The organism is Flavobacterium quisquiliarum, assembly GCF_019308285.1.
GTDB lineage: Bacteria > Bacteroidota > Bacteroidia > Flavobacteriales > Flavobacteriaceae > Flavobacterium > Flavobacterium quisquiliarum.
The window spans coordinates 1-57,671 of sequence record NZ_WWEM01000037.1 but is presented as its reverse complement, the minus strand read 5'-3'; the positions used below and the strand labels follow the sequence as shown (position 1 = coordinate 57,671).

The window sequence follows — 57,671 nt, the reverse complement described above, 5'->3', positions numbered from 1 at the left end:
GTTTTGGAGAAAAAGAAAGTGCTAAGAAAATCATCGAAAGTTTAAAAGAAACATCTTCAAACAACGAAGACTGGGGAATGTACTGGATTGCCAACAAATCAGGATGGTATTGGTATCAGGCTCCAATAGAAACTCAGGCTTTATTGATTGAGGCTTTCGCCGAAATAAATAACGACACCAAATCGGTTGATGCAATGAAAATCTGGTTATTGAAAAACAAACAAACCAAAAACTGGCCCACAACAAAATCTACAACCGAAGCCATTTATGCTTTATTAATGCAAGGTACCGACTGGCTTTCTGTAAAAGACAATACGGTTATCAAATTGGGAGATGAAAAAATCATGACCAAAAAATTAGCCGAAAATGAAAAAGAAGCTGAAACAGGTTACATCAAACTAAACTGGAAAGCCGATGAAATCAAAAAAGAAATGGCTTCCATCAAAATCGAAAACAAATCTAAAGTTCCAGGTTTTGGTGGTGTTTATTGGCAATATTTCGAAGATTTAGACAAAATCAAAAACAATTCGGGTGCTGTTTTGTCTGTTTCGAAAGAATTGTATCTAAAGAAAAGCACTCTAAAAGGAAATCAATTAGAAAAAATCACAACAAAAAATCCATTAAAAATTGGAGATTTGGTTACGGTTAGACTTATCATTACCTCAAGAGAAGATACTGAGTATGTTCATTTAAAAGATATGCGTGCCTCTTGTTTTGAACCTGTCAATGTTCTTTCTGAATACCAATATAAAAATGGATTAGGTTATTACATGAGTACAAAAGATGTGGCCACACATTTGTTCTTTGACCAAATTAAAAAAGGAACTTATGTTTTAGAATATGATATTCGAGTAAATAACAGTGGTGAGTTCTCCAACGGAATTACAACAATCCAAAGCATGTACGCTCCAGAATTTGCAAGCCATACAAAAGGAATTCGAGTGAAAGTTCAATAAAAAAATCCGCCACAAATTCACGAATTTTATTTAATTAATTCGTGAATTCGTGGCGGAAAAAATTGTAGAAATTGAGATTATTTAGCAATCGTCAATTCGTCGATAATGTTTTTCGCTCCTGCGTATTTGTCGATAATCCAAAGTACATAACGAATATCTACGTTGATTGTTCTTTGTAAATTAGAATCAAAAATAACGTCTCCAGCCATAGCTTCGATGTTTCCATCAAAAGCAATACCGATTAATTCTCCTTTTCCGTTAAGAACTGGCGAACCTGAATTTCCTCCAGTAATATCGTTATCAGTTAAGAAGTTTACTGGCATGTAACCTGCTTTATCAGCATATTGTCCGAAATCTTTTTTCTTATTCAATTCTAATAAACGAGCTGGCAAGTCAAATTCTTGATCCCCTGCTTTGTATTTTTTAACCATACTTTCCATTGTAGTATAGTTGTTGATTTTTGCATCATTACGAGGATCAGCAGGTAAAGCACGAACTTTTCCGTAAGTCAATCTCAAAGTAGAGTTTGCATCTGGATATTTAATCGCGTTTAATTTAGATTCTCTTAAACCTTCAACCAATTTACGGAAAGCCGTTGCAAAACCATCATCGGCTTTTGCCTGATCGTCTGATTTAGAACGGTATTTAGTCAATAAATCATTAGAAATGATATACAACGGATCGTGTGTAATTGCTACTGGTTTCGGATCTGCTAAAAATCCTAATATTTTTTCTTTAGATGTAAAGTAGCTTTGTTCTGTTGCTTTTGCTACATCAGCAGTAAAATCGCCGTTGTTAGCTGTTTTCATTTTTGCAATTTCTGGAGCAAGTCCGTATTCGGCAGCTTTAGAAGCATATAAATTCAACTGTGCAGTTAAAATATCTTTTTCTAATGGCGCATAAAATTCTCCATAAACACTTTCAATTAATGCATTGATTTTAGGAAGCATTTCTGCTTTTTTTGCATCATTTTCTTTGTAGTAAGCAATTAATGCATTTCCTAAATTAGCTGGCGCAGTTGCATAAGCAGAAGTACGTAAAAGCTGTGTCAAATAATTATCGTGACGTGCTTTTAAGTTTGTTTCTCTGTAATAATCGTTGATTGTTGGAATTACATTCTCATACTTTTCTTTATTTGCAGGTTTGCTTGCCCACTCATAAAATTTATCTTCTTGTTCTGCTTTAGTATCAACCGTTCCTGCTTTTGTTAAAGCATCGATCATACCTTGACGGTTTTTCCAGTAGTTTGCTGTAGAAGCATATTTAGAAGCGTACTGTAAACGAACAGTTGCGTCTTTATCCATATACTTTTTCATTACATCCATTCCGGTTTTAGCACCTTCAACCCAAGCAGGGTAAGCATATTTAATGTTTTGCTCAATTCCTCCGGCTGGCATCCAACGGTTTGTTCTTCCTGGATAACCTAAGATCATGGCAAAATCATTTTCTTTTACACCTTTAATACTTACTGGTAAATAATGTTTTGGTTTTAAAGGCACATTGTCTTTTGAATAAGCGGCAGGATTTCCGTCTTTATCTGCATACACTCTAAACATAGAGAAATCTCCAGTTTGACGAGGCCATTCCCAGTTGTCTGTATCTCCACCAAATTTACCAACACTTTCTGGTGGTGTTCCCACTAAACGAACGTCTGTGTAATCTTGGTAAACAAAATAGTAATATTCATTTCCTTGAAAGAAAGGACGAACAGAAACCGTATATTTTCCGTTTTCGCTGTTTTCTTTTTCGATCAAATTGATTTCCTGCTGAATCACTTTGTTTCTTTCCGTTTCTGTCATTTGATCGTTTACTTTAGATAAAATTCTTTTAGAAACATCATCCATACGAACGAAGAAACGAACAAACAAAGATTTTGGTTTCATTTCCTGACTACGGTCTTTAGCCCAGAAACCATCTTTTAAATAGTTTCTTTCTGCTGACGAAAGTTCAGCAATGGCACTATATCCGCAGTGGTGATTTGTCAATACCAAACCAGTATTTGAAACGATTTCGGCAGTACATCCACCATTGAATTGTACAATCGCATCTTTCAAACTATGATTGTTGATACTGTAAATTTCTTCGGCTGTCAATTGCAAGCCCATTTTTTCCATATCTCTATGGTTCAATCTTTCGATAAACATCAAAAACCACATTCCTTCATCGGCTCTCATAGGGAAAGTCATAAGGCACATGGTCAAGAATAAAATTACTTTTTTCATGTTATTTTGTTTAAGTGATGCGAATATAGCTCATATTTATAATTATTCCACTCAAAACAAATTCAAAATTGCACATGTTTTCGATTTTTTAGTCTTTTATTAAGAATTTAACATTGTTTTTAAAAAAGAAAGGCGTTCTAAAAATAGAACGCCTTTCTTTTTTAAAAAGTTACTAAGATGCTAAGTTGCTAAGATTCTAAGTTTTTTTCTTTGAACTTAGCAGCTTAGAGACTTAGAACTTTATTCATTAAGCATTTTCCAAAGCCTGTCTTTCAAATCGGTCAAACCTTGCTGTGCAACAGACGAGATAAACATGTATGGAACATCTTTGAAAGTAACGTCTAATTCTGCTTTCAATTCTGCTTTTAATTCATCATCCAGCATATCGCATTTTGAAATTACCAATAGACGTTCTTTGTCTAACATTTCAGGATTATATTTCGTTAATTCATTAACCAAAATATCGTATTCTGCTCTAATGTCAGGCGTATCAACAGGAACTAAAAATAACAATGTCGAATTACGCTCAATATGACGTAAGAAATAATGTCCTAAACCTTTTCCTTCTGCGGCGCCTTCAATAATTCCCGGAATGTCAGCAATTACAAAAGATTGAAAATCTCTGTATGCTACAATTCCTAAATTTGGTTTTAAAGTGGTAAAAGGATAATCAGCAATTTTTGGTTTTGCTGAAGTTAATACAGACAATAAAGTAGATTTTCCTGCATTTGGGAAACCTACTAAACCAACATCGGCTAAAACTTTCAATTCTAAAATCACATCCATTTCCACGCCCAATAAACCTGGCTGTGCGTAACGAGGTGTTTGGTTTGTAGAACTTCTAAAATGCCAGTTTCCTAAACCTCCTTTTCCTCCTCTTGCCAGAATTTGTTTTTCTCCATCTTCTGTAATTTCAAAAAGTGTTTCTCCAGTTTCTTTGTCTTTTACAACAGTTCCTAGTGGCACTTCAATGATTTTATCTTCTCCATCTGCACCAGTACTACGATCGCCTCCACCGTCTCCACCGTGACCCGCTTTAATGTGACGTGCAAACTTTAAGTGAAATAATGTCCAGAGTCCTTTATTTCCAACTAAATACACATGTCCTCCTCGACCACCATCTCCACCGTCTGGTCCACCTTTTTCAATAAATTTCTCTCTATGTAAATGCGTAGATCCTTTCCCTCCTTTTCCGGAAGAAACGTATATCTTAACGTAATCTACAAAATTTCCTTCTGTCATTTTTCTGAATTTCAGATTTTAGATTTCAGATTTTAGATTGCTCTAGCTTCTATTTCTAAATTCTATTTTATTTATTTTTTATTCTTTCAATGCTTTAACCAGCACTTTATCAATCTTAACTCCGTCCATGTCGATTACTTCAAGGACAAATTTTTGCCAGACTAATTTTTCTCCTTCTTTTGGAATATGAGAAAGCTCGGTCATGATCATGCCGCTTACAGTGTTTACTTCGTAATCGTTGGTTAATTCGTCTAACTCAAAATAGGTTAAGAAATCGTGTAACGAATAATGTCCGTCAACCAGCCATGAACCATCTTCTCTTTCTATCAGCTGAAATTCATCTTTATAAAACTCAGAGGCATCACCAACTAAGGCTTCTAGAATATCATTCAAAGTAATCAAACCTTGAAAAACTCCGTATTCATCTGAAACTAAAGCGTAATGAACTCCTGTTTTCTTGAAATTTTCTAACGCTTTGTAAGCCGTAGTCTGCTCCATTAAATAAGGCGCATCAGAAACTATTACCGACAAATCGAAATTATCTTTTTCTATACTGGCGAAGATATTTTTTAGTGTAACCACTCCAACAATATCATCATAATTATCATTATAAACTGGATAAACAGCATGCAGGTCCTGAACTACCAATTCCTTAATCTTGTCTTTATCTGCTTTTAATGGCAACATATCAACAGATTTTCGGTGTGTCATTAACGAACTTACTTTTCTATCTCCGATATGAAAAACGCGCTCCACAATATCTTGTTCAATTTCTTGAACTTCTCCAACCTCTGTCCCTTCTTTGATGATTGCTTTAATTTCTTCTTCGGTCACTTTTCCGTCTGCCGTTGGTTTGATTTGTAAAACATTCAACAAGAAATCTGTTGAAGAAGTTAACAACCAAATAAACGGTGCCGTAATGATTGAAATGACTTTCATTGGCATTGCCACCATTTTAGCAATTGCTTCAGGATAATTTAATCCGATTCGTTTTGGAAGTAATTCTCCTAAAACCAATGAGAAGAAAGTTAAAACTACAACCACAATTCCAACTGCGATTGAATGTGCATAAGGTTTTAAAGCTGCAAAACCTGCCACAAATAATTCAACATCGGCAGTGATTTTATCGCCAGAATAAATACCTGTTAAAATACCTATTAAGGTAATTCCGATTTGTACTGTTGATAAAAATTTGTTTGGCGAATTGGCTAAATCGAGTGCTGTTTTAGCACTTTTATTGCCTTTTTTCGCTGCTGTTTCCAACCTGTTTTTACGGGCTGAAATCAAAGCGATTTCAGACATGGAGAAAACTCCGTTTAGTAGAATTAGAAAAAATATAATTAGTATTTCCAATTGATAGGGGATTCGTTATAAAATGGTCTAGTTAAATGCAATTTGTACTCAATTTATTATAGCCCAGATGGAAGTGAATAGCCAGGAGCTAAAAAAACTAATTTTTCCTGCCAGAAAACAGCGACTGAAAGAAGCTCGTTTTATGGTTTGGAAAAATAGTTTTTTTAGCGAGGACTAGTAACGTACAGCTGGAAAAAGCTTCTACAAATTATCTATAACTGACGTTAAGCGCTCTGTAATATCTTTAATTTCTCCAATACCGTTTACAGCGTGAAATTTATTCTGTGCTTTATAGTAATCGATTAACGGAGCTGTTTTTTCATTGTATTCCTGATATCTCACACGAATTTTTTCTTCGTCCTGGTCATCTGCTCTTCCGCTTGTTTTTCCTCTTTCTAATAGACGGGCTACTAAAATTTCGTCATCAGCTTCTAAAGCGATTGTTGCTGTTACGCTAGAACCAATTGTTGGCAAAAATTTGTCTAAAGCTTCTGCCTGATTGATTGTTCTTGGGTAACCGTCGAACAAAAATCCTGCTGTGTCAGGGTGTTTTTTTACCTCATCAATTAACATTGCAGTTGTTACTTCGCAAGGAACTAATTCTCCATTGTCCATAAAAACTCTTGCTTTTTTTCCTAGTTCAGTATCATTTTTTAAATTGAAACGAAAAATATCTCCTGTTGAAAGGTGTGTTAAATTATATTTTTCTTTTAAAAATTCTGCCTGAGTTCCTTTTCCTGCACCAGGCTTTCCAAATAAAACGATGTTAATCATAATTGAAATGAGTGTTGTTACTTCTGTCTTTCAGAAGTTTTAAAATGAATATATAGTTGTGTTTTGTTATTCTGCTAATTTGTAAACTTCGGTTAAGTTTCTGCCTAATCCATCATAGTCCAAACCATAACCCACAATAAATTTGTTCGGAATTCTAATTCCGATGTAATCTATTTTTATGTCTTTTTTATATGCCTCCGGTTTAAAAAACAAAGTTGCAATTTTAAAATGCTTTACATTTCTTTCTTTAAACAAGTGTTTCAATTCTTCGATTGTATTTCCGGTATCGATAATATCTTCGATGATAATTACGGTTCTTCCAGACAAATCCTGATTGATTCCGATTAATTCTTTAACCGAATTTGTTGTTTCTGTTCCTTCATACGATGCCATTTTGATGAATGAAACCTCGCATGGTTTTTTATATTTTTTTAGAAAATCTGATACGACCATAAAGGCACCATTCAAAACTCCAATAAAAATTGGCGTATCATCTCCAAAATCGTCTTCTACCTGAGCCACTATTTTAGTTAAAGCAAAATCAATTTCTTTAGCCGAAATAAACGGAACAAATTGTTTATCGTGAAGTTGTATCATTATTTTTCTTTTTAAAATAATGGACAAAGATACAGAATTAGAACTTAACAGCTTATATCAAAATGGACTGTATCCGGATTATTTTTTCGGGAATGTTAAATATCAGTTAATATTTACAAACCAGTCTTTTAGGCTATTTTAAATTTCAGTAAATTGTTATGATATAATTATTTAACTCCAAAAAACCAATGAAAAAATCGTTAATCCTGTTTTCAATTCCGTTATTAGCTTTAATGACTTCCTGCAACGGACAAGTAAAAAAAGAAGAAAAAGAAGCACTTGCCAAACAGCCCGGAAATATTGTAAAAACGGCTATCGGAAACATTACACTTCCTCCGCCCTACGCAACCGAATCAAAAACAAAGAACAGTAAAGTTATAGGCTGGCCCGAAGGCAAAACGCCAAAAGCACCGGAAGGTTTTACGGTAACCAAATTTGCTGACGGTTTCGAAAATCCGCGTTGGAGCTATATCGGACCAAACAATGATATTTTTGTTGTGGAGAGTGGAACCAGAACAAGTAAAAACCAAATTATAGTTTTGCGTGACAAGGATAAAGACGGAAAATATGAAACTCGCGAAGTTTTTATTTCTGGTTTAAACAGACCTTTGGGAATGCTCATTCTTAAAGACTTTTTTTACATTGCCAATACTGACGGACTTTACCGTTATCCCTATAAAAATGCACCTTTAAAGTTAGAAACTCAAGGAACTAAAATTGTTGAGCTTCCTGCTGGTGGATACAACAATCATTGGACAAGAAGTTTGCTAGCTAATCCTGAAGGAACAAAAATTTATATAGGTGTTGGTTCCGGAAGTAATGTTGGAGAAAACGGAATGGATAAAGAAATTCGCCGTGCGGCAATTTTAGAAATCAATCCTGACGGAACCGGTGAAAAGATTTATGCAGAAGGTCTTAGAAACCCAATGGGAATGGATTGGAATCCTGCCAACAAAAAAGAACTTTGGACAGCGGTAAATGAAAGAGATGAACTTGGCGATGATTTGGTTCCAGATTATATCACGAGTGTAAAAAGAGGCGGTTTTTATGGATGGCCTTATTCGTATTTTGGAAGTATTCCAGATCCAAGATGGAAAGGGAAAGGCGAAAGAAAAGATTTGATAGAAAGAGCTATTGTTCCCGATGTTCCGGTTGGCGCTCACACTGCTTCTTTGGGATTGGCTTTTTACACTAAAGATGCTTTTCCTGCTAAATATAAAAACGGAGCTTTTGTAGGACAGCATGGTTCTTGGAACCGATCTGTAATTTCAGGTTATAAAGTTTTATTTGTTCCTTTTAAAGATGGAAAACCTTCGGGAAAACCGGAAGATTTTTTAACGGGTTTTATTTCTGACAATGATAAAGCGGAAGTTTACGGGCGTCCGGTTGCGGTTACAGTTATGAATGATGGATCGCTTTTGGTTAATGATGATAGCGGCAATACGATTTGGAAAGTTTCAGCCAAATAAATCGACAAGCTTGGTTTTAACCACAAATTACACAAATTTTCGCAAATTAATTTGTGTGAATTTGTGCAATTTACGGTTTAAAAAATATATCGAATTTTTAATCCAATTGCTTTCGGCACAAACTATAAAGATTTTTAAACACATAGAGACATAGATTTTTGTTTTAAAAAGATGTTACTAAGAAAACTCGTTTTCACACATAGTTTTTCTATGTGGCTTTTGATAAGTGAAACGCCTTTTTTGCCTCAATCAATGACTGTGTTTCTATGTGTTAAAAATAAATCCCAATATTTAATCTGTCAAGATAAAATTCCAAATCCCAAGAATTACTACATAAATATATGTTTTTAAAAAAATACGGTTTCCTAATTATTGTGTTTTCGATTTTACATAATCTAACGGCACAGGAAAAAGGAGTTCAAAACATTGATTCTACCAAAACCCAAAAACTAAACGAAGTTTTAATAAGTCCGCTTCATATTGATCGGGATTTGCAAAATAGTCCGGCTTCGATTGGTGTTTTATCTGAGAAAGAATTACTTCGAAATAATACCACAGACATTAGCAACGTCATCAATACGATTCCGGGTGTTTTTATGCAATCATCGAATATTACCACAACCCGAATTTCGATTCGCGGAATTGGCGCCAGAACGCCATACGGAACCAATAAAATCAGAGCTTTTTATGGAAATATTCCGTTGACATCTGGAAACAGCGAAACCGTAATTGATGATATAGATCTTCAAAACATCAATCAGGTTGAAGTGATTAAAGGTCCGCTTTCAAGTATTTACGGTGCTGGATTGGGCGGAGCGATTTTAATTTCTCCGGAAACATTTAATAAATCCAACTATCAGACTGAAATTAGTTCTGTTTTTGGATCTTTTGGATTATTGAAAAACAGAGTCGGTTTTAATTGGAACGAAAAAAGTGCTTCTTTAAATCTGAGTTATCACAATTTAAAAAGCGATGGCTGGCGCGAAAACAGCGCTTACAATCGGGAAGGAATTACTCTCGGCGGTGAATTGTTCCGAAAGAAAAACAGCAAGTTGACGTACTTTTCCAATTACACTTATTTAAAAGCATACATTCCGAGTTCAATCAACAAAAACACTTTCGAAAATAATCCGCAGGCAGGCGCGCCGACTTGGGTTGCTTCAAAAGGTTTTAAAGAATACAAATCGACTTTGGCAGGATTAGCTTATGATTTTAAATTAAACGATCATCTCCAAAATTCGACTTCCGTTTTTATCAATTATAAAGACAGTAACGAACCGCGTCCTTTTGATATTTTGCGCCAATATACTTTTGCTTCAGGCGCAAGAACGCAGTTTTCGGGAGATTTCAGTATCGGAAAAGTCAAAAATCAATTTATTGCCGGATTAGAATATTTCAGAGATAATTACAGCGGAAATACTTTCCAAAATTTATATCAGCAAAATAACGGAAACGGAAGTTTGCAAGGCAATCAACTTACCGCAACCGATCAAAAAAGAGATTTTTACAATATTTTTTCACAAATCAGAACTTTGCTTTCGGAACGTTTTGAGATTCAGGCGGGTTTAAATTACAACAAAACTAAATTTGAATTGCAGAATGATTTTCCCGCTTCCGCGAATAATCCGAAGGAAAGATATAGTTATGAGGGGATTTTTTCGCCACAGCTTTCTTTTTTATTTAAGCCAAATGAAATCCGAACCTTTTATTTTTCCGCAAGCCGAGGATTTTCTCTTCCCGCAACCGAAGAAACTTTGACATCAACAGGAAACATTAATCAGAACATAAAACCAGAAACCGGTTATAATTTTGAATTGGGCGGAAAACTGCATTTTTTCAATAAAAAACTCTACACCGAAATTGCCATTTACCGAATGGAAATTAAAGATTTATTGGTTGCCAAAAGAATCGGAGACGATCAATACGAAGGCATAAATGCCGGAAAAACTTTTCACGAAGGAATTGAGATTTCCTTAAATCATAATTGGCCGATCAATCGAACGTTTACTTTGAACTCTTATGTTGGGACTTCAATCGGAAATTATGAATTTAAAGAATTTGTCGATAACGGAAATGATTATTCAGGAAACAAATTAACCGGATTTCCTGCCAATACAGCAAGTACTGGTTTTACTTTAAATACATCATCTGGATTTTATTTTACTGCCGATTTTCAGTTTACAGATAAAATCCCAATGAATGATTCTAATGCCGATTATTCCGATTCTTATTCACTTCTGAATTTAAAAACCGGTTACCAATTTGAAATTCTATCTGGTTTAAAAGCTCATTTCGACGCAGGCATAAATAATGTCATGAACGAAAAATACGCTTCCATGATTTTGACCAATGCAACTGCTGTTGGAAATGCACAGCCTCGATTTTATTACCCTGGATTGCCGATAAACTATTACGGAATTATCTCATTAAATTATGTATTTTAGCACAGTATTTAACTCCAAAAAACAATGCTTTCCGAACTGCAGAAGAAACTGGATTATGTCAATGCTTATAGAGAAAATCGTCTCAAAACGGCAAAAGATGTTTTAGAAAACCCTTCACTTTTTAGTGAATTGGTTTCGATTTGCTTTTCGCCCGAAAATAAAAACAATCATAAAGCCTGCTGGATTTTAGAATTTGTTTCGTACGAAGAATTGCATTGGCTTCAACCTCATCTTGACTTTTTCTGTTCGAATCTGAAAGTTTTAAAAGATGAAAGTTCCATGCGTCCGATTGCCAAGGTGGTTCAGCTTTTGGTAAAATCGCATTACAAGAAAAATGAAAACGGAATTCAACTTTCTGAAGAAAATCTACAAGACTGTATCGAAGCCTCTTTCGACTGGCTGATTAACGATACCAAAGTTGCCACAAAAGCTTATTCTATTCGTACTTTATATATTTTAGGAAATTATTACGACTGGATTCATCCCGAACTCAAAGTCATAATTGATAAAGATTTCGGAGACCATTCCTCTGCCTACAAAGCCGTTGCCAAAGAAGTTTTGAAGAAAATAAAATAGCTTTTTTTTGATAGCCACGACTCGAGCGATAGCGACTGGCGAAGCAATTCACGAATTATTTTTTTTCCACAGATTAAAAGGATTAAAATGATTTTTTAATTACTTCAAAAAATAATCTGTGGAAATCTGTGAAATCTATAGCAGGATATTTCAGCCAAAGATTGGATTTCTATTAATTAAAAATTCGTGAATTCGTGGCTATAAAAACTAAATTTTGGCTAAAAAAAGATTAAAAAGTATCTTTGCAAAAACACAACTCAAAATGAATTATTTTTCTTCTGATTTTAAATTAGGAATATTAGGCGGAGGACAATTAGGCAAAATGCTTTTGTTCGATACCCGAAAATTTGATATACAAACTTACGTTCTGGATCCAAGCGATGAAGCACCAAGTAAAATTGCCTGCAATAAATTTTTTCAAGGTGATTTAATGGATTATGAAACGGTTTACAATTTCGGGAAACAAGTCGATGTTCTTACTTTCGAAATCGAATTGGTAAATCTTGAAGCTTTAACGCAATTGGAAAACGAAGGTTTAAAAATATATCCTTCTCCAAAAACCTTAAAAGGAATTCAGAATAAAGGCGTTCAAAAAGAATTTTACGCTAAAAATAATATCCCAACTGCACCTTTCGAAAGATTTGAAAATTTAGAAAGTCTGAAATCTAAAATCAACGATCTAAAATTACCATTTGTGTGGAAATGCACCGAATTTGGTTATGACGGAAATGGTGTAAAAATAGTTCGTCAGGCATCCGATTTAGATACCTTGCCAAATGTAGAATGCATTGCAGAAACTATGGTTCCGTTCAAAAACGAATTAGCGGTAATTGTGGTTAGAAATCCATCAGGCGAAATGAAAACGTATCCAGTTGTAGAAATGGAATTTCACCCAGAAGCAAACCAAGTTGAATATGTAATTTGTCCAGCAAGAATCGATGATAAAGTTGCTGAAAAAGCCAGAGCGATTGCTTTACAAGTTTCAGAGAACTTCAATCACGTTGGACTTTTGGCAGTTGAAATGTTCCAGACTCAGGACGACGAAATTTTGGTTAACGAAGTTGCTCCTCGCCCACACAATTCTGGTCATTATTCTATCGAAGCAAGTTATACTTCACAATTCGAAAATCATTTACGTGCTATTTTAGATCTTCCGTTAGGAAACACAGACAGTAAAGTTGCCGGAATTATGGTAAATTTAGTAGGTGCCGAAGGTCATTCTGGAAATGTAGTGTATGAAAACATCGAAACCATTTTAGGATGGAACGGCGTTACTCCGCATATTTACGGCAAAAAACAAACGCGTCCTTTCAGAAAAATGGGTCACGTGACAATCGTAAATGAAGATATGGCAGAAGCAAGAAGAATTGCGCAGAAAGTGAAAGAAACTATTAAAGTGATTAGTGCTTAATAATGAAATGAAAAAAGCATTAAAAATCTCTGGATTAACAATCTTAATTTATTTCGTAATACAATTAATAACAATACCTATAACTAAACATGGCAGAGGTTTTTCAATAGGTTTTCCATTTCAGGCATATAGAAGAGTTGATGCGGAATGTTACGTTAGCAACTATTTTTATCCAGAATTTTTGATTATAAATTTCATTACAGTTACAATTATTTTACTTGTAGTTTATTTTTTGAGTAACGTAATTAAAAACAGATTAAAAAAATCCTATAAGTAGGTAAATTTAAACTAATGACAGTTTTCAGTCTCAACAAAACTTGAAACTTTAAACCTGAAACAAATACAACAAAAAACATGAGCAAAGTAGCCATTATAATGGGAAGCATCTCAGACATGCCAGTTATGCAAGATGCAATCGACATATTAAAACAATTTAATGTAGAAGTTGAAGTAGATATCGTTTCGGCACACAGAACGCCGGAGAAATTATTCGATTTCAGCAAAAACGCGCACAATCGTGGCATTTCGGTAATTATTGCCGGTGCTGGCGGTGCTGCACATTTACCGGGAATGGTAGCTTCAATGTCTCCCCTTCCAGTAATTGGAGTTCCGGTAAAATCAAGCAATTCAATTGACGGTTGGGATTCTGTATTATCGATTCTGCAAATGCCAGGTGGCGTTCCTGTTGCAACTGTAGCTTTAAACGGAGCAAAAAATGCTGGAATTTTAGCGGCACAAATCATCGGAAGCCACGACAAAAAAGTTTTAGATACTATTATTTCCTATAAAGAAGAATTGAAAGCAGCGGTTAATAAAGCCGCTGAAGGTTTGAAGAAGTAATCCAACAGAGGTATTCAAAGAAGACACAGAGGAACGCAAAATTTTGCGAATCTCTGTGTTTTTTTCTTTGCGAATCTTTGCGGAATCAGCTATTCCAAGAATTAACTAATCCTTATAAAAATTTCTAAAAGAAAAACTTAACTTTGAGAAAAAAGCAAAATGAACATTCAAACTTCTAAAATAGAGCTCGCTAAAATTGTTTTAGACATTGATAATCCTGATTTAATTCAGGAAATAGTCGAGTTCATTCAATCCAAAGAAAACCTTTCAGAAGAACAAAAAAGCAAAATAAATGAGGCTATTTATTCTTTAGATAATAATGAAGGCATTTCGCACGATGTTGTTATGGAAGAAACCAAAAATCGTTATTCAAAATACTTTAAATAATGAATGTAATTTGGGCTCCACAAGCTAAACAAGACTTTTGGAACAATATCGATTATTTGGAAGCTGAATGGTCTGAGAAAGTTGCTCAAAATTTCATTGAAAAAGTAAATACCACAATTGCACTTTTAAAAAATGACAATGTTATATTTCTCAAAACAAATTATAAAAATGTTTACAAAATTGTCATTACAAAACACATTTCACTTTACTACCGTATCGAAAACACTAATTTAGAATTACTTCGTTTTTGGAATACTTTTCAGGATACGAAGAAATTCAAATTATGATTTCCTAATTTTATATTTTTAAATAGCATAAATAATATGAGCATATTAACACAATATTTCAACACCAAACATAACACAGCGCCTTTTTCGCAAATAAAAATCGAAGATTACGTTCCGGCATTTCAGGAAGGAATTGCTTTGGCGAAAGCCGAAATTGATGCGATTGTAAATAATCCAGATGCACCGACTTTTGAAAATACAATCGTCGCAATGGATTATTCGGGCGACATTTTGGATCGCCTTTCGAGTGTTTTCTTTAATTTGAATTCAGCTGAAACGAATGACGAAATGCAGAAAATTGCGCAGGAAGTTTCACCTTGGCTCTCCGAATTTGGAAATGATATTCGTTTGAATGCCGATTTATTTGCACGAGTAAAAGCGGTTTACGATCAAAAAGAGCGTTTGAACCTCAACCCAGAACAAACGACTTTATTGGATAAAAAATACAAAAGCTTTTCTAGAAACGGAGCTAATCTACCAGAAGACAAGAAAAATCAATTAAGAGAAATCGACAAGGAATTATCAAAATTGAGTTTACAGTTTGGCGAAAATGTTTTGGCTGAAACCAACAACTTCGAATTGCATTTAACTGATGAAAAAGATTTAGCTGGTTTACCGGAAGGCACAATCGAAGCGGCAAGATTATTAGCCAAAAATCAAGAAAAAGAAGGCTGGATTTTTACTTTAGATCATCCAAGTTACGTTCCTTTTTTGACTTATGCGGATAATCGTGAATTGCGTAAAAAAATGGCAATTGCTTTTGGTGCGAAAGCGTTTCAGAATAATGAATTTGACAATCAGGAAAATGTTTTGAAAATTGCTAAACTGCGTTTTGAAAGAGCGAATTTATTAGGTTATAAAACGCATGCACATTTTGTTCTCGAAGAAAGAATGGCCGAAAGTCCGGAAAAAGTATTCTCTTTCTTAAATGATTTATTAGCAAAAGCAAAACCAGCGGCGCAAAAAGAGTTCGCTGAATTAACTGCTTTCGCGAAAGAACTAGACGGAATCGAAAAATTAGAAAAATGGGACGGCGCTTATTATTCTGAAAAATTAAAACAACAACTTTTTAATTTAGATGATGAAAAACTGAAACCCTACTTTCAGTTAGAAAAAGTTTTAGATGGCGCTTTTACGGTTGCCAAAAAATTATACGGTTTAACTTTTACGGAAGTTTTTGATATCGATAAATATCACGAAGAAGTTACGACGTATGAAGTAAGAGATGCTGAAAACAATTTGGTTTCGATTTTCTATGCTGATTTTTTCCCAAGAAAAGGAAAAAGAAACGGCGCTTGGATGACTTCATTCAAATCGCAATATGTAAAAGATGGTGTAAACGAAAGACCACATATTTCTAACGTTTGTAATTTTACAAAACCAACAGAAACAAAACCTTCGTTATTGACTTTTAATGAAGTAACAACTTTATTCCATGAATTTGGGCACGGGTTGCACGGAATGCTGGCAAACACAGTTTATCCAAGTTTATCAGGAACTTCTGTTTATTGGGATTTCGTAGAATTGCCAAGTCAGATTATGGAGAATTGGTGTTACGAACCAGAAGCTTTGGCTTTATTTGCGAATCACTACGAAACGGGAGAAATTATTCCGATTGAGTATGTTCAGAAAATTAAGGAAAGTGCAAGTTTTCAGGAAGGTTTGGCGACTTTGCGTCAATTAAGTTTCGGACTTTTAGATATGGCTTGGCACGGACAAGATCCAACAAATATTACCGACTTAAAAGCTTTCGAAACAGAACAATTTGCCAATACGCAATTGTATCCTGACGTAAAAGAAAACGCGATGAGTACAGCATTCTCTCATATATTCCAAGGTGGATATTCTTCTGGATATTACAGCTACAAATGGGCGGAAGTTTTAGATGCTGATGCTTTTGAATATTTCCATGAAAATGGAATCTTTAATGAAGAAATTGCTAAGAAATTTAAAGATAATGTTCTTTCTAAAGGTGGAACTGAACATCCGATGACTTTATACAAACGTTTTAGAGGACAAGAACCTAAACCTGAAGCTTTGTTGAAAAGAGCGGGACTTTTATAATTTTAGATTTCTGATTTTAGATTGTAGATTTTTGATCTCAATCACTAAAAAATTTAGATTAAACCGAAGCAAAAATGCTTCGGTTTTTTATTTGGTTTTACTTTAGCTATCTTCGTATTTTAAATCTTAATCTTACAAATACAAGCCGTGAAAAAATATTTTAAAATAGCACTTTATCTTGCAATTATTGGATTAATTGCAATTGTTTCTGTAAACTACTACGTAAAAAATTCGACTAAGAAATACATTCATTATTCGATTAAAAAGTTTCCTAAAAATGATGTCGGAATTATTTTTGGTGCAGGAATTAACGGAAATCAGCCAAGCAAATATTTAAAAGATCGTTTAGATGCTGGTATTATGCTTTGGAAAGCAAAACGTATCAATAAAATTTTGCTTTCGGGAGATAATGGCCGTGACGAATACGATGAATTAACAGTTATGAAAAACTACTGTTATAATCATGGCGTTGATACAACGAAGATTTTTATTGATTATGCAGGTTTTGACACTTACTCGACAATGTATCGTGCGAAACATATTTTCAAGATTAAAAAAGCGACTTTAATTTCTCAGGAATATCATCTAAATCGCGCTATTTACATCGGACAGCAACTCGGAATTAAATCTGCTGGTTATTCTGCAAATCAAGGAGAATATCTTGGATATAAATATGTGACATTTAGAGAATATGGTTCTATTTTTAAATCTTTTTTTGATGTTTTGAGAAATCGTGAACCTCGTTTTTTAGGAACTACAATAGATATAAATGGAGAATCTAATTATTCTAAAGAAGATAAACGATAAAAAGCAAAACCCTGTAAAAAGAACTTACAGGGTTTAATTTTTTATAATGTTTAGATAAAGAAAGAGTCTTGCCTCTTTACTCATGTTTCTATTAAATCTTTACTCCTTCTCCAAAACTCTCTTAGCCAATTTCCCAACCGTCAGTCCTTGAACAACAATTGAAAATAATACCACAATATAAGTGACTTCCAAAAGCAAGTTTTTATATTCACCTTCAGGCATCGAAAGTACCAAAGCAATAGAAACTCCACCACGAATTCCTCCCCAAACCAGAACCATCAAAGAACCTTTGTTGTAAGCCGATTTGATTCCGAAGAACTTAAAGATATCGAAGAATTTCCACGGTAAAACTATTGAAGTCAATCTTGAAAAAAGCACAATAAAAATAGCTACAAAACCAGTCAATAATTGTTTATTCAAATCTGGAAGTAATAACAGCTCAAAACCAATAAATAAGAATAGAACTGCATTTAAGATTTCGTCGATCAGTTCCCAAAACTTTCCGAGATAATCTTTAGTAACTTCGCTCATCGCAACTTTTTTACCGTAATTTCCAATAATTAATCCCGCCACAACCATCGCGAGCGGACTGGAAACATGTAAACTTTGAGCCACTAAAAATCCTCCCGTTACAATCGAAAGTGTAATTAAAACCGAAACTTTATAATCGTCAATTTTCTTCATGACTTTTGATGCGGTAAATCCAAAAACAGCTCCTAATAGAAGTCCGCCAATTCCTTCTTTTGCAAAAAGCCAGGCGATAGAACCAAAACTTACATCAAATGTCGGATCGGTTGCCATTTTTAGAACAACAGCAAACATTACTACTGCTACTCCATCATTAAACAATGACTCACCCACAATTTTGGTTTCAATTCTTTTTGGAACTTTTGCTTCTTTTAAAACTCCCAAAACAACGATTGGATCAGTTGGAGAAATTAAGGTTCCAAAAACTAAACAAAATATATAAGGTATTTTTATTCCTAAAAGTGGTGCGATATAAAAAAGAAGCATCGAAATTATCAAGGCTGATAAAACAACACTTACCGTCGAATAAATCATAATAGGCACTTTTTGTTCTTTCAGATCAGCCATATTTACGTGCAAAGCTCCAGCAAATAAAAGGAAATTCAACATTGCTCCCATTAGGATTTCGTTGAAATCAAATTGTTTGATTAAATCAAAAAAATGTTTGGTCGTTGCAGGAAAATAGGAATCTCCTAAAAGACGAATTCCCACGGAAACCAACATGGCAATAATCATGATTCCAATGGTTCCCGGAAGTTTTAAAAATCTTAAATTTAAATAGGCGAAGAAAGAAGCCAATACAATTAGTATTGAAAATGTGTAGTATAATTCCATAAAATGTGATTTTTACAAAAATAGCTGTATCATTATTTAATCGAAAATTTGAAGGTTTGAATTAACATAACTTTATAATTTGTTAAATAAGTTTCAATTATTTTTGAAAGTTTAAAAACTTTTACTTACATTTGATCCATGGAATTCAAAGAAGCAAAAAATAAGTTTGTACAAACCTGGGGAGCATTAGGTTCTCAATGGGGAATTAATAAAACAATGGCACAGATCCACGCTTTACTAATGGTCTCGAACGAGCCTGTTTCTATGGAAGACATTATGGAAGAATTACAGATTTCTCGTGGAAATGCCAGTATGAACCTTAGAGGTTTAATGGATTGGGGAATTGTTTACAAAGAATTTAAAGCCGGTGAAAGAAAAGAGTTTTTTACTGCAGAAAAAGATTTAGATGAATTAGCAGTTAAAATTTCCAGAGAAAGAAGCAAAAGAGAAATCAAACCAACACTGAAAATCTTAAAAGAAGTTTCGACTATTGAAGCTAAAGATTCAGCAGAAGAAAAACACTTTGTAGACCAGACTTCCAAATTGTATGATTTTGTTTTAAAAGCGGATAATATGCTTGACAAAATGACTGAATTTAATGATAACTGGCTTGGAAAATTGTTTATAAAAATGATGAAATAAAGCTTCAAACTAAAAAAATTTAAAACAAACTTTCATTTTTTTCTGAAAGTTTAAAAATTTAAAAACAAACTATCATGAACTTCTTAAAAGCAGAATGGAAAAACTTAGCACTTTTCAATTACGAAGTTGATGCTGAAATTTTAGAGAAATATCTTCCGGCAGGAACCGAGATTGATATTTGGAACAACAAATGTTATGTAAGCTTAGTGGGTTTTATGTTTAAAAACACCAAAGTTTTAGGATTAAAAGTTCCGTTTCATGTAGATTTTGAAGAAGTAAATCTGAGATTTTATGTCAAACGTTTTGAAAACGGAGAATGGAAACGCGGAGTTGTTTTTATTAAAGAAATTGTTCCTAAAAAAGCCATCACTTTTATTGCCAATACTTTGTATCAGGAACATTATGAAACTCAGAAAATGAGACATGAAATTATTGAAAACGAAAACACCAATACTTTCATTTATCAATGGAAAAATGATAAAGAATGGAATACAATCGAACTAGAAACTAAAAATATTCCAGAAGAAATTAAAGTTGATTCTGAAGCTGAATTCATCACAGAACATTATTTCGGATACACCAAAATCGATGAAGAAACGACTTTTGAATATGAAGTGACACATCCAAGATGGGAACAATTTGAAGTTTTAAATCATCGAATTGATATTGATTTCAAAAAAAATTACGGACGTGATTTTGGATTTCTTCAAACTCAAAAACCGACTTCAGTTTTCCTGGCTGAAGGATCAAAAATTACGGTTAAGAATAAAAGAAAACTTCAATTAGTTCCTGTCGAAGAAAAATTATACGCATAAAACTTAATTCATCTTTAAAACCAAAAATCATGAAAACGTTAGAAAACCAAACCTTACTTTATGATGAAGATTGTCCGCTTTGCAGTTTGTACACGACTGGATTTGTAAAAAGTGGCATGCTCGATGAAAACGGAAGAAAATCTTATTGCCAATTATCTGAAGAAGAGCAAAGTTTTGTCGATTTAAAACGTGCTCCAAACGAAATTGCTTTGGTTGATAATAAAAGTAAAACTGTTACTTATGGAATTGATAGTTTAATAAAAGTCATTGGTTTTTCTTTTCCTTTAATTGAAAAAATTGCGACTGTAAAACCAATTCATTTTATCCTGAAAAAAATGTACTCTTTCGTTTCTTATAACCGAAAAGTAATTATTCCTGGAAATGTAAAAGTGGAAAACAAATTGCAATGTATTCCAGATTTCAATTATAAATACCGATTTCTGTTTATCGGATTTGCATTAACCGTAACCACTTTTATTCTTTTTGGATATTCTAATTTAATTCCGAATTTGCCGAAAAGTAGTATTACAAGAGAAATCATTTTAGCATTTGGGCAAATTGTTTTTCAAAGTTTATTTCTTTTAAAACTGGACAAACAAACGATTCTGAATTACGCAGGAAATTTAATGACGGTTTCTTTGATGGGGAGTTTAATTTTAAGTCCGATTTTGATTTTAAGCAGATTTGTTCCGCTTCCAGAAATGATTGTTTTAGGTTGGTTTGAAGTAACTGTTTTTATTATGTTTCTGGAACATTTCAGAAGAGTAAAAATTTTGAAACTTCCTTTTTACTTATCTTTCACTTGGATTTTATACAGAATTCTTGCTTTGATTTTAATTCTCAATTAAAAATATCCGCCACGAATTCACGAATTATTGCAAAATGAATCTAAAAAATAATTCGTGAATTCGTGGCTATAAAATTACACCAATGAAGAAACTGGTAATCGCATCTGGAACTGGATTTTTAGGACAAGTTTTAGTAAATCATTTCAAAAATAAATTTGAAGAGATTGTAATTCTGACCCGTGGGAAATCTCAAATAATTGACGGAATAAAATATGTAAACTGGAATGCCAGAACTTTTACCGGCTGGGAAAAAGAATTAGAAAATGCAACCATTTTAATTAATCTTGCAGGAAAATCTGTGGATTGTCGTTATACCAAAAAGAATAAAAAAGAAATTCTTTGGTCAAGAATTGACAGTACAAAAATCCTGAACAAAGCGGTTTTGAATTGCAAAAATCCACCGAAACATTGGCTGAATTCGTCTACAGCAACTATTTATCGTTTTTCTTTAGACAAACAAATGGATGAAGTTGATGGCGAAATAGGAAATGACTTTTCGATAAATGTCGCTTTATCTTGGGAAAAAGCTTTTTTTAAAACCGAAACTCCAAATACTTTAAAAACTGCTTTGCGAACTTCTATTGTTTTAGGAAAAAATGGCGGTGCTTTTATTCCGTTAAAGACTTTGGCTAAAATTGGTTTTGGAGGAAAACAGGGAAAAGGAAATCAGTTTATAAGCTGGATCCATGAAGAAGATTTTGCGAATGCGGTTGATTTTATTATTGATAAAGAAATGACTGGTGTGATCAATATTGTTTCTCCAACTCCAATTCGAAATGCTGATTTTATGGAAAAACTTCGAAATGCTGTTGGTTTTCCTTTTGGAATTCCGTTGAGCAAATTCTTTCTTGAAATTGGATCTTTTATTATTCGAACTGAAACGGAATTGGTTTTAAAAAGTCGAAACGTAGTTCCGAAAAGACTTTTAGAGAATGGGTTTCGATTTAAGTTTGGAGATATTAATGAGGCTTTTGAAAATTTATTGCGATAAAACCACACGCATTTTTGTCATCCCGAACGAATGATCACACTCGTAAATCGACAAAGATTGATGATTTTGATTGTGGAGTTTCTAGTGTGATTTCTCCTTCGTCGAAATGACAAACAACGCACAAAACAAGAAAATCATGACAACCATAAACCTCACAACCAAAATAAGCGCACTAAAACAAATCGTTTTTGATGCCTCGAGAAATATCGACATTCATCAGCAATCTGCAAGTCCAACAAAAGAAAAGGCAATTGCGGGCGTAACCTCTGGTTTAATCAATTTAAGTGAAACAGTAACCTGGCGAGGAAAACATTTCGGATTTTATCTCACTCACAAGAGCCGAATTACAGCAATGAACTTTTACGATTATTTTGTAGATGAAATGGAAAAAGGCAAATTCAAATCCTTTAAACATGAGCATTTTTTTGAAGAAGAAAATGGATTTACGATTATGAAAGATAAACTGCAATATGAAACTCCGTTTGGCATTTTTGGAAAGTTATTTGATGTTTTGTTTTTGAAAAGGCATTTGACGAATTTTCTTTTGGAAAGGAATAAGGTTTTAAAAGAGGTTTCGAAAAACAATAATTGATTGGATTTTATTTCACGCAGATTCTACAGATTTTAGCAGATTTAGCAGATAAAAAAACAAATTCAGTTGCCTCCAGTTTTAACTGGAGGTGAATTAAGGATTAAATATTATTGGCTTTAGCCGAACTTTGTCATTTGGCTAAAGCCCTTATTAAAGACTTCTTTTACCTCCAGCTAAAGCTGGAGGCAATTCAAAATTTAATAATTCATAAAATTTTCTTTTAAAAATGAATTTTCCTCATTTTAGGTTTTGCGTGAGGGATAGGAGCTGGCTACCGAAGTAGCGCGGATAGCCCGACCCCGATTTGATAAGTGGGCGAATAACTGTAAAGCATTTTGCCCACTTATCAAATCGGGGGCACGTCCAGAATATTTTTAAAGAAAAACGATCATCAGCCACCAAAATATTGGTACACTTTCGACCCAAAAAGAAGTGTAATATTTGGAGCGATTTGGATTGGCAAAAAAGATAAATAACATCAGCATGACAACCATGATCAGATTTATAATCGCATCATGATAATTGAATGTTGATATAAAAATTTCTAAAAACCAAAACGGAACTAAAAGCAAAAGTCCTAAAAGTTTGGTTTTCTTCACACCAATTGTCTGCGGAACGGTTTGCAAATGCGGATCATCATTGGCTAAATCGATGATTTCGAAAACTAAAATCAGCACAAAAACTAAAACGAAACGCTGAATGCATTTGATAAAGAAATCTGTCGTAAACGGAATTTCGGCATTTATTAAAGGTAAAACCAAAGTAGCGCCAACCCAGCAAAGTGCCACAATATAGATTTTTACGCCAGCCCAATTTCGGGCATTTCTTCGGTTTGGAAAAAATGGTAAAGTATAAAGTGCCGTAATCAGAAAAATTACGACAGAGACAATTTGGGTAATCCGCTTTAAATGGAAAAAATAATAGCCAACCAAAATTACCGAAATGAAACTCAAAACAGCAATAATTTTTAATTGTGTACCGATTGGATTTTTCTTTACGCGAACCAATGCATCATATTTTACGAAATTATATCCTACAATTGTTCCGAAAAAAACAAATAGTGCCATTGGCTCATCGTACTGAATATGAAATACATGAAACGTTATTCGGACTAAAGCATAACACGATAAAGCCACGTGAATACTGCTGTTTAAATAAAAATTGAATATTTGTTTTAGAAGTTTCATATCCCGAAATCTAATCAATTGGTAACAAATCAACTCTTTAGTTAGAAAATTGACAAAAATTGAAGTTAAAAATACCCATTAAATTATTAATAATACTTAATTTTGCGCCACAAAAAAACAACACATTTACTTTAAAATGTAATAAACCTTGTGTAGCATGAGATTACGTCAAATAAAACACCCGGCAAATTACTTTTGATCTTTAAAAAAATAGACTGCTACAAATGAAAACAGATGCTTTTGCTTTAAGACACATTGGTCCAAGAGAAACAGATCTTCAACACATGTTACAAACCATTGGTGTTGACTCGATTGAACAACTTGTTTATGAAACCCTTCCGGACGATATTCGTTTAAAAGCGCCTTTGAATTTAGATCCTGCAATGACAGAATTCGAATTTGCAAATCATATTCGCGACTTAGGAAAGAAAAACAAAACATTTAAATCATACATTGGTTTGGGTTATCACCCAACTATCGTTCCTGCTACAATTCAAAGAAATATCTTCGAAAATCCAGGATGGTACACAGCTTACACACCTTACCAAGCAGAAATTGCTCAAGGGCGTTTGGAAGCAATTTTAAATTTCCAGACTACTGTTATCGAATTAACAGGAATGGAAATTGCCAATGCCTCTTTACTAGATGAAGGAACTGCTGCTGCAGAAGCTATGGCTTTATTATTTGACGTTCGTACGAGAGATCAAAAGAAAAATAATACACACAAATTCTTCGTTTCTGAAGAAATTTTACCTCAGACTTTATCAGTTTTACAAACACGTTCAACTCCAATTGGAATTGAATTAGTGATTGGAAACCACGAAACATTTGATTTTTCAAATGAATTCTTCGGAGCGATTTTACAATACCCAGGAAAATATGGTCAAGTAAATGATTACAGTACTTTTGTTGCTAAAGCAAAAGAAAACGAAATCAAAGTTGCCTTTGCTGCTGATATTTTATCACTTGCAACTTTAACTTCTCCGGGAGAAATGGGTGCTGCAGTAGTTGTTGGAACAACACAACGTTTTGGTGTACCAATGGGTTACGGTGGTCCTCACGCTGCTTATTTTGCAACTAAAGATGAATACAAACGTTCAATGCCGGGTCGTATCATTGGAGTTTCTGTTGATGCAAACGGAAACCGTGCTTTACGTATGGCTTTAGGAACTCGTGAGCAGCACATTAAACGTGAAAAAGCGACTTCAAATATTTGTACTGCCCAGGTTTTATTGGCAGTTATGGCTGGAATGTACGCCGTTTACCATGGACCAAAAGGATTAAAATACATTGCAAATAAAGTTCACGCCTCTGCAGTTACTACTGCTGAAGCTTTAAATAAATTAGGAGTTTACCAAACCAACACGGCTTACTTTGATACTATTTTAGTAAAAGCTGATGCTCAAAAAGTAAAAGCAGCTGCGGAGAAAAACAAAGTAAACTTCTTCTACCCTGATGCTGATTCGGTTTCTATTTCATTAAACGAAACAACTTCAGTTGCAGACATCAACCAAATCGTTGCGATTTTTGCTGAAGCTTTAGGAAAAGAAACTGTTACGGTTTCTGAATTAACTTCTGCAAGCCAATTACCAGCTTCATTAGAAAGAACATCTTCTTTCTTAACGCATGATGTTTTTAACAATCATCATTCAGAAAGCCAATTGATGCGTTACATCAAAAAATTAGAGCGTAAAGATTTATCATTGAATCACTCGATGATTTCATTAGGTTCTTGTACGATGAAATTAAATGCAGCTTCAGAAATGTTGCCTCTTTCAATGCCAAACTGGAACAGTATTCACCCGTTTGCACCAGTTGACCAAGTTGAAGGTTACCTTACAATGCTTAAAAAATTAGAGCAGCAATTAAATGTAATTACTGGATTTGCTGGAACAACTTTACAGCCAAACTCTGGAGCGCAGGGAGAATATGCAGGTTTAATGGCGATTCGTGCTTACCACATGTCAAGAAACGAAGGTCACCGTAATGTATGTTTAATTCCTTCATCGGCTCACGGAACAAACCCTGCTTCTGCAGCGATGGCTGGAATGAAAATCATTGTTACGAAAACCACTCCAGAAGGAAATATTGACGTAGAAGATTTGAGAGAAAAAGCGATTGAACACAAAGATGATTTATCTTGTTTAATGGTTACTTATCCTTCAACTCACGGAGTTTTCGAATCTTCAATTATCGAAATCACAAAATTAATCCATGATAATGGCGGATTAGTATATATGGACGGTGCAAACATGAATGCACAAGTTGGATTAACAAATCCTGCTACAATTGGCGCTGACGTTTGTCACTTAAACTTACACAAAACATTCGCTATTCCTCACGGTGGTGGTGGACCTGGAGTTGGACCAATCTGTGTGAATGAAAAATTAGTTCCGTTTTTGCCAACAAACCCAATCTTAAAAGTAGGTGGCGAACAAGCTATTACAGCGATTTCATCTGCACCTTACGGATCTGCTTTAGTATGTTTAATTTCTTACGGTTACATCACTATGATGGGTGCTGAAGGATTAAAAAGCGCTACAGAACACGCGATTTTGAATGCTAACTACATGAAAGCACGTTTCGAAGGTCACTACCCAATTCTTTATACTGGAGAATGCGGAAGAGCGGCTCACGAAATGATTTTAGATTGCCGTTCATTCAAAGAAAACGGAATTGAAGTGGGTGATATCGCAAAACGTTTAATGGATTACGGTTTCCACGCTCCTACGGTTTCTTTCCCAGTAGCTGGAACTTTAATGATTGAACCAACAGAATCTGAAGATTTAGCTGAATTAGACCGCTTCTGTGATGCACTTATCTCAATCAGAAAAGAAATCGAAGCTGCAACTGCTGATGATAAAAACAACGTATTGAAAAATGCACCTCATACATTAGCAATGTTAACTTCTGATTCTTGGGATTTCCCTTATTCAAGAGAAACAGCAGCTTACCCATTAGATTACATCGCTGACAATAAATTCTGGCCATCTGTTCGTCGTGTAGATGATGCTTATGGTGACAGAAACTTAGTTTGTAGCTGTGCTCCAATCGAAGCTTACATGGAAAGCTAAAATTTAGTTTTCTTATACATATCCAACCCCGACAGTTTTTAAAAACTGTCGGGGTTATTTTTTGTTTCAAATTTTCTGTAGAAAGTGAAACCTTAAATTTGAAACAATTAAAACAAAAATCATTTGGGCGTGCCCCCGATAAAACAAACGGGCAAAATTACTTTGAGCATATTCGCCCACTTGTTTTTTCGGGGTCGGGCTATCCGGGCTACTTCGGTAGCTTCCTCCTATCCCTCACGCAGTCAGGTTATAAAAGAAAGAATTATCTTTAAAGAAACTTAACTTTTCCACAATGTTTTGTGAAATTATTTTGAAAAATGAAAAATCATAATGAAAAAAAATCACTCCTCAACTTGCCTTCAATCGTTTGAAATCTCGGTAAATCGAAAAAATCATTAAAAAATAAACAATATATCTTTGAAAAAATCGTTTATTCATAATTATATGCATGCATAGTATATTTTATGATAGTTATCATTTTTTTATTTATACTTTAGCATGATATTTATCGGATAATTTAAGGGAAATAATGAAAATAAAAATTATTGGTATTGGGAGCTATATTCCTAATCTAGAAGTAAAAAACACAGATTTTGATAAACATGTTTTTTTAAATGAGGATGGAACTCCTTTTGGTTATCCGAACGAAGTCGTTATTAAAAAGTTTAAAGGCATTACCGGAATCGAGAACCGTCGTTATGCCGAAAAAGATCAAACCGCATCTGATTTAGCCTTTTTTGCTGCACAAAAAGCAATTGCCAATGCAAATATTGATGCCGAAACCTTAGACTATATTATCATCGCCCACAATTTTGGCGATGTCAAAACTGGAACTACTCAATCCGATATTTTACCAAGTTTAGCAACACGTGTTAAAAACAAATTAGGTATTAAAAATCCTAAGTGTGTGGCTTACGATATTATTTTTGGTTGTCCGGGATGGATTGAAGGTGTTTTACAAGCGAATGCTTTCATCAAATCAGGAATGGCAAAAAGAGTAATGGTAATTGGAGCCGAAACTTTATCAAGAGTAGTAGACGATCACGATCGCGATTCAATGATTTATTCTGATGGTGCGGGAGCTTCAATCTTGGAAGCTTCAACTGATGAAGCAGGATTATTAGCTTACGAAAGTGCTACTTTTGCGACTGACGAAGCTGGTTTTCTTTTCTTCGGAAAATCATACAACAAAGATTTAGATCCGGATACGAAATACATTAAAATGTACGGACGTAAAATCTACGAATTCGCTTTAAGCAATGTGCCATGTGCCATGAAAAGCTGTTTGGACAATAGTGGCATTGCAATCGATGAAGTTAAAAAAATCCTTATCCATCAAGCCAACGAAAAAATGGATGAAGCCATTATCGAACGTTTCTACAAATTATACGGACAAACTCCTCCTAAAGACATTATGCCAATGAGCATTCACGATTTAGGAAACAGCAGTGTTGCAACTGTTCCTACTTTGTATGATTTAATTCTGCAAGGAAAAGTGGAAGGCCATGAAATTAACAAAGGCGATGTTCTTATTTTTGCTTCAGTTGGAGCAGGAATGAATATTAATGCTTTTGTTTACCGATATTAAAATTTAAAGACGAGTGAAATAATCTCGCAATCCCGAGAGCCATCGAGAGCGAAATTTTTTAAACCATATAAGTAATATAAGAATATTAAGTTTTCTCTTAATTGAACTTATATTACTTATATGGTTTATTTTTTTATCAAAACTTTGTGAGACATCGCTCCCGATAGCTATCGGGATTGCGAGAAATTCATTTAAAACTTAGCACCGTAACTGAATACTAAAAACTGAACACTGAATACTTTTTTAGTATATTTGCGACCTAATTAACAATTCATGAACGAGAGATTCGTTCGCAATGACTATGTACGAAAAAACGTTTCCGAATAAGAGATTCAGACTTACCCTAGAGTTTTTAAAAAAGCACGTTAGCACTTCTGAAACCATTTTTGATTTTGGTGTTCCAAATCCGTTTTCTAAAATAATGGAAGAAAACGGTTATACTGTAAAAAACACTAAAGGCGAAGATTTAGATAACGATCAGACGGCGCTACAAACAGAAGACTATACTGTTTTTACAGCATTTGAAATTTTCGAACATTTACTAAACCCGTACACGATTTTACAAAACGTAAAATGTGACAAATTGTTAATTTCAATTCCGTTACGTTTATGGTTTTCTCCAGCATACCGTTCTAAAACCGATATGTGGGACAGACATTACCATGAATTTGAAGACTGGCAATTGGACTGGCTTTTAGAAAAAACAGGATGGAAAATAACAGATCGTCTGCAATTTACACATCCCGTAAAAAAGCTTGGAATCAGACCATTGTTAAGATATTTCACTCCAAGATATTATATCGTGGTAGCTGAAAGAGCCTAACGGCAAATTCCAATAAAAAAATCCCAAATTCCAATTTTAGCAATCTTGTTAAGATTGGAATTTGGAATTTTAGAAAATTGGGATTTATTCTTAAGATTTGGAATTTGGAATTTAAAAAATTGGAATTTAATATGAAATATTACATCGTCATTCCTGCACACAACGAAGAAAATTTAATTGGCTTAACCTTACAATCTTTGATTTCGCAAACTGTTTTGCCTTCAAAAGTTGTGGTTGTCAATGATAATTCAACTGACAAAACGGAAGAAGTTGTTTTAGGATTCGCAAAAGAAAATCCATACATCTCTGTCGTAAACAAAACTTCAGATGCGATTCATTTACCAGGAAGCAAAGTGATTCAGGCATTTCAGAAAGGTTTTGAAACTTTAGATTCGGATTATGATATTATTGTAAAAATTGATGGTGATTTAATTTTTCCTCCAAACTATTTCGAAACCATAATCAAACATTTTGAATCTGATCCAAAAGTTGGAATGGTTGGCGGATTTTGTTATATCGATAAAAACGGCGAATGGGTTTTAGAAAACCTAACAGATAAAGATCACATTCGCGGCGCTTTAAAGGCTTACAGAAAAGAAACTTTCCATCAAATTGGAGGTTTAAAACCTGCAATGGGTTGGGATACTGTAGATGAATTATTGTGTAAATATTATGGCTGGAAAATAGTTACAGACCAATCTTTACATGTAAAACATCTAAAACCAACAGGAGCCAATTACAACAAAACAGCCCGCTACAAACAAGGTGAAGCTTTTTATACTTTAGGATATGGATTTTGGATTACAGCCATTGCATCTGCAAAACTGGCCATGATGAAGAAAAAACCATTTCTATTTTTAGATTACATCAAAGGATTTATGAAAGCAAAAAGTGCCAAAACACCTTTATTAGTAACCCCAGAACAAGCTAAGTTTATTAGGAATTATCGTTTGCAGAAAATGAAACAAAAGTTAATTTGATTGTCAAAACAGTCGAAAAAAGGGAACTCATACCCCATAACTCATAACTTCTTTTTACCTTAGCCAATATTTAAAACTTATGATGCTAATTCGTTATTTATCCCAAATAGGGAAATATTTTTTAATGTTGAAAGAAATTTTCAATAAACAGACTAAATGGCCTGTTATGAAAAGTCTAATTCTAAAAGAAATCGACGACCTTATTATTGATTCACTGGGAATTGTTTGCTTCATTTCTTTTTTCATTGGAGGAGTGGTTGCTATTCAAACGGCCTTAAACTTAACTAATCCATTAATCCCAAAATATCTAATTGGTTTTGCTACACGCCAATCTGTAATTTTAGAGTTTGCCCCTACTTTTATCTCGGTAATTATGGCTGGAAAAATGGGGTCTTATATTACTTCAAGTATCGGGACGATGCGTGTTACGGAACAAATTGATGCTTTAGAAGTTATGGGAGTCAATTCCTTAAACTATCTTGTTTTTCCTAAAATTATAGCTTTACTAATGTATCCTTTTGTAATTGGAATTAGTATGTTTTTAGGAATTTTTGGCGGATGGATGGCTTGCGCTTACGGAGGATTTTCAACCGGAGCAGATTTTATTATGGGAGCTCAGAAAGATTTCATACCCTTTCATATTACATATGCCTTTATCAAAACTTTAATCTTTGCTATGTTATTAGCAACAATTCCATCTTTTCATGGCTACTACATGAAAGGCGGTGCATTAGAGGTTGGTAAAGCAAGTACAATATCGTTCGTATGGACATCTGTTACTATTATCCTTTTAAATTATATATTAACTCAATTATTATTAGGATAATGATAGAAGTAAAAAACATAGAAAAATCATTTGGCGACAGCAAAGTTTTAAAAGGCGTTTCGACGGTATTTGAAACTGGAAAAACCAACTTGATTATTGGACAAAGTGGATCTGGAAAAACAGTTTTATTAAAAACATTACTTGGAATTCACACACCAGATTCAGGAACAATCGAATTTGACGGAAGAGTTTATTCTGACTTAGATAAAGATGAAAAACGCGAATTAAGAACTGAAATCGGAATGGTTTTTCAAGGTTCTGCATTGTTTGATTCTATGACTGTGGAAGAAAACGTAGCTTTTCCATTAAAAATGTTTACCAACAACAATAAAGCACAGATCAAAGAAAGAGTTGATTTTGTTTTAGAAAGAGTTAATCTGGTAGACGCACATAAAAAATTACCTTCAGAGATTTCAGGAGGTATGCAAAAACGTGTGGCGATTGCCCGTGCTATAGTAAACAACCCAAAGTATTTATTTTGTGATGAACCTAACTCTGGTCTTGATCCAAATACTTCAACTTTGATTGATAATTTGATACAGGAAATTACCCGAGAATATAATATTACAACGGTAATCAATACCCACGATATGAACTCTGTAATGGAAATTGGGGAGAACATTGTTTTCTTAAAAAAAGGACTAAAAGCGTGGCAGGGAACTAAAGAAGAAATCTTTAAAACAGATAACGAAGCAATCGTAAAATTCGTTTACTCTTCTAACCTATTTAAGAAAGTCCGTGAAGCTTATTTGAAAGGATTATAGTTTTTAAATTCCACTACAAAAAATTCCAAATTCCAAAACGGGAATTTTCAAAAATATAAATCCCAAATTCCAAGTAGTTTAGATTGGAATTTGGGATTTTTTCATTTCACATTACTTCCTAATATTCTCTGCTTAACCCAAAACCGATAGAAAGACCTACCCCGGCATAAGTATGCTTAGAAATATTACCAAAAACTTTAAGTCCAATACTAGGAATTAAAGCATTATAAATTAATCTGGATTTCTTTTTTGGATAAAACCACTTAAAATTAGCTTCAAATGGAACTCCATAAAAGGTTTCGTAATTGGAATTATAAGTATATTTATATGTTTGCCCCTCTTCATTATTGGTCTCAACATAAATTCTTCTTCTTATATCCATATTATTACAGCTAATTCCTGTAGAAATACTAAAAGAACGATGATGATTCATCCATCTCCTTCCATATAAAAATGCATACTCTAGATTATCTTCAGCCACATAGACACGTGGAAAAAGAAATGCCCTCTTATACTCTTCCTCAATATATCCAACTACATTAGTATATCTAAAACTAAAAAGATTTTTTTTATACTGATAGTTTAATTCAAAACCACCTCCCAAACCGGCCTGATTCATAACAATACCTCCTCCAAACATTTCAGCATAAATAATCGGATTTTTTTTCTTCTGCTCCATTTCATCTATCTGTTGTGCGTTTACTATATTAATAAACATCAAAAAAATTAAACTTAAAAGCAATTGTATCTGTAATCTCATTTATCTTAATTTTTTTAGGTTAGTAAAAAAATAAATCCCAAACTCCAAACTATTTCTAAATTGGAATTTGAGATTTATTTATTGATTTTTTAAAGTAATTAATTCGACTTCTGCATTTGGATTAAATAAATATGTCTTTCCCGAACTTATTTCCAAACATTCAAAACGTTTCGTCCTGACTGCTATTTTTTTAAAAACTTTACCATTTTTTATTCTAAAAATACTTCCATAAGGAATTTCAAAAACGTAGTTTTTATCATTGTCTGTATCAAATTGTTTTAATGCTAAAGACAAAGTTGTATCAGTATCACTGCTTGCTGAGGGATTCTTAAAATGTCTCGCCAATAAAGGTAAAATCTGACTTGGAAATATTTCTGGTCTAATAAACGGAACCATCAATCGCTGAAAAGTAAGTTTCCATTCGGTTCCATGCGGTTTTATGTTTCGTCCAAACTTTTCAAAAGCCACTAAATGGGCGATTTCATGAATTAACGTAATTAAAAATCGGTATTTATTTAAACTGGCATTAACCGTAATTTCGTGTTTTCCGCTTGGTCCACGTCTATAATCACCGTGACGAGTTTGTCGTTCGTTTACAATTTTCAAATGCACCTGATTGGCCACTATCAAATCAAAAACGGGTTTTACCGCATGTTCAGGAATATATTTAGCTAAAGTTTCGCTCAATTTAAAGTTAGATGTTATTGGTTAGAAGTTAAGAGTCATAGTAAAAAAGCAATACCGTTTTTAAATACAATAAGCTGGTTTGTTGTTTCATTAGTGTTTTTTATTCCATCATCCGAAACTCATAACCTATAACTCATAACTTTTTTATGGATTAGTTGAAGAAACTTCCAGAACTTTTCCGTTAAAATATTTATTTCCGTTTAAGGTAAAATCATAAATATAAGTTGCCATTCCTTCAGCAGAAATTGGCGCTTGATAACCTGGGAAAGCTTCATTTAGCATTTCAGTCTGAACCGAGCCTAAAGCCAGAACATTAAATGCAATGCCTTGTTCTTTGTATTCTTCTGCTAGTAATTCGGTCAATGTGATTACAGCACCTTTGCTTGAACTATAAGCCGCTAATCCCGCAAATTTCAAACTTCCTCTTACTCCTCCAATTGAACTGATTGTTACAACATGACTTCCTTTTTGTAAATACGGAAGACAGATTCTCGTCAGATTCGCTACAGCAAAAACATTGACTTTGTAAATACTTTCAAAATCAGCTTGGGTTGTTTCCGCAAAAGGTTTTAAAAGCAATGCCCCAGCATTATGCACTACAGCATCTACTTTTTTCCATGTTGAAGAAAGAAAATTTTCTACTTCCTGTAAAGCCGTTTCATCTGCCAAATCAATAGACAGGCAAGTTACATTTTGATGTTCTAAAAGTGTCTTAGGTATTTTTCTTGAAATGGCTAAAACCTGATTTCCTGCATTAGCAAACTGCAATGCTAATTCATAACCAATTCCTCTACTCGTTCCGGTAACAATAATATTTTTCATGGAGCAAAAATAATCAAATGCTGTAAAAAAGCCTCTTATTTATTCATGGTTATTTCTTGTGTCGGAGAAGTTGTAATTTTAGTAACCGCTGGCAATAATTCCTGAGTAAAAGCAGTAATATGCGGAATATCCATCAGCTTAAATTCATCTGAAACATGATGATAGAAATCAAAGTTTTCAAAATCAAAAGTGCTAATTGACTGGCATGGCTTTTTGAAAACATCATAAAATGAGTAATTATCAGATCTGTAGAATAGTTGATATTCTGCTTCTTTTGGTAAAAACCCTATAGTATTTTTTCCAGTATATTCATTTATTTTGGTTGCCATATTCGATTTATCAAAACCTGTAATATAAGCAAGATAATCTCTTTTCATTGGCACACCAATCATTTCAATGTTCAACTGGGTATATAGATTAAAATTCTGTTTTTTCAATTTCTCAACTAAGCTTTTTGAACCTAACAATCCTTTTTCTTCTCCAGCAAAAAAGACAATTAAAATGCTTCGTTTGTTTGATTTGGTTTCGCTGAAATATTTCCCCATCGCAGCAACAGAAGTTACGCCCGAAGCGTCATCATTAGCTCCATTATTGATTTTATCCGCCTGTTCTTTTTTCTCTATCCCAATATGATCGTAATGGGCACTTAACACAACAAATTCTTTTTTCAATTCTGGATCTGTTCCTTCAATTACTCCAACTATATTAAAAGCGGGACTTTTAAAATTGGTCAGCGTATCGCGATACGTTTTAAAGTAAGGTTTGATATTATTCTTTTTAAGAAAATCTTCCAGAAACACTGCTGCTTTTTCAATTCCTTTAGTACCAGTTTCACGCCCTTCCATTTCATCTGAAGATAAGTATTTTAAAAAATCTGAAATCTCTGTTTCATTAACTTTATAAGTGACTTCAATTGGTTTTGAATTTCCTTCTTTTTCAGGAAGAATTGAAGTACCCGATTTACAGGCAAAGAAGATAAAAGGAATTAAAAAGTATAGCTTTTTCATAATTGTTGGTTTTGAATTAGAACGAAAATTATCTTAAAAGTATAAACTTATGAAAAGTAAAAGAATATTCATAAAAAAACCCTTCCAAACTAAAAGCCGAAAGGGTTTTCAAATTCAAATCTATTGCAACCTAATTTTATCCAGCGATAACAGCTCTTGAAATTACGATTTTCTGAATTTCAGAAGTTCCTTCGTAAATCTGAGTAATTTTTGCATCACGCATTAAACGCTCCACATGGTATTCTTTTACATAACCATTTCCACCATGAATCTGCACTGCTTCAACTGCAGTATCCATTGCAACTTGAGAAGCAAATAATTTTGCCATTGCACCGCTCACATCATAATTCTTGTGCTGGTCTTTATCCCAAGCCGCTTTCATACATAAATGACGTGCTGCTTCAATATTAACTGCCATATCAGCCAATTTAAAAGCAATTGCCTGATGATTGCAGATTTCTGTTCCAAATGCTTTACGCTCTTTAGAATATTTCAAAGCCAATTCGTAAGCTCCAGAAGCAATTCCTAACGCTTGAGAAGCAATTCCGATTCTTCCTCCAGCTAATGTCTTCATCGCAAATTTGAATCCGAAACCGTCTTCACCGATTCTATTTTCTTTAGGAACTTTTACGTCAGTAAACATTAAAGAATGCGTATCAGAACCACGAATTCCCATTTTTTGTTCTTTTGGCCCAACAGCAAAACCTGGCATATCTTTAGTCATAATCAAAGCGTTGATTCCTTTGTGCTTCAATTCTGGATGCGTTTGCGCAATTACTAAATATACAGATGCAGTGTTTCCGTTTGTGATCCAGTTTTTAGTTCCATTCACTAAATAATGATCTCCCATATCAATGGCAGTAGTTTTTTGAGAAGTTGCATCACTTCCCGCTTCTGGCTCACTTAAACAGAAAGCTCCATGAATTTCTCCAGAAGCTAAACCTGGCAAATATTTTTGTTTTTGTTCTTCAGTTCCATATTCTTGTAATCCCCAGCATACTAATGAATTGTTTACAGACATTACTACCGAAGCCGAAGCATCAACTTTAGAAATCTCTTCCATTGCAATCACATAAGAAATCGCATCAAGACCACTTCCACCGTATTTAGGATCCACCATCATTCCCATAAATCCGAGCTCTCCCATTTTTTTGACTTGCTCTGTTGGAAAAGTCTGTTTTTCGTCGCGTTCAATAACTCCCGGCAATAATTCATTCTGAGCAAAATCTCTTGCTGCCTGTTGAATCATCAAATGTTCTTCGGTAAGATTAAAATCCATAGTAGTATTCTTTAAAGTTTTTTCAACCAAATTTCAAACAGAATTTTAGTTGATGGTTTTTTATGTTTTTGTTTTTTCAGTACCCAAACTTTTCAGTTCAAAGGCTTCCAAAGATACTTTTTAAAAGTGTAATTTACAATGCACGCATACAAAATTAATAGATCAGCAAAGATAACGATAACGTTTTCGTAATTATTTATCTTTTTACCGAAATGAACATTAATCTTGCAACAAATCTTGTAAAATTCTAGATAGATAATCCATCTAAAAAATCTTTGAAAAAACTGAAAATATTGACGAATTTTTTAAGTCCAAAAGTTGAACAATTCTTAAAATGCGTAAAACTACGTAAAACAAGTCTTACTAATTTGATTATTAATACAATACAAAAATTAAATGTAAATTTTACAGAAAAAAAACATCACAAAAATGAACCAAATATTAATAAATTAACATTATTTTTGACCAAAAAATAAAAAAATGACAGAACATGAAAAAGATTTTACTACTCCTTACACTCCTTTTAATCCTCCCTTTTTATACCGCTTCAGCACAAACTCAAATTGACGTTAACGGTGTAACTGTTCCTAGAAAAATAGATTTTCAAGGCAAAACTTTACAGCTAAATGGCGCTGGCGGAAGATCCAAAATGTGGTTGGAAGTTTACGTTCAAGCATTGTATTTATCGCAACTAACTCAGGATCCACAATTCATTATTGACAGTGATACAGAAATGGCAGTTAGAATTGAAATTACTTCTTCTATGGTTTCTTCTAACAAATTAACAAAAGCCATGAATACTGGTTTTGAAAAATCTGCTGGAGCAAATTTAGAACAACTGCGTCCAAGAATTGAACAGCTAAAAAGTTTCTTAAGCGATCCTATTACCGAAAAAGATGTATTCATTTTAGCCTACAATCCTTTGGATCAAAATGTTTATGTTTCTAAAAATGAAGTTCTGAAAGGAAAAATTGCTGGATTTGATTTCAAAAAAGCTTTATTCGGAATCTGGCTTTCTGATAAACCAGTTGACGAGACTTTGAAAAAACACTTATTAGGACAATAATTCTTAATTTTTTAAATATTCAAAAAGCCGAAAACCAAATAGTTTTCGGCTTTTTCTTTTTGTTTACTAAATTTGATGCGAAATACATTATTCGCATTATTCTATTTTATACATTTACGCAAAATAAACATATCACAACAAAATGAAAGATTTATTACAACAATTTGAAAACAAAGCACCTGAAATTGTTTTCAATTGGAAAGATTCAGAAACAGAAGCCGAAGGGTGGACAGTAATTAATTCACTTCGCGGAGGAGCTGCAGGTGGAGGAACAAGAATGAGAAAAGGTCTAGACATGAACGAAGTTTTGTCTCTAGCAAAAACTATGGAAGTTAAATTCTCTGTTTCAGGCCCGGCGATTGGCGGGGCTAAATCTGGAATAAATTTTGACCCGAATGATCCTCGCAAAAAAGGTGTTTTACAGCGTTGGTACAAAGCGGTTTCTCCCTTATTGAAAAGTTACTACGGAACCGGAGGAGATTTAAATGTTGATGAAATTCATGAAGTAATCCCTATGACAGAAGAATGTGGTGTTTGGCATCCGCAGGAAGGTGTTTTTAACGGGCATTTTAAACCAACTGAAGCAGACAAAATCAATAGAATTGGACAATTGCGTCAAGGTGTAATTAAGGTAATCGAAAACCCTAAATTCTCACCAGACGTTACCAGAAAATATACTGTAGCAGATATGATTACTGGTTTTGGTGTTGCTGAAGCAGTTCGTCATTTCTATGCAATTTACGGCGGAGATATCAAAGGTAAAAAAGCAATCGTGCAAGGTTTCGGAAACGTTGGTTCTGCCGCTGCTTTTTACTTAGCTGAAATGGGCGCAAAAGTAATCGGAATTATTGACCGTGACGGAGGTTTAATTAAAGAAGAAGGTTTTTCGTTTGAGGAGATCAGAACGTTGTTTTTAAATAAAGACGGAAATAAATTAGTAGCCGATAATATGATTCCGTTTGAAGAAATCAATTCTAAAATCTGGACAATTGGTGCTGAAATTTTCACGCCTTGCGCTGCATCAAGATTGGTGACTCAAGCGCAGATTGACAGCTTAATCGCAAACGGATTGGAAGTTATTTCATGTGGAGCGAATGTTCCTTTTGCTGACAAAGAAATTTTCTTTGGTTCGATTATGGAAGAAGTAGACCACAAAGTAAGTTTAATTCCTGACTTTATTTCGAACTGCGGAATGGCGAGAGTTTTTGCTTACTTCATGGAGAAAAAAGTTCAAATGACTGACGAAGCTATTTTTAACGATACTTCAGAAACTATTAAAAATGCGATTGTAAAAGCACATGCTTTAAGTGCATCAAAAACAAATATCAGTGCAACTGCTTTTGAAATTGCATTGAAACAATTAGTGTAATTTTTATTATACTTTACTATAAGCGAGCTGAATTATATTTAGCTCGCTTTTTTTTAACCGCAATCCCGATAATTATTAGTAGCAAAGGTTGCCAAGGTTTTTTAGCCACGAATTCACGAATTATTTTTTTACAATCTTCGTGAATAAAAAATTCGTGAATTCGTGGCTATTTAATTTTCACAAATCATTGCGAACCTTGCGTAAAACTTTGCTCCCGATAGCTATCGGGATTGCGGTTAAATTCTCTCTTTCATTCTAAACAATTTTTACTACTTTTAAACGTTTTTAAAATAATACATTTCAAAATTTACAATCATAATGAGTTTCACTATTTCTTCAGATAAAAAGAAATCACTTTTACTCACAACTGCTATATATGCGGTCATAATTGCATTGCTTTTTTTCATACGTTTTTGGCCTCCATATAATCCAGAAAATAATGTAGCTCTTGCCGAAGGTGGCGGAGGTGGCGGTGGAGTAACGGTTAATTTTGGCGACAGCGATTTAGGTTCTGGCGCGAATTATAAAAGTGAAGTGCTGGATGTAAAAAACAATGTAAAACAAGTTGCAGCAAAAGCAGCGCCTGAAGAAGCCATTATAACTCAGGAAAATTCAACAGCTGATGAAACAGACGTTGTTATTCCGACCAAAGAAAAACCAAAGAAACCTGTTCCTGTTACAAAACCGGAACCCAAACCTGCTCCTGAAAAACCAAAAGTTTCAAACTCTACCAACGATGCTTTATCTAGTATTTTAAAAGGTTCAAACAAAGGCGGCGACGGAGATGATAAAGTTTCAGGAAATAAAGGAAAATCTAACGGAAGTTTAAACTCTAACGGTTATTATGGATCTGGTGGCTCTGGCGGGGGGACTGGAGGTGGTAACGGTACTGGAAATGGCATTGGAACCGGAAGCGGTTACGGAGCCGGAAGCGGTGGTGGTTCTGGCGGTGGATCTGGATATTCTTTAGGAAACAGAAAAGCTTTATCTAAGCCTGCACCAAAATATACCTGCAACGAAGAAGGAAAAGTGGTTGTCGAAGTAAGCGTTGACCAAAACGGAAAAACAATAAGCGCAACTCCTGGAATTAAAGGAACAACCAATACCGCAAAATGCTTATTAGACCAGGCAAGAATTGCAGCAATGAATACCAAATGGGAATCTGATAGTGATGCTCCTGCAAAACAAGTGGGGAAAATTATTTATAATTTCAGTTTGGATTAAAACACGAATTACACAGATTTACACTAAACGTTATTATAGAAAAAGGCTTTCAGAAAATCTGAAAGCCTTTTTGTTTATTTGTCATTTCGACTGAAAGGAGAAATCACACACGGGATTCGACAAAGATTGGAGATAAACTTTGTAGAGTTTCTAGTGCGATTTCTCCTTTCGTAATCATTAATTATAACTGACAGGTTTTTAAAACCTTTCTGGACTAAATTAACAACTAGTTCGCGTGAGGGATAGGAGCAAGCTACCGAAGTAGTGCGGATAGCCCGACCGTCTCGTTGCAAAAGGGCGTATAACTACAAAGTATCTTGCTCTTTTGCAACGAGATGGTCACGCCCTAATGATAAATCTACTTCGGACTTGTAGCTATTACAAACTTCAAATTGTTTCGTACTCCTATCTGTAAAACATCTACTAAATCCTGAACTTGTAAATTGAACGGAATTCGAACTACAACAGTCTGCGTTTTATCAGTTCCTAGTTTGCTCATTAAAGTAGTTTCCAGTTCTTCAAAAGGAACTTGTTGTTTGTCGATATAAAATTGCTTGTCTTCTGTAACCGACAAACTGATTAACTGCTTGTTTGTTTTTTCGTTCGATTTCGCTTTTGGAAGCGTCATCTTAATCACATTCGGATTTGCTAGTGTTGAGATAATTAAGAAAAACAACAATAGGAAAAACATAATGTCGCTTAAAGATGAAGTCGCTACTTCGGCGTGAAATCTTCTTTTTCTTTTAATAGACATACCTTATGCTCTTTGAATTATGTTGACAAATTCTAAAATCTGCTTTTGAATTTTTAAGGCGAAATCATCAATTTTTCCGTTTAATAAGTGGTAAGCAGAATAGGCAATAATTCCCACGATTAACCCAGAACCAGAACTGATCATTTTTTCATACAAACCTCCAGAGATGTTTCCGATACTGATGTTTTCTGTAACCGAAATGCTGTAGAAAATTTTAATAACCCCGGAAATTGTTCCGATGAAACCAAGAGTTGGTGCAATACCTGCGATTAGTCCCAAGTGCCCCAAACGTCTTTCCATTTCGCCAATTTCGATATCGGCGGCACGATCCATGTTCGATTCGATTTCTGCGATTGGTCTTCCGATAACCAAAACACCTTCTTTTAAAATATTAGCTGCAGCGGTATCACTTCTTTCTACAATGGTTCTCGCTAATTCAATATTTCCAGAATTTAATTTATCTCCAACATCCTGCATCAAACGATTGTCAATTTTAGATGCTCGGCTGATGTACATATAACGTTCAAAGATCACATAAATGGTATAAAACAATAAAATCGCAATCGGAATTAAGAAAACTCCCCCTTTCATTATGAATCCAAACATTGATATTTCCTGTTCCGGCGCGATCTTTTCGATCACTACATTTGAAGCATTTACGATTGTATCTGTTTGTAATTGAATAAAACTAAACATATATTAATTCTGGTTTTTAATAATTAATTCTAAAAAATATTTGAAATTTGCAATAAAGATAATTTTCGCTGTTATATTAAACTACAAAAATCGAAATTTATTTCAATCGACAACCATTTTATCCAAAATAAATGAACTATCAAGAGACTACCAATTGGATGTTTAATCAGCTTCCAATGTACCAATTACAGGGGGCTTCAGCTTATAAAGAAGATTTAACCAATATTAAATTATTAGCAGAGCATCTTGGCAATCCTCAAAAACAATTGAGATGCATTCATGTTGCTGGTACCAACGGGAAAGGTTCTACTTCGCATATGTTGTCTTCTGTTTTACAGGAAGCAGGTTACAAAGTCGGTTTATATACTTCTCCGCACTTAAAAGATTTTAGGGAAAGAATTAAAATTAATGGCAAAGAAATTTCAGAAGAGTTTGTTATTGAATTTGTAGCCAAACACAAAGATTTTTTTGAAGCGAATGATATGAGTTTCTTCGAAATGTCGGTTGGTTTGGCTTTTGATTATTTTGCTTCTGAAGAAGTTGACATTGCTATTATTGAAGTTGGTTTGGGGGGAAGATTGGATGCCACAAATATTATTACGCCTTTGGTTTCGGTAATTACAAATATTGGTTTAGACCATACTCAGTTTTTAGGCAATACTTTGGAAGCCATTGCTGGCGAAAAAGCGGGAATTATTAAACCAAATGTTCCTGTTGTTGTTGGTGAATATACCGAAGAAACCAAACCTATTTTTTTGGCTAAAGCCGAAGAAAATAACGCTCCTATTTATTTTGCTTCCGATTTAATTGATCAAATTTATTTGTCTGACTTGATTGGAGATTATCAATTTCACAATAAGAAAACAGTTCAGCAGACGATTTCGATTTTGAATAAGGAAACCGATTTTAAAGTTTCTCCTGAACAATTACAAGAAGGTTTATTGCGTGTTGTAAAAAATACTGGTTTACAAGGAAGATGGCAGCAATTGGGAGAAAACCCTAAAATAATCTGCGATACAGCACACAACAAACACGGATTATCGGTTGTAATGAATCAGTTGAAAAACGAGAAATACGAGAAACTGCATATTGTTTTGGGTGTTGTGAATGATAAAGATTTGGATTCTATTTTACCGTTGTTCCCAAAAGAGGCTCACTATTATTTTTGCCATCCCAATTCGTCACGAGCTTTGCCTGCCGAAAATTTACAAACTGAAGCAAAAAAGCACAATTTAATTGGAGAAAAATTTGATTCTGCTGCCATCGCTTTCGCGGAAGCCAAGAAAAATGCCTCGGAAAGTGATTTTATTTATGTTGGAGGAAGCACTTTTGTGGTTGCCGAATTGCCTTTGAACTGAAATATACTTTTGATATAGAAAAAACTTTAAAAAATCATTTTAATAACAAATTCATAAACAAGGAGATATAAATTATTTTTAAAAAAGTTTTATTTTTTATTCGATTTTCTTTGCAGAACTCGAAAACTAGCGTATATTTGCACTCGCAATCACAAACGATAGCAAGCTAGTAAAATAGGGCGATTAGCTCAGCTGGTTCAGAGCACCTCGTTTACACCGAGGGGGTCGGGGGTTCGAACCCCTCATCGCCCACCAAGAAACTCCTTAAGAAATTAAGGAGTTTTTTTTTGCTTATTTTATTTCCAGAATTCCCACCATTTTTTTTCGCATATTTCCTCTCTAGAAATATTCTCTGTGTCTTTGATGTTATCCTGTTGAAGATTTCTATTGTTCGAAACAAAATTTATTTTTCTATCTGTAAATAAAGCAGAAGAATAATCATTAATAAAATTCTGAATTTTAACATCAAAAGAATTGAAATTCATTCGTACATTTTTAAGTGTTTCTTCTTGTCTTTTTTCAACTTTGGCTAGCAATAACAAAATAGTCAATGCATAAGGTTGTTCATCACAAGTTATATAGGCAAATCTTTCCAGATAATCTAATGCATCATCATTAAAACCACCACAATATGACTGAATTAAATCAATTATGGCTTTATCCTTTGAGTTTTTAATTATTAATTTATTCTCGTAAAAATAAATATCAATTAAATCGATGTAATTATTAATAATCAGTTGTTTCTCCTTATCTATTTCAATCAATTTGATATAAGCTTTGCCAAATCCGTCTTTTAAATATAAATCGGAAATTTCATCTACTATTTTATAAGTTTCAGTAGCTTTTAATTTATTTTCAGTTTCATTTAACTCTCTTAAAATTTTCAAAAACCCTTCGTGATGCTCATTCATCTTTCTTCTTTTTAATATTTAAATATAAAAGTAAATCTAACTAATTTATTTTTACAAGTATAATAAATAATAAATCTTCAAAAAAAGGAATTATTCTATTGAAATTTTCTTCAAATCCTGAAAAAATGGTTAGTAAACAGGTTCGTAAAGATCATCCAGAAACTCCTTAAGAAATTAAGGAGTTTCTGGATGATCTTTCTCAAAGTTATTTTAAGTTTAACTCAACACAATCTTGTCATTTCGAGGAACGAGAAATCTCACTCGAGTATCAACAAAGATTAGCGACAAACTTCACTGAATTTCTAGTGTTATCCTTCGTGCCTCACGATGACAAATCTTTGCCTAAAATTAAGCCAAAAAAGACAAAATTGAGTATCTAGAAAAAATAGCAAAAGAAAAATAGCCTTTTAAAGCATAAAAAAACTCCATTATTTCTAATGGAGTTTTCTTTATTGTTATTTATTCAGCTCTTTTTCAATTTCTTTAATAAGTTCAACTGCGAGCGGTTTTGTATTTTCTTTATAAACTCTTATATTATTCTTACCTAGTTTGACAAGATATGCAAGAGTCTTTTTATATTTTGGATCTGAATATAATTCTTTTTCCGGCTTATCTGCATTTTCTATTTCTTTATCAAAACACTTAAACAAAAACTCAGTGTACATTTTATCAACTTCGTTAACAGCTGGCACATATATTTGGTAATAGTTTAAGATTTTCTGTTTTAATTTTTCGTCTTCAATGTAGCCAAGTTTACCACTTGATTTAAAACCTTCATAATTACCTATAGTCAATGTTTGCCCATGTGAATAAATTGGAAAATTCACTTTACTTTTAGACTTATAAATACTGTCAAGTTGAAGAGGGGTTAATGCCAAAATTTTTTCATAGTCTACGTTTGTATTTTGATATGCTTTCATTTCCCTGTCGATACTTTCTACATCATTCTTTAAATCGTTCTTTAAATTAGCAAGAAACACAGCTACTTCTTTTTGTTGGTGTCTATGCTCACTCCAACCATGCAACCATATTGAAAGCGTTACAGCAAAAACGATTATGAATATTTCTATGATAATTTCTTTTACTTTCTCTCCTAATGTGTGTTCTGAATTTTTCACAGTTTTATAAATTTTTTTTGAATGTTTGCTTATTTCTTCTTGCATAATTTATACTTGCAATTTCTGGTTATTATTTGTTTTTATTTTAGCACGTTATTAAATTCAATGAGTTCCTTTTTTCTTCAGCACCCAACTTTTATTCAAAAGCGAATATAAGACTATTTGTAAAATCTCCTTATTATTTTCTAAAGAACTCAGTAAAAGACACAAAAAACTCCTTAATTCCTTAGGGAGTTTTAAATATTTTAGGCTTTAACAATTAATCATCATTTTGTATTTTCTCACATACTTTTTCAAGAAGCCTCTTAGTCTGCTTAAAATACTTCATTTTATCATCAATCTCTTTTATTTTAGCCTGAAAAAGTTCCAGTGTTTCTGGTTTTGAATCGGTGGTTTCGAACCAGCTGGTCAATATTTTTTTTATTTCTGCTAAACTAAAGCCAACTTCTCTGGCTTCTATAATAATTTCTAAACGCTCAATCGTATTACTATTGTAATGCTTGTAATTATTAGATTTTACCTTTTCATCGGTCAATCCCTTGATCATTCCTAAATTCTCATAATATCTGATCGTATGAATTGATAATCCTGTTTTTTTTGACAATTCGTTTATAAGCATAGCACTATTTTTTTTATACAAAAACAATAAAGCATAGAGCGAAGTCTATACTTTTATGTTTCAAATATACAATTATTTTGCTTTTGAAGTTTTTAAAAATAATAAATACAACATAAAGTAATTTCAGGAAGAACTAACAAAAACAAAATACAAGTAAAAAACATCATTTCCAATAAGCTTTTTTACTTCCATTTGTTTATTCGCTGTGTTTTTTTATCAAACTGTGCCGCTAGAGATTTTATTCTAGACTGCAAAAGCAACTTTCGACCTTCAATTGTTCTGGTAAAAATTAAATCACAATTACCAACAAGTTCTTTCCATTGCTCTTTGAAATGTTCTGCCAGTTTTTTATTTCTGCCTATAATTTCAGGAACTGAATGATAATCTTTTTGTTCTTTAAAAAAAAGAAATCTATTTTTTCTGATTATTATATAACGAGGATTTTCGACAGTATCTGTAATTTCCTGTAAAGAGTTTATAAATGTTGATTTCTCAAAAGTTGTCCCTCCCTCCAAATGACAATATACTCTTCCCCAATCATCTACAGAGGTTATTACCTCTAAAGAAGCATAATCGGTTTTAATAATTCTGGCTTTGATTAGTGAATCCAAAAGTGCTTTACCAATTTGTTTTATGTCTTTGGAAATGTCGCGATATTTAAAATACAATCTCAATGCTTTTAATGTCTGCCTTCCAAAAAACAACATTCCAATTATTCCAAAAAAAGCAAGAAAAAAATAAAGATCTCTCATACTCCTGATTCTTCTGGCTGCTTTTAAAAATTCTTGTATTGTTTCTAAACCAAAACTAGCTAAACCAGAACCTAAAGTCGCCAAAAGATTAGCCAGTGTTTTATTCAAATACATCGATTTAATTGCTTTATACTCTTTTTGCTCAGGAAACGGAATCTTAATTTCTTCTACAAGAGTCACTCCTGTTTCAAGTGCTTTTTCCCATATTTCTTTTAAATTTTCTCTTTTACCAGCATGCCGGAACATTTCACTGTTCTTTTTCTCAGCCTCTCCTTTTTCGATGCTATTTTCTCCTAAATTCAATCGTCCAATTCCATTTTCAATTCCAGGCTGCTCATGAAATGACACGCCTACAAAACTTTTAAAACGTCTTTTAAGCAAATCAAAATCATCGCCACCTGTTGGAGAAGTTTCATCAATAGTAACCAGATGCCAAATGTTTCCCGTTTTATTTGAGTTCCCTTGTTGAGTTCTAATCGCTCTGCCCCGCATTTGATTAGACAAAACAAAAGAACCTACAAAACTTGCCAATATTAAAGAATTAATTGCCGGAGCATCCCATCCTTCTCCAAGTAATGATTTTGTTCCAATTAAAACTTCTATTCCGCCATTTTGAAAAATTTGGGTTACAATATGAACTATATAATGGGTAAGCTGTTCTGTCTGATTTATTAAGACATAATTTGGATCAAAAGGAACTATGCTTGAATTTATTTTAGCAATGCCACATTTTGCTGCTCTTACCTCAAAATCACTATAAACACTCTTTGGAATAATAATCATTGATCCTGTTAATACCCCAATTTTCTGATTCTCAATATTTTCTCGTCTTAGTTTTTCAAAAATAGGAAAAACACCCAATCTGTTTAATTCCAGATTGTTTTCGGATGAATTAACATAGTATTCTTTTCGGATGAAATCAGAAAGAATTACCATACGCAAATCTTTTCCCAACTGCTTGTATTCAAAATCAACAATTTCCTTAATACCGTTTAGCTTACTTATGCTTGACGTTAAGAAACCTGTAACTTTTTTGCTGTATAAAAAATCTATCTGCCGTCTCTCTATCGCTCCATGTCTTCTTAACCTGTTCTCAAGAGTTTTTCGATGTTCTTCAAATTCTTTAAAATGTTCATCTTCATTATAAAGATAAAACTCTAAAAGCTTTTCTGTCCATTCATAATCAAGGATTGGGATTATTATTTTTTTATCTCCAATGACTTCTAGATGAATTTCAGGAATTTCTCTATTGTTTGCTTTTAAAAATATCAAACTAGCAGAATAATAAGAAAGGTTATTATAAATCCAATCTAATTCTCGTTCAGGATTTTTCCAAATAGGATGCGTTTCAATTGCCTGAAGAATGGTTTCATCAATTTTTATTTCCTGAAAAAGCATTTCTATATTATCCCTGAAATTAGTGATATCCTGATGTTCTTTTTCTGTTGGTGTTGTAAAATACATGTAATCTTGGTGCGGACATAGATCGCCTTCGATTACCAATTCTGGAACCGAAATTTCCATATCCACAATTCCGTTAAGCTCAATGTATCGTTGCCATTCGATAGCAGAAACATCATAAGGCGGTGTTGCGGTTAAACCCACAATTACAGGACTGATTTTTTCTTTTACTCTAGTCAGTGTCTGCCACCACTCATTTTTTAAATGGTGTGCTTCATCGACTACAATTGTCTTAATCTTTTGTGCCTTTAAACCATTTACAATTTTATCGAGATTTGCATTTGCCTGTTTACTTTTTATGTTTTCCTCGCTTTCTTCTTCCTCTTCGCAATCTTGCTCCTCAATTTTTAAATTATTACAAGCCGCATGAAGCCCTTGGTAAGTTACAACAGTCATAAATTTTGGATTGCGAATATCTCTCGAAATCCAGTCTGGAGTCTGATCCGTTTGAAGAAATAGCTCACAAAAACGTTGAATCCATTGGTTGCGAATTGCAATTGTTGGAGCAAGAATTAAAGTCGGTTTATTTAACCGAATAGCAACTTCAAGTCCTAAAACAGTCTTACCAGAACCTGGAGGAGCTATAATATGTAAATGTCCATCTTTTAAATGGTCATCTAAATTATCCAGTACTCTTTGCTGGTATTTTCTCCAGTTATATTTAAACTTTATTTCTTTTGGATATTCAGACAATGTATCGTTTACTTTATACTTGTCCTTATTAACTAACATTTTGGCATAAATTAATCACTAAATTTCTAGTTTTATCGATTTGCTAACATAAGTAAAAAACCTTACAAATCACTAAAAAACTCTTGCTTACTGAAATTCTCAAAAAACACTTTCTTCAAACATCCAAATTATTGGAGTAAATTAAATATATTCGTAAAATTCCCTTACAATTAAAGCCCTTTCCTATTTACCAAAATTTCCAAAATGAAGATCATCAAAAAATCAAATAGCTCTTTTTAAAATTTAAAAAAAAAGAAAATTCAAAATGCATTTGCATATTGTTGTCACGAATACTATATTTGCGACAACAATTTAATTTAAAAAAAATGAGAGAATTAACATTTGCATCGTTACAAGTAAAAAATCTGGAAGCCTCAAAAGACTTTTATGAAAAAAAATTAGGTTTTGAAATTGGAAATACCAATCCGCAAGCTTGTATTTTTAAATACAATGAAGGACAAGCAAGTTTTGCGATCCGTACTCCTTTGGAACCACTTGAAGATAAGGAATTAGGTATTGGTGTTGCTCTTTGGTTTGCTGTAAAAGAAAATTTAGACGAACTGAAAGAAAATTTTATCGCAAACGGAGTAACAACTGCGGGGCCAATTATAGAAACTCCCTTTGGACGAGCTTTCCATGTAAAAGATCTTGACGGCTACAAACTTACTTTCTTAGAAATAAAATAATTGAGTAAGAAAATATTTTTTATCAAATAATCAACTAAAGTTTTTGATGGTTATCTTTGATACTTTCAAACCGCTTTTTCGATTAATACCGATACCAATTCTATGTCTAAAGAAATTAATTTTCATTTTAAAAGTCCAAAAGACAGTCCTGGCTATCTCCTTGGACAATTAACTATGCTTTGGCAGCGTAAATTAAAACGAGTTTTAGATCCTTTGGATTTGACTCAGACACAATTTGTATTATTAGCCGCTTTAGGATGGCTTTCGAAAAAAAGCAATTCTGTAACGCAAGTTGATATTGCCAACCAGAGTAATGCTGACAGAATGATGGTATCAAAAGTATTGCGTACACTGGAAGAAAAAGGTTTTATAACAAGACACGAACATGAAACCGATACCAGAGCGAAGATCATTCGACTAACAAACGCGGGAGAAAATGTTTTACAGAAAGCGATCATCGAAGTAGAAAATGCCGATCTCGATTTTTTTTCTGGTTTAGATGAAAATCTTTCCTTGTTTAATTCCAATATGGCAGATCTTTTTGAGAAAAATAAAGCTGAATAATAAACTACACTGAAATATTCATCGTAAAAAATAACTCCACTTTTTAAAATTCAATAAAAAACTCCTTAATCGCTTAAGGAGTTTTTTATTATTCATTATTTTGACAAGATATCTAAGCCTTTTTATCTAAGAAAGACTATTTCAATTTCGTCAAAGCTTTAGAATTTCTCAGCAAAAACACATACTGAAAATAATCAGTTACAGAGGCATCTTTCAAAGGAACTATGTTTTCTCCAAATACCCTGGATTTTACAGTAATCAAATTTTGCGAATTGAAATAAGGCGAGTTTTTTGAATTCAGTTTAAAAAGCGTTACAGCATTTGGTTTACTTACTTCTTTTAAATCATTGATTCCTTTTACAAGCATAAATGGACCATCGGCATTTAACCAAGCTACTTTTTCGTCTTCTGGAGTTGGAAACTGAGGATTTTTAGGAAGATACATTTCACTATCAATTGTGTAACTCACAAAACTGGTTACTTTAAAACCTGAATCTTTTAATCCTGCCGCAAAAGTTACTCTATCTGATTCAGTTTTCTTTTGCAGTGTATGAAAATATCCAAAAAGTCCGTAGAATTTTTCATTTTCAAGATGCCTTTTCTGAATCGTATTTTTAAGATTACTTACCATTGCTTCATCTCTTGAACCTTTAGATTCATCATCAAAATTTTTATCAATTCCAATTACGGTAATTTTTAAAGAATCAGCCAAATTCTCGTTGTAATCATAAACAGCACTCCATTTATCAAATAATTCCTGGCTTGCCTGCTGCGGAATTCTTTTCTTAATTGATTCCACAACTTCTTTTAAAATTACTTCGTTTTTTTGTTTTTCAGATAAAAAGCCATTTAACTTTTTAGCCGTCAAGCTGTCCATTTCAGCAATATAATATTTGATTCCTACTTTTTTATTTAAGAAAAAAAGCATCTCCTGATCTATTGTCTGATTGTCGGCATAACCATGAATTTCTCCCAATAAAAATACTTGTGATTTGTAAAAATCTGCATCAAATAATTTTTCATTAATTGAAGAAGATAACTGAACATTATTTTTCGACAGATAACTAATGTTTTCTTCTTTCTTAGATTCCAGAAACAATTTACTGCTGATATACAAATACGCAATAAAAATTAAAATAATACTCAAAAGGGTAATAAATGTAATTTTAGCAACTTTTAAAATTTTCTTCATGGTTATGGTTAATTTTATTTTGAAGCAAAAGTATTCCCAATAAAAAAAGAAATCAATTTTTATTTACTGAATTGTATTTTTCAAAGGACGAACTGTACTGATTGTATATTTTAGTTAAAAAATCAAACTATAAAAAAAACTCCATTATGATAATGGAGTTTTTTGTTTAGAAAACTTTTCTTTTCGTTTAGTATTTAAATAATTCCTTAACGGAATATCATAGACCTTCATTACCAAATAAGCGAATCCCACCAGCAAAATAACTGCAATTGGCACAATAAAAGCTAACTGAGCTGTATCTGGTTTATAGTTAGTATAATAATTCCCGAACATCCATAAAACGGCATAATGCGTCATATACAACGGATAGGAAATATTTCCAGAAAACACACATACTTTTTCCAATCCAGGTTTTAAGACAGCTCCGGCTCCTAATGAAATCAATAATGGAAAATAAAACAAAACAACTAAAGGTTCTGTTAACCAATTCCATTCTGAAAACGGCATTACAAAAGCCAGCAACAATAATCCGCTTAAACTAACAAAACCTAATTTGCTTTTTATAACTAAATTGAAACGGTAGATTAATAATCCTGCTAAAAAAGAATAGGATATTCTCGCACAGCCGTCCCAAAAAGTCGGTCCGCTCCAGCCTCCTAATAAATTTCCAGAATTATACGCCACAAAACAAATTGCAAAAGCCGCAATAATAGTCAGCACAAACAGCAAATTCTTTCTAATTCTGTAAAGTACAATTGCATAAACTATATTGGCAATGTATTCCCAAAACAGTGACCATGCCGGCGCATTAAAACTAAATAAGTTAAAACCTCGGTCTGCAATAACTGGAAATGGTATTAAAAACAGAGAGCAGATAAAAGTCAAAACAATTTTACCAGCACTATACAATTCAAGATGTCCTCCAAACGGATCAAATAAAAAAGCCAATAATCCTAAAATAGATCCTGCAATAACTAAAGGATGCAGTCGAATAATCCTGGCTACAAAAAAATTCCATATTCCCATTTTTGGAATACGATCATCATAAGCATAACCAATTACAAAACCCGAAAGACAGAAGAAAAAATCAACAGCTAAAAAACCATGACCAATAAAATTCTTACTCGGATCCGTAAAAATCCATTCCATAAAATGAAAAATAACAACAGCAAAGGCTGCAACACCTCTAAGTCCGTCAAGAATTTCAAAATGTTGTTTGGTCTGCAGCACTGATGAAGGTATTTTATTCGTTTCCATTAAATTGAATGCGGTTTAGTTTTAGTTAATCATTTGAAGTGGTCGCAAGTTTACAAATAAATATTTAAATCAAAATGAGATTTAGAGCATTTTAAATTTCGAATTGTGCTTAAAAGTTAGAATTTTCACATTTATATAACTTTTTAAACTTTTTCATTCAGCCTCTTTTTCCTAAGTTTGCTCAAATACAAAAACAAATATGCACGTAGCGGGTTGTCTTTCACCACCAGAAAATTAATAATACTTCTTTAGTATAGACACTAGACTGAATTTATCAGTCTGTTATTCTGTGTCTTTAACTCAAATAAAAAATTATTAATATTCAAAAATAAATCCTCAAAAGGGATAGACAACTTCTTATGAAAAAATCATATTTGATACTGCACACCGCAGTGTTACTGGCTGGCTTTACTGGCGTTTTCGGAAAACTTATCGCTCTTAATGAACTAACATTAGTTTGGTACCGAGTGTTATTTGCTTCAATAATTTTATTTTTTATTCTAAAGTCATATAAACTAAAAGGGCTGCAATCTTTCGCAGAAATCGTAAAAATTTCCAAAGCAGGAATACTCATTACCATTCACTGGATTTTTTTCTATGCCAGCATTAAATATTCTAACATTTCGATTGGCGTAGTCTGTTATTGTTTGACAAGTTTTTTTACTGCAGTTTTTGAACCTATCATTAATAAAAAGAAATTCAATTTAGTTCAAGGTCTTCTTAGTTTATTCACGCTTTTAGGAATAAGCCTTATTTTCCATTTTGATTCTTCCTATCAACTTGGAATCATGCTTGGCGTAGTTTCTTCAGCTTTTGCAGCTTTGTATACCATTTATAATGAGAAATTAGTTCAGTTTTACGATAGTAAGCTGATTAACTTTTATCAAATGTTAGGAGGAACCATTGTTTTGGGATTAGCACTGCCAATTTACTTTTATTATTTCCCAGAAGAATCTTTTATTCCGAGTTTAAAAGATACTTTTTATTTATTTGTTCTTGCTTCTTGTTGCACTGTAGCTTTGTATGTAATGTTTGCAGAATCACTTAAAAAAATTCCGGCATTTACTGTAAACTTAACTTTCAACTTAGAACCTATTTATGCAATCATATTAGCTTTTTTATTTTTTGATGAAGGAAAATCAATCAACTTTTCATTCTATATTGGAATAAGCTTGATTATGACTTCAATTCTATTACAATCCTTAATTTCAATCAAGAAAAAAAACATTGTCGAAGAGCAGATTTCCTAGACAGCTAAAACAGAAAAACTCCTTTGTTAAAAAGGAGTTTTTTTATGCTTTTGTTCAATCTAATCGTTTAAACCTTTACCCGCTAAAATTTGCGGAATATTCTTTTCTATTCTTGCCTCTCTCGTTTTAGATTGTTTTGGCTGAGAGAAATTAAGCAGATAAGCTCTTTGTCTTCCTGGAGTTAAAGCATAAAAAGCTTCTTTCAAATCAGGATTTTCATTCAATTTAACCTGAAACTCCTCTGTTATTTCAAATTCAGAAACTTTTTTCAATTCTACTTTTAAACCTGCTTTTTCAATTTCCGCCGCTTCGTAAATATAGTTTCTCAAAAAATCCTTTTTGCTAATAATATCTTCAACACTGGTAAAACGAACCTGACGCGCTGCCTGAACATTTTCTGATTGTTGAATTAATATTTTATTCGGATCTTTCATCAGCGCTCCTTTAAAAAACAAAAAAGCACAATATTCTTTAAAAGCGTGAATCAAAACAATATTAGCTTTATCAAAAGTATAGCACGGACTTCCCCATTTTAATTCTTCCGCTAAGTGACAATCTAAAGCAATGCTACGCAACAGCTCTAATTCCTCTCGCCATTTTTCCGCTTTTTCGAAATAAAAATCAACTTTAGGATTTGCACTATACTCTGTCATAAAATAGTAAATTAAAATAATTAACTAAAATTACTAAAATTGAAAATTATAAACCAGATTCATTAGAATTAAAATCATTCTCGATAACCTTTGATAATACCGCGTTTTGAATCGCGTATAAAATCTAAAACTTTATCCCTTTCTATGGTCTGTTCAAATTCGCTTTCTATTAATTGTAAAGCAAATTTTGTGTTTCTTTTTTCTTGAAATAAAATTCTATAAATGGCTTTAAGTTCTTCTAGCTTCTTAGAATCAAATCCTCTTCTTTTTAATCCAACGAGATTTAATCCTAAATACTGTAAAGGATCATGCGCTGCCATAATATAAGGTGGAATATCCTTAACAACACGACTCAAACCACTAATCATAGTATGTTCTCCAATAATAGAAAACTGATGCACTGCAGTCAATCCACTAATATTTGACCAGTTTCCAACTTCTACTTCTCCAGCTATTCCAACACTAAAACCAATAACACAATTATTACCAATAATACAATCGTGTCCAATATGAGCATTAGACATAATCAAATTGGAATTCCCAATAACAGTTCTCGTCTTTGAAGTTGTTCCTTTATTAATAGTGACAAATTCCCGAATAATATTATGATCTCCAATTTCTAACAAGGTATATTCATCTCGGTATTTCAAATCCTGAGGAATTCCACCCAAAATTACATTAGAATGAATCTGGCAGTTTGCTCCAATTCTTGTACCGTTTAAGATGGTAACATTATTCCCAATACGAGTATTATTACCAATTATAACATCATTTTCAATAGTCGTAAAATTTCCAAGAGTAATATTACCCCCCAAAGTAGCATTTTGATGAACCAAAGTATTTTTCAATTTTTGAATTTTTTAAAATAGTCCACAAAAATCTAAAGAAAAGAAAGAATATTTTTTGATGTAATATCAAGAAATTGAAGCTCGAATTCTGCTCAAAGTTTCTTGACTAACACCAATAAGTGAAGCGATATGTTTAAGTTTTGCTTTAATAACAATTTGAGGAAAAGAATGTAAAAGAAACTCATACTTCTGTTGCGCAGTCATTACCCTAAACAAATGATGAAATTCATTTATTTTAGAAAGATATAATCGCAACTGATTTACATGAAATTTTAAAAAGAGTGGATATTGCATCAAGATTTGTTCATCTGAATAAGATAACGAATAAAGCACCGAATTTTCACAAGCTTGAAAACTTTCAAATGAAGGTTTCTGCTCAAAAAAGCTACTCATAGAGGTCACAAATTGATTATTGGTATAAATCCATTTCGTAACTTCTAATCCTTCCTCAAAACAAAATCTGCGAACAGCCCCCGATTGAATGAAATATACTTTATTACATATTTTACCTTCCTGAATTACAAATTCATCTTTCTTAAAATTTTCAAGAACAAAATACTTTCGCACAGCAAGCTCCGTTTCTAAATCTAATTTTTGAAAACTATTTATGATCTGAATTAACTCATCCATTCTAATTAGTGTTTTTTAAAAGAAATTAAATTTAAAATTTTAATTATAAAGCAAGTTAAAAAGGAAAATAAACAATGAGAAAAAAAACTTTAAATAATAAGCATTTTAAAAGCTTTTAAAGCATGATTATTGTTAGCAAAGAAGAAATTATATAGATTCAGCTAAAAGTAAAGTACTGAAATCAAATTATCCTTAAAATAATCATATCGTCACCCTGCGGGCCGGGCTGTCCGCTTTATCTTTTGTTTTTTAAAGGAAAAAACAAAAGGATGCCGCTTCCATCCCTGACGCATGCGTTAAAAAGAGCTTTAGGGGATTTCAGCAAAAAAATAAAAAAATGATATAAAACAAAAAATCCCTCCCGATAAATCGGGAAGGATTCTTAAAAGAAAGGCGACGACATACTCTCCCACAATAATGCAGTACCATCTGCGCAGGCGGGCTTAACTTCTCTGTTCGGGATGGGAAGAGGTGAGCCCCGCCGCAATAACCACCTTAAGGTCATTCGCTGCAAGCAGCTTTGCAGTTAATTAAAAATCAAATAACTGCAGCAATATCTTAACATACTGGGATAAAGAAACATAAGTTTTTAAGAAAGTTCCTTCCTCCTCCCGTCTGGGACGGGAGAAGGAAAAGTTTTGTACATAAGCTTACGGATTATTAGTACTACTCGACTATGACATTACTGCCTTTACATCTGTAGCCTATCAACGTGGTCATCTTCCACGATCCTTAAAAGAAATCTCATCTTGTGGTGGGTTTCGCGCTTATATGCTTTCAGCGCTTATCCCTTCCAAACGTAGCTACTCTGCGGTGCCCCTGGCGGGACAACAGATACACCAGCGGTTTGTCCAATTCGGTCCTCTCGTACTAGAATCAGATCCACTCAAATTTCTAACGCCCGCAGTAGATAGAGACCGAACTGTCTCACGACGTTCTGAACCCAGCTCGCGTGCCACTTTAATGGGCGAACAGCCCAACCCTTGGGACCTTCTCCAGCCCCAGGATGTGACGAGCCGACATCGAGGTGCCAAACCCCCCCGTCGATATGAGCTCTTGGGGGAGATCAGCCTGTTATCCCCGGCGTACCTTTTATCCTTTGAGCGATGGCCCTTCCATGCGGAACCACCGGATCACTATGCTCTACTTTCGTACCTGATCGACCTGTATGTCTCTCAGTCAAGCTCCCTTATGCCATTGCACTCTACGCACGGTTACCAAGCGTACTGAGGGAACCTTTAGAAGCCTCCGTTACTCTTTTGGAGGCGACCACCCCAGTCAAACTACCCACCAAGCAATGTCCCCCGATACTCGGGGTTAGGCCTCAGATAAACAAAGGGTTGTATTTCAACAATGACTCCAAAGCGCCTGGCGACGCCCCTTCAAAGTCTCCAACCTATCCTACACATCATTTATCCAAGGTCAATACTAAGCTATAGTAAAGGTGCACAGGGTCTTTTCGTCCCACTGCGGGTAAACGGCATCTTCACCGTTACTACAATTTCACCGAGCTCATGGCTGAGACAGTGTCCAGATCGTTACACCATTCGTGCAGGTCGGAACTTACCCGACAAGGAATTTCGCTACCTTAGGACCGTTATAGTTACGGCCGCCGTTTACTGGGGCTTCAATTCAATGCTTCTCCGAAGATAACATCTCCTCTTAACCTTCCAGCACCGGGCAGGTGTCAGGCCCTATACTTCATCTTGCGATTTTGCAGAGCCCTGTGTTTTTGATAAACAGTCGCCTGGACCTCTTCACTGCGGCCCCCATTGCTGGGGGCGACCTTTCTCCCGAAGTTACAGGTCTATTTTGCCTAATTCCTTAGCCATGAATCTCTCGAGCACCTTAGGATTCTCTCCTCAACTACCTGTGTCGGTTTACGGTACTGGTTCTCATTGCCTGAAGTTTAGAGGTTTTTCTTGGAAGCCCTTAGGCGCACTATCTCTTTGTCCGAAGACTCCGAGTACTATCGTATTTCACCATGTTTTACGGATTTGCCTATAAAACATATAGCTAGGTACTTCAACGAACTATTCCGTCAGTTCGCGGCGC

Annotated in this window: 51 protein-coding genes, 1 tRNA gene and 2 rRNA genes (1 of these 54 running past the window's edge); 29 read left to right on the top strand and 25 right to left on the bottom strand. The window is 33.6% G+C overall.

Annotated features, from left to right (window positions below; translation table 11 throughout):
* Nucleotides 1–956 carry the final stretch of an alpha-2-macroglobulin family protein gene (locus GSY47_RS19760; RefSeq protein WP_219071515.1) on the top strand. The gene continues 5,389 nt to the left of window position 1, outside the view, so the window shows 956 of its 6,345 coding nt (coding positions 5,390–6,345); the start codon falls outside the window, past its left edge; it ends in the stop codon at nt 954–956.
* A gap of 77 nt (nt 957–1,033) precedes the next feature.
* On the opposite strand, the gene GSY47_RS19755 is transcribed toward GSY47_RS19760, so the two are convergent.
* From GSY47_RS19755 to hpt, 5 genes are all read right to left on the bottom strand, one after another.
* Complete coding sequence (locus tag GSY47_RS19755) at nt 1,034–3,178, bottom strand: S46 family peptidase (RefSeq protein WP_179002161.1); 2,145 nt, start codon at nt 3,176–3,178, stop codon at nt 1,034–1,036.
* A 240-nt stretch (nt 3,179–3,418) separates the two neighbouring features.
* The gene (obgE, locus tag GSY47_RS19750; RefSeq protein WP_179002159.1) at nt 3,419–4,420 is read right to left on the bottom strand and encodes a GTPase ObgE; all 1,002 of its coding nucleotides are present in this window, start codon (nt 4,418–4,420) and stop codon (nt 3,419–3,421) included.
* Between the two features lie 78 nt (nt 4,421–4,498).
* Complete coding sequence (locus tag GSY47_RS19745; RefSeq protein WP_179002157.1) at nt 4,499–5,773, bottom strand: hemolysin family protein; 1,275 nt, start codon at nt 5,771–5,773, stop codon at nt 4,499–4,501.
* A gap of 201 nt (nt 5,774–5,974) precedes the next feature.
* Nucleotides 5,975–6,547 carry an adenylate kinase gene (locus tag GSY47_RS19740; RefSeq protein WP_109190676.1) on the bottom strand — a complete coding sequence of 191 codons (573 nt, stop codon included), beginning with the start codon at nt 6,545–6,547 and terminating at the stop codon, nt 5,975–5,977.
* Between the two features lie 66 nt (nt 6,548–6,613).
* Nucleotides 6,614–7,144: a hypoxanthine phosphoribosyltransferase gene (gene hpt / locus GSY47_RS19735; RefSeq protein WP_109190677.1), complete on the bottom strand. Its 531-nt coding sequence runs from the start codon at nt 7,142–7,144 to the stop codon at nt 6,614–6,616.
* 188 nt (nt 7,145–7,332) lie between these two features.
* Between hpt and GSY47_RS19730 the strand changes: the two genes are divergently transcribed.
* From GSY47_RS19730 to GSY47_RS19690, 9 genes are all read left to right on the top strand, one after another.
* Nucleotides 7,333–8,613, top strand: coding sequence for a PQQ-dependent sugar dehydrogenase (locus GSY47_RS19730; RefSeq protein ID WP_179002155.1), 1,281 nt, complete (start codon nt 7,333–7,335; stop codon nt 8,611–8,613).
* Between the two features lie 341 nt (nt 8,614–8,954).
* A complete protein-coding gene (locus tag GSY47_RS19725; protein WP_179002153.1) occupies nt 8,955–11,057 on the top strand; it encodes a TonB-dependent receptor in 2,103 nt (700 codons plus the stop codon).
* A 24-nt stretch (nt 11,058–11,081) separates the two neighbouring features.
* On the top strand, nt 11,082–11,633 hold the full coding sequence (locus GSY47_RS19720) for a hypothetical protein (protein WP_179002151.1): 552 nt from the start codon (nt 11,082–11,084) through the stop codon (nt 11,631–11,633).
* Between the two features lie 262 nt (nt 11,634–11,895).
* A complete protein-coding gene (locus tag GSY47_RS19715) occupies nt 11,896–13,044 on the top strand; it encodes a 5-(carboxyamino)imidazole ribonucleotide synthase (protein ID WP_179002149.1) in 1,149 nt (382 codons plus the stop codon).
* A gap of 354 nt (nt 13,045–13,398) precedes the next feature.
* Nucleotides 13,399–13,884, top strand: coding sequence for a 5-(carboxyamino)imidazole ribonucleotide mutase (gene purE, locus GSY47_RS19710; RefSeq protein WP_073418297.1), 486 nt, complete (start codon nt 13,399–13,401; stop codon nt 13,882–13,884).
* A gap of 159 nt (nt 13,885–14,043) precedes the next feature.
* Nucleotides 14,044–14,271, top strand: a complete 228-nt coding sequence (locus tag GSY47_RS19705) for a hypothetical protein (RefSeq protein WP_179002147.1) — start codon at nt 14,044–14,046, stop codon at nt 14,269–14,271.
* Nucleotides 14,271–14,558, top strand: a complete 288-nt coding sequence (locus tag GSY47_RS19700; RefSeq protein ID WP_179002145.1) for a type II toxin-antitoxin system RelE/ParE family toxin — start codon at nt 14,271–14,273, stop codon at nt 14,556–14,558. The genes GSY47_RS19705 and GSY47_RS19700 overlap by 1 nt, the downstream gene beginning before the upstream one ends.
* A gap of 36 nt (nt 14,559–14,594) precedes the next feature.
* Nucleotides 14,595–16,622 (top strand): M3 family metallopeptidase, encoded by a 2,028-nt coding sequence (locus tag GSY47_RS19695; protein WP_179002143.1) that lies wholly within the window; start codon nt 14,595–14,597, stop codon nt 16,620–16,622.
* A 147-nt stretch (nt 16,623–16,769) separates the two neighbouring features.
* Nucleotides 16,770–17,429, top strand: a complete 660-nt coding sequence (locus GSY47_RS19690) for a SanA/YdcF family protein (protein ID WP_179002141.1) — start codon at nt 16,770–16,772, stop codon at nt 17,427–17,429.
* A 99-nt stretch (nt 17,430–17,528) separates the two neighbouring features.
* Here GSY47_RS19690 and GSY47_RS19685 read toward each other — a convergent pair whose 3' ends face one another.
* Complete coding sequence (locus tag GSY47_RS19685) at nt 17,529–18,791, bottom strand: cation:proton antiporter (RefSeq protein ID WP_179002139.1); 1,263 nt, start codon at nt 18,789–18,791, stop codon at nt 17,529–17,531.
* A gap of 138 nt (nt 18,792–18,929) precedes the next feature.
* On the opposite strand from GSY47_RS19685, the gene GSY47_RS19680 reads away from it, so the two are divergent.
* The 5 genes from GSY47_RS19680 (at nt 18,930) to GSY47_RS19660 (ending at nt 22,679) form a co-directional block, all read left to right on the top strand.
* Nucleotides 18,930–19,433 (top strand): GbsR/MarR family transcriptional regulator, encoded by a 504-nt coding sequence (locus GSY47_RS19680; RefSeq protein WP_179002137.1) that lies wholly within the window; start codon nt 18,930–18,932, stop codon nt 19,431–19,433.
* 74 nt (nt 19,434–19,507) lie between these two features.
* Nucleotides 19,508–20,248, top strand: coding sequence for a YqjF family protein (locus GSY47_RS19675; RefSeq protein ID WP_179002135.1), 741 nt, complete (start codon nt 19,508–19,510; stop codon nt 20,246–20,248).
* A 29-nt stretch (nt 20,249–20,277) separates the two neighbouring features.
* The gene (locus GSY47_RS19670) at nt 20,278–21,096 is read left to right on the top strand and encodes a thiol-disulfide oxidoreductase DCC family protein (protein ID WP_179002134.1); all 819 of its coding nucleotides are present in this window, start codon (nt 20,278–20,280) and stop codon (nt 21,094–21,096) included.
* An 82-nt stretch (nt 21,097–21,178) separates the two neighbouring features.
* A complete protein-coding gene (locus GSY47_RS19665; protein WP_179002132.1) occupies nt 21,179–22,087 on the top strand; it encodes a TIGR01777 family oxidoreductase in 909 nt (302 codons plus the stop codon).
* A 136-nt stretch (nt 22,088–22,223) separates the two neighbouring features.
* Nucleotides 22,224–22,679 carry an SRPBCC family protein gene (locus tag GSY47_RS19660; protein ID WP_179002129.1) on the top strand — a complete coding sequence of 152 codons (456 nt, stop codon included), beginning with the start codon at nt 22,224–22,226 and terminating at the stop codon, nt 22,677–22,679.
* Nucleotides 22,680–23,053: 374 nt separating this feature from the next.
* Here the strand turns inward: GSY47_RS19660 and GSY47_RS19655 are convergent, their stop codons facing one another.
* Complete coding sequence (locus GSY47_RS19655; RefSeq protein WP_179002127.1) at nt 23,054–23,866, bottom strand: UbiA prenyltransferase family protein; 813 nt, start codon at nt 23,864–23,866, stop codon at nt 23,054–23,056.
* 224 nt (nt 23,867–24,090) lie between these two features.
* Between GSY47_RS19655 and gcvP the strand changes: the two genes are divergently transcribed.
* From gcvP to GSY47_RS19625, 6 genes are all read left to right on the top strand, one after another.
* Nucleotides 24,091–26,940 (top strand): aminomethyl-transferring glycine dehydrogenase, encoded by a 2,850-nt coding sequence (gcvP, locus tag GSY47_RS19650; protein ID WP_179002125.1) that lies wholly within the window; start codon nt 24,091–24,093, stop codon nt 26,938–26,940.
* Nucleotides 26,941–27,469: 529 nt separating this feature from the next.
* A complete protein-coding gene (locus tag GSY47_RS19645) occupies nt 27,470–28,528 on the top strand; it encodes a 3-oxoacyl-ACP synthase III family protein (protein ID WP_179002123.1) in 1,059 nt (352 codons plus the stop codon).
* 301 nt (nt 28,529–28,829) lie between these two features.
* Nucleotides 28,830–29,351 (top strand): methyltransferase, encoded by a 522-nt coding sequence (locus tag GSY47_RS19640; RefSeq protein ID WP_179002262.1) that lies wholly within the window; start codon nt 28,830–28,832, stop codon nt 29,349–29,351.
* A gap of 131 nt (nt 29,352–29,482) precedes the next feature.
* Nucleotides 29,483–30,331, top strand: a complete 849-nt coding sequence (locus GSY47_RS19635; RefSeq protein WP_179002121.1) for a glycosyltransferase — start codon at nt 29,483–29,485, stop codon at nt 30,329–30,331.
* Nucleotides 30,332–30,410: 79 nt separating this feature from the next.
* Complete coding sequence (locus tag GSY47_RS19630; RefSeq protein WP_179002120.1) at nt 30,411–31,157, top strand: MlaE family ABC transporter permease; 747 nt, start codon at nt 30,411–30,413, stop codon at nt 31,155–31,157.
* On the top strand, nt 31,157–31,921 hold the full coding sequence (locus GSY47_RS19625) for an ABC transporter ATP-binding protein (protein WP_179002118.1): 765 nt from the start codon (nt 31,157–31,159) through the stop codon (nt 31,919–31,921). Before GSY47_RS19630 ends, GSY47_RS19625 begins: the two co-directional genes overlap by 1 nt.
* Nucleotides 31,922–32,039: 118 nt before the next feature.
* Here the strand turns inward: GSY47_RS19625 and GSY47_RS19620 are convergent, their stop codons facing one another.
* From GSY47_RS19620 to GSY47_RS19600, 5 genes are all read right to left on the bottom strand, one after another.
* The gene (locus tag GSY47_RS19620) at nt 32,040–32,681 is read right to left on the bottom strand and encodes a hypothetical protein (RefSeq protein ID WP_179002116.1); all 642 of its coding nucleotides are present in this window, start codon (nt 32,679–32,681) and stop codon (nt 32,040–32,042) included.
* A 78-nt stretch (nt 32,682–32,759) separates the two neighbouring features.
* Nucleotides 32,760–33,368, bottom strand: coding sequence for a SprT-like domain-containing protein (locus GSY47_RS19615; protein WP_179002114.1), 609 nt, complete (start codon nt 33,366–33,368; stop codon nt 32,760–32,762).
* Nucleotides 33,369–33,512: 144 nt separating this feature from the next.
* Nucleotides 33,513–34,190: an SDR family NAD(P)-dependent oxidoreductase gene (locus GSY47_RS19610; protein WP_179002112.1), complete on the bottom strand. Its 678-nt coding sequence runs from the start codon at nt 34,188–34,190 to the stop codon at nt 33,513–33,515.
* Nucleotides 34,191–34,225: 35 nt separating this feature from the next.
* Nucleotides 34,226–35,197, bottom strand: coding sequence for a M28 family peptidase (locus tag GSY47_RS19605; protein ID WP_179002110.1), 972 nt, complete (start codon nt 35,195–35,197; stop codon nt 34,226–34,228).
* A gap of 136 nt (nt 35,198–35,333) precedes the next feature.
* Nucleotides 35,334–36,476, bottom strand: coding sequence for an acyl-CoA dehydrogenase (locus tag GSY47_RS19600; RefSeq protein ID WP_179002108.1), 1,143 nt, complete (start codon nt 36,474–36,476; stop codon nt 35,334–35,336).
* A gap of 490 nt (nt 36,477–36,966) precedes the next feature.
* On the opposite strand from GSY47_RS19600, the gene GSY47_RS19595 reads away from it, so the two are divergent.
* From GSY47_RS19595 to GSY47_RS19585, 3 genes are all read left to right on the top strand, one after another.
* The gene (locus tag GSY47_RS19595; protein WP_179002106.1) at nt 36,967–37,542 is read left to right on the top strand and encodes a chalcone isomerase family protein; all 576 of its coding nucleotides are present in this window, start codon (nt 36,967–36,969) and stop codon (nt 37,540–37,542) included.
* A 142-nt stretch (nt 37,543–37,684) separates the two neighbouring features.
* Nucleotides 37,685–38,911, top strand: a complete 1,227-nt coding sequence (locus GSY47_RS19590) for a Glu/Leu/Phe/Val dehydrogenase dimerization domain-containing protein (RefSeq protein WP_179002104.1) — start codon at nt 37,685–37,687, stop codon at nt 38,909–38,911.
* A 318-nt stretch (nt 38,912–39,229) separates the two neighbouring features.
* On the top strand, nt 39,230–40,135 hold the full coding sequence (locus GSY47_RS19585; RefSeq protein ID WP_179002103.1) for an energy transducer TonB: 906 nt from the start codon (nt 39,230–39,232) through the stop codon (nt 40,133–40,135).
* Nucleotides 40,136–40,493: 358 nt separating this feature from the next.
* On the opposite strand, the gene GSY47_RS19580 is transcribed toward GSY47_RS19585, so the two are convergent.
* The gene (locus GSY47_RS19580) at nt 40,494–40,889 is read right to left on the bottom strand and encodes an ExbD/TolR family protein (RefSeq protein WP_091496748.1); all 396 of its coding nucleotides are present in this window, start codon (nt 40,887–40,889) and stop codon (nt 40,494–40,496) included.
* A gap of 3 nt (nt 40,890–40,892) precedes the next feature.
* Nucleotides 40,893–41,585: a MotA/TolQ/ExbB proton channel family protein gene (locus GSY47_RS19575; RefSeq protein WP_179002101.1), complete on the bottom strand. Its 693-nt coding sequence runs from the start codon at nt 41,583–41,585 to the stop codon at nt 40,893–40,895.
* Between the two features lie 131 nt (nt 41,586–41,716).
* Between GSY47_RS19575 and GSY47_RS19570 the strand changes: the two genes are divergently transcribed.
* Together GSY47_RS19570 and GSY47_RS19565 are read left to right on the top strand one after the other, a co-directional pair.
* Nucleotides 41,717–42,943, top strand: coding sequence for a bifunctional folylpolyglutamate synthase/dihydrofolate synthase (locus tag GSY47_RS19570; RefSeq protein ID WP_179002099.1), 1,227 nt, complete (start codon nt 41,717–41,719; stop codon nt 42,941–42,943).
* A gap of 177 nt (nt 42,944–43,120) precedes the next feature.
* A tRNA-Val gene (locus tag GSY47_RS19565) sits at nt 43,121–43,198 on the top strand.
* A 41-nt stretch (nt 43,199–43,239) separates the two neighbouring features.
* Here GSY47_RS19565 and GSY47_RS19560 read toward each other — a convergent pair.
* The 4 genes from GSY47_RS19560 to GSY47_RS19545 form a co-directional block, all read right to left on the bottom strand.
* Entirely contained in the window at nt 43,240–43,854 is a 615-nt protein-coding gene (locus tag GSY47_RS19560; protein ID WP_179002074.1) for a hypothetical protein, read from the bottom strand.
* A gap of 455 nt (nt 43,855–44,309) precedes the next feature.
* Nucleotides 44,310–45,017 carry a DUF6090 family protein gene (locus GSY47_RS19555; protein ID WP_179002072.1) on the bottom strand — a complete coding sequence of 236 codons (708 nt, stop codon included), beginning with the start codon at nt 45,015–45,017 and terminating at the stop codon, nt 44,310–44,312.
* Nucleotides 45,018–45,231: 214 nt separating this feature from the next.
* Nucleotides 45,232–45,591, bottom strand: a complete 360-nt coding sequence (locus GSY47_RS19550; RefSeq protein WP_179002070.1) for a MerR family transcriptional regulator — start codon at nt 45,589–45,591, stop codon at nt 45,232–45,234.
* Nucleotides 45,592–45,773: 182 nt separating this feature from the next.
* Nucleotides 45,774–48,536, bottom strand: coding sequence for a DEAD/DEAH box helicase family protein (locus GSY47_RS19545; protein ID WP_218651377.1), 2,763 nt, complete (start codon nt 48,534–48,536; stop codon nt 45,774–45,776).
* Nucleotides 48,537–48,862: 326 nt separating this feature from the next.
* Between GSY47_RS19545 and GSY47_RS19540 the strand changes: the two genes are divergently transcribed.
* Entirely contained in the window at nt 48,863–49,222 is a 360-nt protein-coding gene (locus GSY47_RS19540) for a VOC family protein (protein WP_179002068.1), read from the top strand.
* 102 nt (nt 49,223–49,324) lie between these two features.
* Entirely contained in the window at nt 49,325–49,786 is a 462-nt protein-coding gene (locus GSY47_RS19535) for a MarR family winged helix-turn-helix transcriptional regulator (protein ID WP_179002066.1), read from the top strand.
* A 136-nt stretch (nt 49,787–49,922) separates the two neighbouring features.
* Here the strand turns inward: GSY47_RS19535 and GSY47_RS19530 are convergent, their stop codons facing one another.
* Together GSY47_RS19530 and GSY47_RS19525 are read right to left on the bottom strand one after the other, a co-directional pair.
* The gene (locus GSY47_RS19530; RefSeq protein WP_179002064.1) at nt 49,923–50,978 is read right to left on the bottom strand and encodes a hypothetical protein; all 1,056 of its coding nucleotides are present in this window, start codon (nt 50,976–50,978) and stop codon (nt 49,923–49,925) included.
* A 144-nt stretch (nt 50,979–51,122) separates the two neighbouring features.
* Nucleotides 51,123–52,235 carry an acyltransferase family protein gene (locus GSY47_RS19525; protein WP_179002062.1) on the bottom strand — a complete coding sequence of 371 codons (1,113 nt, stop codon included), beginning with the start codon at nt 52,233–52,235 and terminating at the stop codon, nt 51,123–51,125.
* 359 nt (nt 52,236–52,594) lie between these two features.
* On the opposite strand from GSY47_RS19525, the gene GSY47_RS19520 reads away from it, so the two are divergent.
* On the top strand, nt 52,595–53,485 hold the full coding sequence (locus tag GSY47_RS19520; RefSeq protein ID WP_179002060.1) for a DMT family transporter: 891 nt from the start codon (nt 52,595–52,597) through the stop codon (nt 53,483–53,485).
* 59 nt (nt 53,486–53,544) lie between these two features.
* Here GSY47_RS19520 and GSY47_RS19515 read toward each other — a convergent pair whose 3' ends face one another.
* The 5 genes from GSY47_RS19515 to GSY47_RS19495 form a co-directional block, all read right to left on the bottom strand.
* On the bottom strand, nt 53,545–54,138 hold the full coding sequence (locus GSY47_RS19515) for a YdeI/OmpD-associated family protein (protein ID WP_179002058.1): 594 nt from the start codon (nt 54,136–54,138) through the stop codon (nt 53,545–53,547).
* Between the two features lie 74 nt (nt 54,139–54,212).
* A complete protein-coding gene (gene lpxA / locus GSY47_RS19510; protein ID WP_179002056.1) occupies nt 54,213–54,986 on the bottom strand; it encodes an acyl-ACP--UDP-N-acetylglucosamine O-acyltransferase in 774 nt (257 codons plus the stop codon).
* Between the two features lie 66 nt (nt 54,987–55,052).
* Nucleotides 55,053–55,616, bottom strand: a complete 564-nt coding sequence (locus GSY47_RS19505) for a Crp/Fnr family transcriptional regulator (RefSeq protein WP_179002054.1) — start codon at nt 55,614–55,616, stop codon at nt 55,053–55,055.
* 388 nt (nt 55,617–56,004) lie between these two features.
* Nucleotides 56,005–56,114, bottom strand: a 5S ribosomal RNA gene (gene rrf / locus GSY47_RS19500).
* 142 nt (nt 56,115–56,256) lie between these two features.
* A 23S ribosomal RNA gene (locus tag GSY47_RS19495) occupies nt 56,257–57,671 on the bottom strand; the annotation flags it as partial.

Excerpts from the sequence above, each read along its gene's own strand:
- GSY47_RS19755 (WP_179002161.1), bottom strand. The coding sequence starts at position 3,178 with ATGAAAAAAGTAATTTTATTCTTGACCATGTGCCTTATGACTTTCCCT.
- obgE (WP_179002159.1), bottom strand. The coding sequence starts at position 4,420 with ATGACAGAAGGAAATTTTGTAGATTACGTTAAGATATACGTTTCTTCC.
- GSY47_RS19740 (WP_109190676.1), bottom strand. The coding sequence starts at position 6,547 with ATGATTAACATCGTTTTATTTGGAAAGCCTGGTGCAGGAAAAGGAACT.
- hpt (WP_109190677.1), bottom strand. The coding sequence starts at position 7,144 with ATGATACAACTTCACGATAAACAATTTGTTCCGTTTATTTCGGCTAAA.
- GSY47_RS19730 (WP_179002155.1), top strand. The coding sequence starts at position 7,333 with ATGAAAAAATCGTTAATCCTGTTTTCAATTCCGTTATTAGCTTTAATG.
- GSY47_RS19725 (WP_179002153.1), top strand. The coding sequence starts at position 8,955 with ATGTTTTTAAAAAAATACGGTTTCCTAATTATTGTGTTTTCGATTTTA.
- GSY47_RS19720 (WP_179002151.1), top strand. The coding sequence starts at position 11,082 with ATGCTTTCCGAACTGCAGAAGAAACTGGATTATGTCAATGCTTATAGA.
- GSY47_RS19715 (WP_179002149.1), top strand. The coding sequence starts at position 11,896 with ATGAATTATTTTTCTTCTGATTTTAAATTAGGAATATTAGGCGGAGGA.
- purE (WP_073418297.1), top strand. The coding sequence starts at position 13,399 with ATGAGCAAAGTAGCCATTATAATGGGAAGCATCTCAGACATGCCAGTT.
- GSY47_RS19705 (WP_179002147.1), top strand. The coding sequence starts at position 14,044 with ATGAACATTCAAACTTCTAAAATAGAGCTCGCTAAAATTGTTTTAGAC.
- GSY47_RS19700 (WP_179002145.1), top strand. The coding sequence starts at position 14,271 with ATGAATGTAATTTGGGCTCCACAAGCTAAACAAGACTTTTGGAACAAT.
- GSY47_RS19695 (WP_179002143.1), top strand. The coding sequence starts at position 14,595 with ATGAGCATATTAACACAATATTTCAACACCAAACATAACACAGCGCCT.
- GSY47_RS19685 (WP_179002139.1), bottom strand. The coding sequence starts at position 18,791 with ATGGAATTATACTACACATTTTCAATACTAATTGTATTGGCTTCTTTC.
- GSY47_RS19680 (WP_179002137.1), top strand. The coding sequence starts at position 18,930 with ATGGAATTCAAAGAAGCAAAAAATAAGTTTGTACAAACCTGGGGAGCA.
- GSY47_RS19675 (WP_179002135.1), top strand. The coding sequence starts at position 19,508 with ATGAACTTCTTAAAAGCAGAATGGAAAAACTTAGCACTTTTCAATTAC.
- GSY47_RS19670 (WP_179002134.1), top strand. The coding sequence starts at position 20,278 with ATGAAAACGTTAGAAAACCAAACCTTACTTTATGATGAAGATTGTCCG.
- GSY47_RS19665 (WP_179002132.1), top strand. The coding sequence starts at position 21,179 with ATGAAGAAACTGGTAATCGCATCTGGAACTGGATTTTTAGGACAAGTT.
- GSY47_RS19660 (WP_179002129.1), top strand. The coding sequence starts at position 22,224 with ATGACAACCATAAACCTCACAACCAAAATAAGCGCACTAAAACAAATC.
- GSY47_RS19655 (WP_179002127.1), bottom strand. The coding sequence starts at position 23,866 with ATGAAACTTCTAAAACAAATATTCAATTTTTATTTAAACAGCAGTATT.
- gcvP (WP_179002125.1), top strand. The coding sequence starts at position 24,091 with ATGAAAACAGATGCTTTTGCTTTAAGACACATTGGTCCAAGAGAAACA.
- GSY47_RS19645 (WP_179002123.1), top strand. The coding sequence starts at position 27,470 with ATGAAAATAAAAATTATTGGTATTGGGAGCTATATTCCTAATCTAGAA.
- GSY47_RS19640 (WP_179002262.1), top strand. The coding sequence starts at position 28,830 with ATGTACGAAAAAACGTTTCCGAATAAGAGATTCAGACTTACCCTAGAG.
- GSY47_RS19635 (WP_179002121.1), top strand. The coding sequence starts at position 29,483 with ATGAAATATTACATCGTCATTCCTGCACACAACGAAGAAAATTTAATT.
- GSY47_RS19630 (WP_179002120.1), top strand. The coding sequence starts at position 30,411 with ATGATGCTAATTCGTTATTTATCCCAAATAGGGAAATATTTTTTAATG.
- GSY47_RS19625 (WP_179002118.1), top strand. The coding sequence starts at position 31,157 with ATGATAGAAGTAAAAAACATAGAAAAATCATTTGGCGACAGCAAAGTT.
- GSY47_RS19620 (WP_179002116.1), bottom strand. The coding sequence starts at position 32,681 with ATGAGATTACAGATACAATTGCTTTTAAGTTTAATTTTTTTGATGTTT.
- GSY47_RS19610 (WP_179002112.1), bottom strand. The coding sequence starts at position 34,190 with ATGAAAAATATTATTGTTACCGGAACGAGTAGAGGAATTGGTTATGAA.
- GSY47_RS19605 (WP_179002110.1), bottom strand. The coding sequence starts at position 35,197 with ATGAAAAAGCTATACTTTTTAATTCCTTTTATCTTCTTTGCCTGTAAA.
- GSY47_RS19600 (WP_179002108.1), bottom strand. The coding sequence starts at position 36,476 with ATGGATTTTAATCTTACCGAAGAACATTTGATGATTCAACAGGCAGCA.
- GSY47_RS19595 (WP_179002106.1), top strand. The coding sequence starts at position 36,967 with ATGAAAAAGATTTTACTACTCCTTACACTCCTTTTAATCCTCCCTTTT.
- GSY47_RS19590 (WP_179002104.1), top strand. The coding sequence starts at position 37,685 with ATGAAAGATTTATTACAACAATTTGAAAACAAAGCACCTGAAATTGTT.
- GSY47_RS19585 (WP_179002103.1), top strand. The coding sequence starts at position 39,230 with ATGAGTTTCACTATTTCTTCAGATAAAAAGAAATCACTTTTACTCACA.
- GSY47_RS19580 (WP_091496748.1), bottom strand. The coding sequence starts at position 40,889 with ATGTCTATTAAAAGAAAAAGAAGATTTCACGCCGAAGTAGCGACTTCA.
- GSY47_RS19575 (WP_179002101.1), bottom strand. The coding sequence starts at position 41,585 with ATGTTTAGTTTTATTCAATTACAAACAGATACAATCGTAAATGCTTCA.
- GSY47_RS19570 (WP_179002099.1), top strand. The coding sequence starts at position 41,717 with ATGAACTATCAAGAGACTACCAATTGGATGTTTAATCAGCTTCCAATG.
- GSY47_RS19560 (WP_179002074.1), bottom strand. The coding sequence starts at position 43,854 with ATGAATGAGCATCACGAAGGGTTTTTGAAAATTTTAAGAGAGTTAAAT.
- GSY47_RS19555 (WP_179002072.1), bottom strand. The coding sequence starts at position 45,017 with ATGCAAGAAGAAATAAGCAAACATTCAAAAAAAATTTATAAAACTGTG.
- GSY47_RS19550 (WP_179002070.1), bottom strand. The coding sequence starts at position 45,591 with ATGCTTATAAACGAATTGTCAAAAAAAACAGGATTATCAATTCATACG.
- GSY47_RS19545 (WP_218651377.1), bottom strand. The coding sequence starts at position 48,536 with ATGTTAGTTAATAAGGACAAGTATAAAGTAAACGATACATTGTCTGAA.
- GSY47_RS19540 (WP_179002068.1), top strand. The coding sequence starts at position 48,863 with ATGAGAGAATTAACATTTGCATCGTTACAAGTAAAAAATCTGGAAGCC.
- GSY47_RS19535 (WP_179002066.1), top strand. The coding sequence starts at position 49,325 with ATGTCTAAAGAAATTAATTTTCATTTTAAAAGTCCAAAAGACAGTCCT.
- GSY47_RS19530 (WP_179002064.1), bottom strand. The coding sequence starts at position 50,978 with ATGAAGAAAATTTTAAAAGTTGCTAAAATTACATTTATTACCCTTTTG.
- GSY47_RS19525 (WP_179002062.1), bottom strand. The coding sequence starts at position 52,235 with ATGGAAACGAATAAAATACCTTCATCAGTGCTGCAGACCAAACAACAT.
- GSY47_RS19520 (WP_179002060.1), top strand. The coding sequence starts at position 52,595 with ATGAAAAAATCATATTTGATACTGCACACCGCAGTGTTACTGGCTGGC.
- GSY47_RS19515 (WP_179002058.1), bottom strand. The coding sequence starts at position 54,138 with ATGACAGAGTATAGTGCAAATCCTAAAGTTGATTTTTATTTCGAAAAA.
- GSY47_RS19505 (WP_179002054.1), bottom strand. The coding sequence starts at position 55,616 with ATGGATGAGTTAATTCAGATCATAAATAGTTTTCAAAAATTAGATTTA.